We start from the raw sequence: 56760 nt of genomic DNA, 5'->3' as shown, positions 1-56760 counted from the left end.
TCGAGTAGAGTGGGTTACTTCGCTAGGCTATGACGTTGCACCTGGTCGTGAATCGATGCTGATGATTAATGGCTTTTGTAACTTTTATCAGCAATTGTCATACCCGGGCGAACTCATTTTGAAGACCGCTCTTGGTGCAATTGGTAAATCGAGTGTAGATATCTTTACAACAATGTCTTTAACTACTGAATCAGAGGTCATTGCAGCAGAGGGTGGTGCCACCATGGTTTGGGTTGATCTCACTACCAATAAATCAGCACCATGGCCTGAACATATTCTGCAGAAATTGCGCTAGTTCAATGCTCATATGGTGCCATGCAGCCTAGTAATTCCCATATTCTAAAGTTAGATCAGTTTCTAACAGAGCTTGATCGTTTTGATTTAGTCATTGATGTGCGATCACCAGCTGAGTTTGCCCTAGATCATATTCCGGGCGCAGTAAATTACCCTGTACTGAATAATGAAGAGCGAGCACAAATTGGCACACTCTATAAACAAGTGTCGCCTTTTGCCGCAAAGAAATTAGGGGCGGCATTGGTTTCTCGGAACATTGCAAACCAGTTAGAGAATCATTTCCTAGATTTTCCTCGCGAATGGCGCCCCTTAATATATTGCTGGCGAGGTGGTGAACGAAGTGGCGCCTTTACTCATATTCTGAATCGAATTGGCTGGAAGGCAATGCAGCTTGAAGGGGGTTATCAAGGTTTTAGACGGACCGTGATTGATGGCTTAGAGCAGAGTGCCAATCAATTTTCTTTTCAGGTCATTTGTGGGATGACGGGTAGTGGAAAGACTCGAGCGCTACAGGAGATTGGTAAGCTAGGTGCACAGATTTTAGATCTGGAGGGCTTAGCTGTGCATCGAGGCTCTGTTCTAGGTAATGAGCCTAATATTGAACAGCCATCGCAAAAAGGATTTGAGACCGCGTTATGGAATGTGCTGCGTAACTTAGATCCTAGCAAACATGTCTTTGTGGAGTCAGAAAGTAAAAAGGTTGGCGGTCTGCATGTGCCAGATGCCTTGATGGAAAAAATTCGTAATGGAGTATGTATTGAGTTGCGTTCCAGTACTAAAACGCGGGTATCTTGGTTAATTCGTGAGTACCATCATTTTTTAACCGACACTGACAACTTTAAGCAAAAACTGAGTCTACTCACAGCACATTATGGAAAAGTCCAAATTGCTAAATGGTCAGAAGCAATTGATGCAGGTAATTTTCCGGAGTTAGTAGAAGAGCTATTGCTTAAGCACTATGACCCTTCCTATCTGTCGTCTATTGTTCGTAACTTTCCGGCTTACAGCCCAGAAAAATTTGTGGAATTGGACAGTGATAGTGACGAGGCCTTTGCTAAAGCAGCAAAGGCCATCGTAGTAGAGCTTGGAACTTCAGCTATTTAGCTAAACGCTTGGATACCCGTTTGCGCACGACCTAAAATGAGAGCGTGGATATCGTGAGTACCTTCATAGGTATTAACAACTTCCAGATTAAGCATATGACGAATAACGCCGAACTCATCAGAGATGCCGTTACCACCATGCATATCTCGTGCCATACGGGCAATATCTAAGGACTTGCCGCAAGAATTTCGCTTCATGATTGAGGTAATTTCTGGGGAAGCAATTCCTTCATCCTTCATACGTCCTAAGCGCAGGCAACCTTGAAGCGCTATAGCGATTTCTGTTTGCATGTCTGCTAATTTTTTCTGAATCAGTTGGTTTGCAGCTAAGGGTCTACCAAACTGCTTGCGATCCATAGTGTATTGGCGTGCAGCATGCCAACACCATTCAGCAGCACCTAAGGTTCCCCAAGAGATACCATAGCGAGCAGAATTTAGGCAAGTGAAAGGACCCTTGAGTCCAGTGACCTCAGGGAATTCATTTTCATCTGGCACGAATACTTCATCCATCACGATTTCACCTGTAATAGAAGCGCGCAGACCCATCTTGCCGCTAATCTTGGGAGCGCTTAAGCCCTTCATGCCTTTTTCAAGAATGTAGCCACGAATAATGCCTTCATCATTTTTGGCCCAGACAACAAAAACATCGGCGATAGGAGAGTTGGAGATCCACATCTTTGAGCCAGTTAATGAAAATCCGCCTGGAACTTTCTTGGCGCGAGTGATCATGCCGCCTGCATCAGATCCAAAGTTAGGCTCTGTTAAACCAAAGCAACCAATCCATTCACCAGTGGCTAATTTAGGAAGGTATTTTTGTTTTTGCGCCTCACTACCAAATTCATAGATTGGGACCATCACTAGTGAAGATTGCACGCTCATCATCGAGCGGTAACCAGAATCAACCCGTTCAATTTCTCTTGCAATCAAGCCATAAGAAACGTAATTCAGATTGGCGCCACCATACTCCTCAGGAATTGTGATTCCTAAAAGACCAAGTTCGCCCATTTCACGAAAGATGGAGGGGTCTGTGGTTTCATTACGATAGGCATCATGAATGCGTGGCATCAGACGACCTTGGGCATATTCAGCCGCCGCATCACGAACCATGCGCTCTTCTTCGGTTAATTGGGTATCAAGCAGAAGGGGGTCTTCCCACTGAAAGCTAGCTTTACTCATTACGTTTGGTCATCCTCTAGTTGTTTTAATTTATCCACTTTCTGCGAATTTCCAAGAATGCGGATATTCTTGTTTGTATTATCCATTTTTCTAGACTTATGGACACGCCGAGACGTCATCACCGCTATTACGACTTGATTTTGGCTGCCTTCGTGGTGGTCTTGCTCTGCTCTAACTTCATAGGGGCTGGTAAGGCGGCAGTAGTCGATTTGCCATATCTGGGAACGACCGTTTTTGGTGCTGGCATCCTATTTTTCCCAATCGCTTATTTCTTCGGGGATATTTTTACCGAAGTGTATGGCTATGCCTATGATCGAAGGGCGGTATGGGCAGGGTTTGCAGCCCTAGCTTTTGCTGCCATCATGGCTCAGATTGTCATTGCACTGCCCGTCGCTCCTGGGGCGTATATGGCGACTTATCAACAAGGTTTAGAAACTGTTTTTGGAAATTCTTGGCGGATTGCCCTGGCCTCTATGACTGCATTTTGGTGTGGAAGTTTTGCCAATAGTTATGTCTTGGCTAAGATGAAAATCATGACTGAGGGGCGTTATTTATGGATGCGCACCATTGGCTCAACTGCCGTTGGAGAGCTGGTTGATTCATCTTTGTTTTATATGCTCGCTTTTTATGGCCTATGGCCTCTTCAGGAAGTAATCCAGGTGGCTTTAGCACAATATATTCTGAAAACCTCCTGGGAAGTTTTGGCTACGCCACTCACTTATTGGGTAGTTGGTTTCTTAAAGCGCAAGGAAAACCAGGATTTCTACGATATTCATACGAATTTCACCCCATTTCGGGTCAAAGTTTAATTTGGACCTGCTGCATCCTAAAACGTTAAAATAATGGTCTTTGCCCCCAACACGGGGCAGTCTATCGAATTGAATTTCAGAAAGCTAGAAAACATCCGTGCTGTCAGCATCTAATATCACTATGCAGTTTGGGGCAAAACCCCTGTTCGAAAATATTTCCGTGAAGTTTGGCGGCGGTAATCGCTATGGCCTCATTGGAGCCAATGGGTGCGGAAAATCTACCTTCATGAAAATTTTAGGCGGAGAGCTTGAGCCTACTAGTGGCAATGTGAGTTTGGATCCTGGCATTCGTTTGGGTAAGCTGCGTCAAGATCAATTTGCTTACGAAGATGTACGTGTGCTTGATGTGGTCATGATGGGTCACGAAGAGATGTGGAAAGCAGCTGCAGAGCGAGATGCGATATACGCTAATGCAGATGCTACCGATGAAGATTACATGAAGGCTGCTGAGCTAGAAGGTAAGTACGCTGAGTACGGCGGTTATACGGCTGAAGCCAAAGCAGGTGAGTTGTTATTGGGTATCGGCATTCCCATTGAGCAACATAATGGACCGATGAGCAATGTAGCGCCAGGCTGGAAGTTGCGTGTTTTGTTAGCGCAAGCCTTGTTCTCTGATCCAGACGTGCTGCTTCTTGATGAGCCAACCAATAACTTGGATATTCACTCGATTCACTGGCTCGAAGATATTCTGAACGACATTAAGAGCACTATCGTCATCATCTCCCATGATCGCCACTTCCTAAATGAAGTCTGCACTCATATGGCCGATATGGATTATGGAACTTTGAAGGTCTACCCAGGAAACTATGACTCATATATGTTGGCATCGGTACAGGCGCGAACACAACAACTGAGTTCTAACGTAAAAGCTAAAGAAAAAATTGCTGAATTACAGGCTTTCGTGGCCCGCTTCTCTGCAAATGCCTCTAAAGCGCGCCAAGCAACGTCACGCCAACGTCAGTTGGAAAAAATTGAGATTGTTGAAGTAAAGCCTTCATCACGTCAAAACCCCTTTATTCGTTTTGATACTGAGAAAAAACTGCACAATATGGCGGTAGAGTGCAATGGATTGACTAAATCGTTTGACCGTACAATCTTTAAGAATTTCAAGCTCGCAATTCGTGCTGGCGAAAAGATTGCCATCATTGGCCAAAATGGCGCTGGTAAGACTACGCTGCTGAACTCTATTCTCAGCAAACGTTTCGAAGGCATTGCTGTTGATAGCGGTGATGTGAAGTGGGCTGAGAACGCTAAGGTTGGCGTAATGCCTCAAGACAATACGGAGATGTTCGCTAAAGATGAATTGCTCATGGATTGGATGAATTGGTGGCGTAACACTGGTGATGATGATCAAGTCATTCGCGGTACTTTAGGGAGACTTTTGTTCTCTGGCGATGATATTGGTAAATCGGTCAAAGTTTTATCAGGCGGTGAAAAGGGCAGAATGATTTGGGGCAAATTGATGCTCCAAAAATACAATGTGCTTGCAATGGATGAGCCTACGAATCACATGGACATGGAATCTATAGAGAGTTTGCAAATTGCACTTGAAAAATTTGATGGCACCTTAATTTTTGTTTCCCATGATCGTGAGTTTGTATCCTCTTTGGCCAATCGTATCCTAGAGGTGAAGATGGATGGAACGGTTGTCGATTACTCGGGTACCTACGAAGAGTATTTGCGTAGCCAAGCCTTAGCTGGCTAATACAAGATTACTAAAGAGGGCAGCTAAACTGGTTTGTCCTCTTTAGCTTGTCTTTGAAAACGCATAGCACTTCCATCGGCTCGAATGCGTTGCCATACAGAATCCTTTTCTTCTTGAGAAAAAAATACCCAGTTACTGACTTCACTTAGGGTGCGTCCGCATCCTTGGCAGATTTCATCGTATAAGGTAGTGCAGACTCCAATACAAGGCGAGTCAGATGCATCATCTCCGGTTGATAGAGAATGAGAGCCGTCTTGGGTCATGGGTTTTGGCTTCCTGATTTCATGGCTGTACTTTAGACGATTTCAGCGGACTATGCTCAGCCAGCTCATCGACATAGGCGCCAATGCCTTGATGCTCACGATTTAGAAAGTGTTGTACGGCTTTCGAAAATTGAGGATCTGCGATGAAGTGAGCAGATTGAATCGTTGTGGGTAAAAAGCCTCGAGCCATTTTGTGCTCGCCCTGAGCGCCGCCTTCGAATGTTTGAATCTTCTGATCAATGCAGTATTCAATTGCTTGGTAATAGGCTGTTTCAAAGTGCAAGCAAGGTATATGTTCTACCGCACCCCAGTATCTTCCGTAGACTTTTGATGAACTTTTGTCTACTACCAATAGGGATGAAGCAATTGGGGTTTGATTGCGGCAAGCAATAATTAAATGGAGATTTTCAGGAGCTCGACTTGCAAGTAACTTAAAAAATGCTGCATTTAAATATGGGCTAGAGTGATGCTCTAAATACGTATTTGCATAACAGCGATAGAAAAATTCCCAATCCTCATCATTAGCATCTTGACCAGGTATGTGCTTGAATGCAATACCCTCTCTAGCTACTTGTTCACGTTCGCGTCGTATATTTTTACGACGCTTCATCGTCAAAGCGGATAAAAAATGCTCAAAACTTTGAAAGTCTTGGTTATGCCAATGAAACTGTACCGAATCTCGCAGCATAAACCCTTGATCAGCAAGGATGCTGGCTTCAAGAGCTTGCGGAAATAGGACGTGTGCTGAAGATAGATTATTTTCTATTACTAGCGTCTTTAACCCGGCAATCAATTTTGTTTGAACTGACGGCAATTCTTCATCCGATGCGCACAAAATACGGGATCCTTGCACAGGTGAGAAGGGAATGGCGCAGAGTGCCTTTGGGTAGTACTGCATTCCTTGTTGTTCATAAGCTTGAGCCCAAGACCAATCGAAAACAAATTCTCCATAGGAATGTTGTTTTAAATATAGTGGCATAGCCCCAATCAATTTACTTTGTCGATACAAGCCCAGATGGGCCACCTGCCATCCCGTATTACCACCAACACAGTGGGTCTCTTCAAGGGCACTTAGAAACTCATGTTTAAGAAAGGGGCTTGCATCTTGAGTGAGAAGGGCATTCCACTGCTCAGCAGGGATTTCAGAAAGCTTCGCAATAATCGCTAGATGGAATTGCTCAGTGCTCACAGCATACTAACGTTGAATGAGCTCTATTTTGTAACCATCGGGGTCTGTAACAAACGCAATCACGGTGTCACCACCCATAACTGGACCAGCCTCACGCGTCACATTTCCGCCAGAGGCCTTGATCTTTTCACAGGCAGCATAGGCATCTGGAACGCCGATGGCAATATGTCCATAGGCTGTGCCCATTTCATAGGAATCGACACCATGGTTATAGGTTAATTCAATTTCGGCTTGCCCATCGGCATTACCCTTGCCATAGCCCACAAAGGCTAGCGAGTATTTTTGATCAGGACGTTCTGTTGTGCGCAGTAAATTCATTCCCAGTACTTTGGTATAAAAATCAACTGAGCGAGTTAAGTTGCCAACTCTGAGCATGGTATGGAGGATCATCATGTTGATTAATATAAACGGAATTATTGATTGGTGCTGAACACATATCACCAGCTAGGAGGCTAGGGGCTAAGGTAAGCGGCTAGCCAATGAATGACTACATCGAAGCGTAGTTTGGACCGCCGCCGCCTTCAGGAGTAATCCAAATAATATTCTGGCTAGGATCTTTAATGTCGCAGGTTTTGCAGTGGACACAGTTCTGTGAATTAATTTGCAACCGTGGCTTACCATCAGCCTCCACATACTCATAAACTCCGGCTGGACAGTAGCGCTGTTCCGGTCCAGCATAGGTCTTGAGATTAAGATTTACTGGAACGGAGTCATCTTTTAGGGTTAGATGAATTGGTTGATTCTCTGCATGATTGGTATTAGAGATAAAGACTGAAGAGAGGCGATCAAAGGTGATCTTGCCATCGGGTTTTGGGTAATCAATGGGTTTGTGTTGAGATGCGGGCTCTAAGCATTCATGATCAGCATGCTTTATGTGCACTGTCCAGGGCATATTTCCGCCTAAAAGTTTTTGCTCGAGCCCCACCATGAGCGTTCCCATATAAAGACCCTTAGACATCCAAGGTTTGAAATTGCGTGCTTGATTAAGCTCGGTATGCAGCCAGCTATTTTGAAACGCACTAGGGTATGCACTCAGCACATCAGCAGAACGATTTTCATTTAAGGCCGCTACTGCCGCTTGCGCAGCAAGCATGCCAGTTTTAATTGCAGCATGACTCCCTTTGATACGAGAGGCATTTAAGAATCCAGCATCACAACCAATCAGGGCGCCACCGGGGAAGACTGTCTTAGGTAGGCTGTTGAGGCCGCCCGCAGTTAATGCACGTGCGCCATAGGCAATCCGCTTACCACCCTCAAAGGTTTCACGAATTTTGGGGTGCAGTTTATAGCGTTGAAATTCTTCAAAAGGGGATAGGTATGGATTTTTATAAGATAAGCCCACTACTAATCCAACCGCTACTTTGTTATCCCCTAGGTGATAGAGAAATGAACCCCCGTAGGTATCACTCTCTAGAGGCCAGCCAGCAGTGTGAACTACTAATCCAGGTTTGCTTTTGGAAGGTTCTACTTCCCAGAGTTCTTTGATGCCGAGTCCATAGCTCTGTGGATCCGCGTCTTGGTCTAATGCAAATTGGGCAATCAGTTGCTTGCCGAGGTGACCACGCGAACCCTCAGCAAAGAGGGTGTACTTGCCGCGCAATTCCATCCCAAGCTGAAACTGATCAGTTGGGTTAGCTTCTTTATCTAATCCCATTGATCCGGTGATCACACCACAAACCGCACCTTGGTCGTTGTAGAGAATTTCTGCTGCAGGAAATCCTGGAAAAATTTCAACACCGAGATTTTCGGCTTGCTGACCTAACCAACGGGTGACATTAGCAAGACTGACAATATAGTTGCCTTCATTTTTAAAGCAATGTGGCAGCATCCAATTGGGTACTTGAAAAGAATTGTCAGCAGTTAAGAATAAAAACTGATCTTGGCTTACCGGAGTGTCAAGTGGTGCCCCTAACTCTTTCCAATTGGGAAAGAGTTCAGTGAGCGCTTTAGGGTCCATTACGGCCCCTGACAGAATATGAGCGCCAATCTCTGAACCTTTTTCAAGCACACAGACGCTAATTTCCTTACCAACTTCTTGCGCTAACTGTTTTGCTTTAATTGCAGCGGATAGTCCTGCTGGGCCACCGCCGACAATAACCAGGTCATAGTCCATAGACTCCCTTGGTCCGAATTTCTCTAACAGTTGTGCAGAATTCATTCAATTTCTCCGATTTTTCCGAAAAATAAGGCTTTTGGCCATGCTAGTTTAGTTCTAACTGGTAAAAACCTAATTAGTGTCAGCACTGGTCGACCAGCGTGCCTGAAGCGTTATGATTACTTTTTTACCCTTTTTCAGCAATATTAGGACAAATGTTATGAATAAAACCTACCCATCGGCAGTCGATGCCCTGAGGGATATTTTAAAAGATGGTCAAAAGATCGCTGTTGGCGGTTTTGGTCTGTGCGGAATTCCTGAGGCCTTGATCCTAGCAGTGAAAGATTTGGGAGCTCAGAATCTGACAGCCGTGTCTAATAACGCTGGCGTAGATAATTTTGGACTTGGAATTCTCCTCAATTCACGCCAAGTGAAAAAGATGGTTGCATCTTACGTCGGTGAGAACAAAGAATTCGAACGTCAATTTTTAGCTGGTGAGTTGGAGTTAGAGTTCACTCCTCAGGGTACTTTGGCTGAAAAATTACGCGCTGGCGGTTGTGGTATTCCTGCGTTTTATACAAAGACCGGAGTTGGAACCTTAGTTGCTGAAGGAAAAGAAGTAAAAGAATTTGATGGTGAGAAGTACATCATGGAGCGCTCTATAGTTGCTGACATCTCATTGGTGAAAGCTTGGAAGGCAGACCGCTCTGGCAATTTGGTATATCGACATACTGCTCAAAATTTCAATCCAGTAGTGGCGATGGCTGGCAAGATCACAGTTGCCGAGATAGAGGAGATTGTTGAGAACGGTGCTTTAGATCCTGCTGATATCCATACTCCAGGTATCTTCGTGCATCGCATTGTTATCAACAGTAGCCCTGAGAAACGCATTGAACAGCGTACAGTCTCAGCCGCTCGCTAATTACCCAAAAAGAACACTCAAAAGAATTTAGGAAAATATCATGCCTTGGACTAGAGATGAGATGGCGGCACGTGCCGCTAAAGAGTTAAAAGATGGTTATTACGTGAATCTGGGAATTGGTATTCCCACCTTAGTGGCTAATCACGTGCCAAAAGGAATTGAAGTTTGGCTGCAATCAGAAAATGGCTTATTAGGTATTGGGCCATATCCGTCAGAAGATCAGATTGATGCGGATTTAATTAATGCAGGTAAGCAAACCATTACTACTTTGCCAGGCTCCTCCATTTTTTCTTCGGCCGATGCATTCGGAATGATTCGTGGAGGCAAAATCAATATTGCATTTTTAGGCGCAATGCAAGTTAGTGAGAAGGGCGATATCGCTAACTGGATGATCCCAGGGAAAATGGTTAAGGGGATGGGCGGTGCAATGGATCTAGTTGCAGGCGTAAAACATGTCGTTGTATTGATGGAGCACGTTGCTAAAAAGAAAGATGGCACAGAAGAGCTCAAGATTCTGCCTAAATGTACTTTGCCATTAACTGGTGTAGGTGTGATTAGCCAAATCATCACTGATTTATGTGTTTTGGATATCACTCCAGCTGGTTTGAACTTGGTTGAGTTGGCTCCTGGCGTGACTAAAGAGGAAGTGATCGCCAAAACTGGCGCCCCTGTTGATACTTCGGGTTTTTGAGCATTTTCCCAAGATGAATGAAATAATGGGGTCACCATGTCGGGATCCCATCATTCACATTCCAAAAAACCTCGAGCTCAAATGAACTCAGAGGCAGATCCTTCTCTACATGCTCATAAGAAGGGGGATGCTAGACATACTCATAGCAAGCAGGTCTCAAATCAAAACCTACTTTTAATAGCTTTAATTCTGACTCTTGGGTTTTCGGGGGTAGAAGGCGTTGCGGCCTATTTCGCGAATTCATTGGCATTGATCTCCGATGCCGGTCATATGGTGACCGATGCCGCTGCTTTAGGTTTGGCCCTTTTGGCGCAAATCATTTCTCGTCGCCCACCCTCACCAAAACATTCTTTTGGCTTTGGTAGAGCAGAAGCGTTAGCTGCATTTGTCAATAGTATTGTTATGTTGGCTTTGGTTGTTTGGATTGTGTTTGAAGCTATCAGCCGTTTCTATGACCCACATAAAGTAGATGGACTAACAGTGACTGTTGTTGCTGCTGTTGGTCTGCTCATGAATATCGTAGTTGCCTGGGTACTTTCGCGCGATAGAAAAAGTGTTAATACTCGTGCAGCTTTAGTCCATGTCATGGGGGATCTACTTGGATCTATCGCAGCGCTCATCGCCGGTGTAGTGATTCAACTTACGGGATGGATGCCAATTGATGCGATCCTTTCCATCTTGGTTTCTCTTCTAATTCTAAAATCCACCATTTCTATCTTGAACGAGTCTTATCACTTTCTAATGGAGGGTGTACCTCTGCATATTGATTATTTGGCTGTAGGAAGAGACTTAAAAAATGTGCCAGGAGTCTTAGCGGTACATGATTTACATGTTTGGGAAATGACCCCGAGCTTTCCTGCCCTGATAGGACACATTGAGATCGCGCAAATGCAGGAGTGGCCAGCCATCATGTCACGCATTAATACTATGTTGCTCGATAAGCACGGTATTGACCATGTTACCTTGCAGCCAGAGGAGGTCGGCAGCGACCAAGAGCACGATCATTTCGATAGCCCCTCTATAAACAACAGCAAGCAATTCCATCATGGAAACACCTTCTTTGTGGAATGTACAAGTGGTGATGCAAAACATCGCATGGCATACCATGCGTGGGGCGATCCTAATAATCCAAGAGTATTGGTATGCGTGCACGGCTTGACCAGGCGCGGTAGTGATTTTAAAACCTTGGCAGAAGCAATGTGCCAGGATTATTACGTGGTGTGTCCTGACGTAGTAGGCAGGGGCGAAAGCGATCGCTTGAAAAACCCAATGCTCTATGCCGTACCGCAATACGTTGCTGATATGGCTCAACTAGTACAGGTGCTGGGTGTATCGCAAATCGATTGGTTTGGTACTTCCATGGGTGGATTGATCGGTATGGTTTATGCATCCATGCCAAATTCGCCTATTCGTAGAATGCTCATTAATGATGTAGGTCCTCGGATTGAACCTGAGGCTATTGCAAGGCTTGGCTCTTACGTAGGTCAACCATTTTCATTTGCGAGTCGCTCCGATGCGCTGAATAAGTTAAATCAAATTTGTGATACTTTTGGGGAGCATTCTCCACAAGAGTGGGAAATCTATAATGGTCCAATGTTGATTGAACGAGAGGGTCAATGGATCATGCATTACGACCCTGATATTTCAGTGCCATTTGCATCAGTTAACCCAATCATTGCAAAAGCAGGTGAGATGGCGATGTGGCATGCATTTAAACAAATCCATATTCCTATATTGATTGTGCGAGGTGGCAATTCCGACTTACTTTCTGCGGCTACAGTTGTCCAAATGTGTAAAGTAAATCCACACGCTAGAAGTATTGAGATACCGAATGTAGGACATGCGCCAGCATTTGTGAAGAGTGAACAAATTGCTCTAGCAAAAGAATTTTTTAGTTAATTATCTTTAGTTGCCAATGGCAAATGATTCTAGTAAACCCATATTCCTAGATGCTTGGTATGGCGAGCCAGCAGAGCTACATGCTGCTGGATCTACACAAATTCTGCAATCTTTAAATTTAGATGAAGCAACCATCACAGCCGCATCCAATATAGCCCGAACACACGGTAAGGAAGCGCTAATTAAATTGATTGGCGAAGAGCCTGCAAAGTTATTAATCGGTTATCGAGGTTTACGACAGGCTCAAGGTAAATTAGTTCGGCCGGATGGCGGAATTAGTGTTGCTGGACAAGAAGAGATACTTCGTAAAATGCTCTTAGCATTTGGCGATGATTTGCGAGTAGTGCTGATTTACCTGGCTTCTCGTCTGCAGACTTTACGCTCGATCACTCAAGAAAAAATAGCGATGCCCACAGCATGGGCACAAGAGATACTGAGTATTGACGCCTCACTGGCAAATCGCTTGGGAATTTGGCAAATGAAGTGGGAGATGGAAGACTTGGCTTTTAGGGTCTTATCACCCGAAACTTATCGCGATATCGCCAAAATGTTAGATGCCAAAAGAATTGAGCGCCAAACATTTATTGATCACATTGTTGCGCAGCTCCAAGCAGAACTTAAAACTGCTCACATCGATGGTGAAGTTCTTGGTCGACCAAAACATCTCTATAGCATTTGGAAAAAGATGCAAGGCAAAGCTCTAGATTTTGCTGATCTCTATGATGTTAGGGCTTTTCGCATCTTGGTGGCAGATGTCAAATCTTGTTATGCAGTTTTGGGTATCGTACATAACATCTGGCAACCTGTTCCCCGCGAGTTTGATGATTACATTGCGAGGCCAAAGCCGAATGGCTATCAATCGCTTCATACGGTTGTGATGAATGAGGATGGCACTGCATTTGAAATTCAGATACGTACCCAAGGAATGCATCAACAAGCGGAATATGGTTTAGCGGCACACTGGCGTTACAAAGAGGGCGCTTATGTCGGAATGGCTACACCTCAAAATCCTGCCAAGACGAATAAGCCAAATATTGCTCATCAAGCAGGTACACATAGTGCGGAGGTAGCCTATGAGCGGCAAATCGCCTGGGCTCGGCAACTTATTTCTTGGAAAGAGGATGCATGGGAACAGTTAAAACATCATGAGATTGATGATCACATCTATGTGTTGACTCCTTTAGGTAAAGTGATTTCCTTGGAAAAGGGCTCAACACCTATCGACTTTGCCTATGCTGTACACACCAATTTAGGTCATCGCTGTAGGGGTGCGCGAGTCGATGGTGCCATGGTTCCGCTAGAGACTTCATTAAAAAATGGTCAAACAGTTGAGATCATTACGGTTAAACATGGCGGTCCATCGCGAGATTGGATTAGCCCAGATAAGCACTACCTGCGCTCGCAAAGAGCACGTCAACGCGTGCGTGCTTGGTTTAATGCGCTCGATGATGAAGAGGGTGGTTTAACACCAAAAGTGCTTGAAGCAAAGCCTGAAACACAAGCAGATACAAAAACCGTTACCAACCCTGAAATTATTCTACGCAACAGCACCCGTAAAAATTCTCAAAGTGGAGATGTCTTAGTAGTAGGCGTTGATTCTTTATTAACGCAATTAGCGCGTTGCTGCCGACCAGTTCCTCCAGATGCCATTGCTGGATTTGTTACTCAAGGAAGAGGAGTTTCTATTCATCGTCGTGCGTGTAAAACTTTTAGAGGTCTTCTAGAAAGAGCCCCTGAGCGCGTGATTCAAACAGCTTGGAATTCGGTTGGGGGAAATACGGTATCTAATGAGGATCAAAAACGAGTATTTCCAGCTGATTTGGTTGTTTCCGGCTTAGATCGCCCTGAGTTAATGAGAGAGCTCTTTGAGATTTTGACTAGGCAAGGTGTTCATGTGATTGACTTGCGAAAATCCGCTAAAAAAGGCCTTGCTCAGATCCTTTTGACCGTTGAGGTTAAGGATTCTGAGGTGCTACGTGTTGTTCAAAATAGCTTAGAAGAGGTTAAAGGGGTCACCCAAGTACGGCGCCGGTGATAAACTGTGTGGCTTATATAGGCTCGTAGCTCAGCTGGTTAGAGCACCACCTTGACATGGTGGGGGTCGTTGGTTCGAGTCCAATCGAGCCTACCAACGAATAAGACCCGAAGGGATCTCCATGCGGAGAACCAAAGAGGCGCGGATGCCCAAAAGCTACCGCGCTTTCTTTTTAGGTTGATGTAGTGGGAGCGAAGTTCAGTGAAGAAGACGGAGTCATCATGCTTGTAGTTACTCTACCCGATGGATCAAAACGTGAGTTTGAGGCTCCCGTTCGCGTAGCGGATGTTGCTCAAAGTATTGGAAGCGGATTAGCAAAAGCTGCTTTGGGCGGCATTGTGAACGGCAAGATAGTTGATACCAGTTTTGTAATTAATCAAGATAGTCAGCTTGCCATCATCACCGATAAAAGTCCTGAGGCGCTGGAGATTGTGCGCCATTCAACTGCACACCTATTGGCCTATGCTGTAAAAGAATTATTTCCAGACGCGCAAGTTACCATTGGTCCTGTTATCGAAAATGGTTTTTACTACGACTTCTCTTATCACCGCCCATTTACTCCGGATGATTTGGCTGCGCTAGAAAAGAAAATGACTGAGCTCGCTAAAAAAGATGAGCCAGTAGTTCGTAGCGTGATACCGCGTGATGAAGCTATTCAATTTTTTAAAGATCAGGGTGAGGCATATAAAGCTGAGCTGATTGCAAGCATTCCGCAAGGCGAAGATGTCTCTTTATATGCCGAAGGTAAGTTCACCGATTTATGCCGTGGGCCACACGTTCCATCTACCGGCAAGCTAAAGGTATTTAAGCTCATGAAGCTCGCTGGCGCTTATTGGCGTGGCGATAGTAAAAACGAGATGCTACAGCGTATCTACGGTACTGCTTGGTTGCGCAAAGAAGATCAAGATGCATATTTGCACATGCTTGAAGAATCAGAAAAGCGAGACCATCGTCGTTTAGGAAAGCAATTAGATTTATTTCACTTCCAAGAAGAGGCACCAGGATTGATTTTCTGGCATCCAAAAGGCTGGTCGATTTGGCAGGAAGTTGAGCAATACATGCGTCACGTGTATCAGCAAGAAGGCTATCAAGAGGTTAAAGCACCCCAGATTTTAGATCGTGGGCTTTGGGAAAAATCTGGCCACTGGGAAAACTACAAAGAAAATATGTTTACGACAGAGTCGGAGAATCGCGCTTATGCCTTAAAGCCGATGAACTGTCCTGGACATATTCAAATTTATAACTCTGGCTTGCACAGCTATCGTGAGTTGCCATTACGTTTTGGTGAATTTGGTCAATGTCACCGTAATGAACCATCGGGTGCATTACATGGCCTAATGCGTGTTCGTGGATTTACCCAGGATGACGGCCATATTTTTTGTACCGAAGATCAAATTCAAGCTGAGGTAGCGGCCTTTGATAAAGCAGTTCGGGCTGTCTATCAAGACTTTGGGTTTAGCGAAGTTGCAGTGAAGCTTGCCTTGCGGCCAGTTAAACGGGTGGGTGAGGACGCTATTTGGGATAAAGCGGAAAAGGCTCTTCGTGGCGCTTTGAAGGCTTCTGGACAGGAATGGGAAGAATTGCCGGGTGAAGGTGCCTTTTACGGTCCCAAGATCGAATATCACCTTAAGGATTCCATTGGGCGTACTTGGCAGTGCGGCACCATCCAGGTGGACTTCTCAATGCCGGCCCGGCTTGGTGCTGAATACGTAGCGGAAGACAATACCCGTAAGACGCCAGTCATGCTCCATAGGGCAATAGTGGGCTCTTTAGAGCGTTTTATCGGCATTTTGATCGAAAATCACGCTGGAAATATGCCAGTATGGCTAGCTCCCACCCAAGCCGTAGTCCTCAATATCTCGGGAAATTCTGCTGCCTATGCACAAAAAGTCCAGCAATCTCTGAAAAAACAAGGGTTTAGAGTTGAATCTGATTTGCGGAATGAGAAAATTACGTATAAAATACGCGAGCACGCATTACAGAAGATCCCATTTTTGCTAGTTGTTGGCGACAAAGAGTCTGAAAGTAATACGGTGGCCGTTCGTGCCCGTGGCGGAGTGGATTTAGGCGTAATGCCTCTTGAATCCTTCGTTGCCCGACTCCAGCAGGATATATCCCAGAAAGTCGGACCCGAGCCTAGCTAGGGGTGGAGCGGTTTTTATTGTTTTTTTAAAGGAATTAAGAAGATCGCTACTGAAAAATTGCAGCGCATTAACCGGGAAATTACTGCTCCTGAAGTGCGTTTGATTGGAATTGATGGAGAGCCCATCGGTGTAGTTAAGTTGAGTGAAGCCTTGGCTGCAGCAGAAGAGAAAGAGACCGATTTGGTTGAAATTGCTCCTACCGCTGTTCCACCAGTTGTCCGAATTATGGACTTTGGCAAATTCAAGTACCAAGAAGCTAAGCGGATGCATGAAGCAAAGCTGAAGCAAAAAGTGATTCAGGTGAAGGAAGTGAAATTCCGTCCCGGCACAGATGATGGTGACTATGGTGTGAAGCTACGCAATCTAATTCGCTTTTTGGAAGATGGCGATAAGACAAAGATTACGCTGCGGTTTCGGGGTCGTGAAATGGCCCACCAAGAAATCGGAGTCAGAATGTTGGAGCGTTTGAAGTTGGACCTTGTTGAACATGGACAAGTCGAACAGTTTCCAAAAATGGAGGGCCGCCAGATGGTGATGGTTTTGGCTCCCATTCGTAAGGCTAAGTAATAAACCGTCTCGTAAGATTGGGTTTGTTGTTTAAGTAGGGAGGCATCAGCAGTGAATAACTGAGGATGCTGGCAGTTTGAAGTGCTTCTGGGTACAGGAAGAGTAACCGTCGGTTACCACCTATGTTGCACAAGTAATTAAAGGGGTGCTTTATGCCCAAGATGAAGAGCAAGAGTAGCGCTAAAAAGCGCTTCACGGTTCGCGCAGGCGGAACGATCAAACGAGGACAGGCTTTCAAACGCCATATCCTTACTAAGAAGACCACAAAGAACAAGCGTCATTTGCGTGGTTCCACAGAAGTTGCGAAGGCAGACGTTAAGTCAATTCGCTCCATGCTTCCGTACGCTTAACCTCAGACTAGATTAGGAGAAATAAATGCCAAGAGTCAAACGTGGGGTTACAGCAAGAGCCCGTCATAAAAAAATCACTGATGCCGCAACAGGTTACCGCGGTCGTCGTAAAAACGTATTTCGTATTGCTAAGCAAGCAGTTATGCGTGCTGGTCAATATGCTTATCGTGACCGTCGCAATAAGAAACGGGTATTCCGCGCATTGTGGATCGCTCGTATCAACGCGGCAGTTCGTCAACATGACATGACCTATAGCGTATTCATGAATGGTATGAAGAAGGCTGCGATCGAACTTGACCGCAAAGTGCTTTCTGATATGGCCATTGCTGACAAAGCGGCTTTTGCTGCTTTGGTTACTCGGATTAAGTCCGTAGTAAACGCTGCAGCTTAATTCTTAGTTTAAAAACTAAGCTGCAATGGTTTCTCTCGACCAAATTGTCGAGGATGCTAAACGTGATTTCCTCGGAGCTGCCGATCCGGCGGCTCTAGAGGACGCGAAAGCCAAGTATCTCGGTAAATCAGGTGTTCTCACTGAGCGTCTTAAGGCGCTTGGTGGAATGTCGCCTGAGGAGCGCAAGAGTGCTGGCGCCCAAATTAATCAAATCAAAACCCAAGTAGAGGCTGCACTACAGGAGCGTCGCCAAGCCTTGGCGGATGCTGTATTAATGCAGCGCCTCGCAGCAGAATCTATTGATGTTTCCTTGCCTGGCCGTGGTCAAGCAGTAGGTAGTTTGCATCCTGTGATGCGCACCTGGGAACGCGTTGAAGAGATTTTTCGCTCAATTGGTTTTGATGTAGCAGATGGCCCTGAAATTGAAACCGATTGGTTTAATTTCACTGCTTTAAATAGTCCAGAAAATCATCCTGCACGATCAATGCAGGACACCTTTTATATTGATGGTAAAGATTCCAATGGAAAGCCTTTGCTATTACGCACTCATACGAGCCCAATTCAAGTTCGTTATGCGAGCGAGCATGTTAAGAAATATGCCAATGCACAAGTGATGCCGCCAATTAAGGTAATCGCCCCTGGTAGAACTTATCGAGTTGATAGTGACGCCACCCATTCTCCAATGTTTCATCAGGTTGAGGGTTTGTGGATTGCACAGAACGTTTCCTTTGCAGATCTCAAGGGTGTTTATACCGATTTTTTAAGAACCTTCTTTGAAACAAACGAATTACAAGTGCGATTCCGTCCTTCCTATTTCCCTTTCACTGAGCCCTCGGCTGAAATTGATATGGCTTTTGGTAGCGGCAAACTAGCTGGTCGTTGGTTAGAGATTTCTGGAGCGGGGCAGGTTCATCCTAATGTGTTGCGCAATATGGGGATTGATCCCGAGCGCTATACCGGATTTGCATTTGGATCTGGTTTAGAGCGTTTAACGATGTTGCGTTACGGTGTAGATGACTTACGCCTCTTCTTTGAAAATGATTTACGTTTCTTAGCGCAGTTTCCTGCATAAGAAGGTACAGATAAAACCCTATGCAATTTTCTGAATCTTGGCTCCGTCAGTATGTAAACCCATCGCTTGATAGCGATGCATTAGGTCATGCGATGACGATGGCCGGTTTAGAGGTTGAAGAGCAGCATTCAGTTGCTCCTGCGTTTACAAAGATTGTGGTTGCACAGATATTGTCTGCAGAGCAGCATCCTGATGCAGATCGTTTGCGGGTTTGTAAAGTTGATGCAGGCAACGGGCAAGAATTGCAGATTGTTTGTGGTGCTCCCAATGCACGTGCTGGCATCAAAATTCCATGCGCCTTAGTTGGTGCAGAGCTGCCTCCAGCGGAAGCAGGTGGCAAGCCATTCATGATTAAAGTAGGCAAACTGCGTGGTGTAGAAAGCCAAGGTATGTTGTGCTCAGGTCGTGAACTTGGTCTTGGCGATGATCACGAAGGTATCTTAGAGCTACCTGCAGATGCTCCTGTTGGCGAAGACATTCGTAAGTACCTTGATCTAGATGATCAAATTTTTGTGATTAAGTTAACGCCCAATAAAGCCGATTGCCTGTCCTTAATGGGAATGGCCAGAGAAGTCTCTGCAATTACAGGAGCTTCGCTTTGTCCTCCGCAGTGGAATTCGCCTGCAGTCTCGATCGAAGAGAAACGTAAAGTAAGCGTTGAGAATAAAGATCTTTGTGGCCGCTTTGCTGGACGCGTTATTCGTGGCGTAAATCCACTAGCAAAAACGCCAGATTGGATTATTCAGCGTCTTTGTCATGCTGGTCAAAGAAGTATTTCTGCATTAGTTGATCTGTCTAACTATGTAATGTTAGAAATGGGTCAGCCAACTCATGTGTTCGATCTTGATAAACTGAATGGTGATATCACCGTGCGCTGGGCCAAAGCAGGGGAAACTCTTGAGCTTCTCAATGGACAAACAGTGACACTACAGGGCCTAGATTCTGCTGGCAAGATGCAAGAAGCAGGCGTAGTGGCTGATGAAAAAGGTCCAGTAGCCCTTGCCGGAATCATGGGCGGAAATCACTGTGCCGTAAGCGATGACACTAAAAACATCTATGTAGAGGCTGCCTACTGGTTACCATCAGCCATTCAAGGCCGTGCCCGTCGCTTTAATTTCAGCACGGATGCAGCCCATCGTTTTGAGCGTGGCGTAGATCCACAAAATACCGTCAACTGCTTGGAATATCTCAGTGCTTTAATCGTTGAAGTGTGTGGTGGGCAAGTAGGCCCGGTAGACGATCAAATTTTGAATGTGCCAGACCGTAAGCCAGTCAAAATGCGATTATCCCGAGCAGAAAAAGTCATCGGCATTCCACTGACAACACAAGTTGTCTCAGACGTATTCAAGCGTCTCGGTTTTGAATACAAGCAAGAGGGTGATGCATTTATTGTTACACCCCCAAGCTATCGCTTTGATATTGAAATCGAAGAAGATTTAATTGAAGAAGTCGCACGCATGTACGGCTTTGAAAATATTCCAGATACACCGCCAGTAGCTACACTTAAAATGAGTGTCAAGGCTGAAGCAACACGGGGCATTCATTTGCTGCGTCAACGTTTAGCCCTACAGGGCTATCAAGAGGCGGTGAACTTTGGTTTTACTGATCTTGAGAGTGAGCAGCGTTTAACTGGCGTTATCGAAAAAGACGTCATTGCCGTTCTCAATCCGATTGCTAGCCAATATGGAGTGATGCGCAGCACCTTATGGGGTGGCTTACTGGTGAACCTCAAAGCCAATTTAAATCGCGGCGCAGGGCGTGTGCGCCTGTTTGAGGCTGGACGGGTGTTTAAGCGAGATGCCAATGTACATGAAGAGGCTGGCAAAGTGGCTGGTTTTCATCAACCACAGAAGATTGGTGGATTAGCTTATGGATCTTTTGTCCCTGAGCAATGGGCCAGCGCAACCAGAGCAGTAGACTTCTTTGATGTGAAGGGTGATCTAGAGCGAGTACTAGATCCTCTGTATTTTGTTACTGAATCAGCGCAGCATCCTGCCTTGCATCCTGGCCGCAGTGCGAAGGTATTCTTAATGAATGATCAGAATCGCATTGAAGTAGGGTGGATCGGTGAATTGCATCCTGGCTTACAACAAGCTTATGAGTTGCCACTTGCCCCAGTGCTTTTTGAGTTGGATCTCGAACCCATCCGTGAACTTGGATTGCCAGTACCTGAAGAGCTCAGCAAATTTCCTGCAGTGCAACGAGATTTAGCGGTAGTAGTAAAGCAACATATTTCTGCCCAAGCTCTTTTAGATGCCATGAATGCAAGCAAGCAAAATTTTGTACGTAATATTGAACTATTTGATGAATTCAGACCAAAGGCTGGATCAATTAGTATGGCCGATGATGAAAAAAGCTTGGCCTTCCGCGTTACTCTGTTAAACCCTAATGAAACTTTGCAAGATCCCCAAATTGATGCAGTAATGGTATCTTTATTAGGCGCGGTAGAAAAAAAATGCGCAGCCCGTCTGCGCTAGGTTTAGTATTAGATAAATACCAGAAAAACAGCTATAAGAGAATCAGAAATGAGTGACTTAAACATCAACGACACTGTTACAAAGAATGAGCTATCTGAGGCACTTTTTGACCAAGTTGGTTTAAATAAACGTGAAGCCAAGGACATGATCGATGCGTTCTTTGATCGTATCGGCTACTCCTTAGAAGCGGGTGTTGAAGTAAAAATATCTGGTTTCGGAAATTTTCAGTTACGCAATAAGTCGGCTCGTCCTGGCCGAAATCCAAAAACAGGCCAAATGATTCCGATTGCAGCTAGGCGTGTGGTAACTTTTCATGCAAGTCAAAAGCTAAAAGATGTAGTGGAGTCACATGCTAGAGAAAACCGAGTTTGATGCAAGCTCAGCATTGCTGAGCTCTCAACTTCCCCCTATACCTTCTAAGCGTTATTTCACGATTGGTGAAGTTGCAGACCTTTGCGCTGTTCGCTCCCACGTTCTGCGCTACTGGGAACAAGAGTTTTCGCAACTCAATCCACAAAAGCGTCGTGGCAATCGGCGCTACTATCAGCATCATGAGGTAGTCTTGATTCGTAAGATTAGAGCGCTTCTTTACGAGGAGGGCTTTACCATCAGCGGCGCAAGAAATCGTCTTGAAGAGGCTCGTGGAGAACTTAAACTTCGTGATGAGTTACAAGCTGTCCTGAACATCCTCTCTAAATAGTTGCTGATACAATTTTGACTTTCGTCGGGGCGTAGCGCAGCCTGGTAGCGTACATGCATGGGGTGCATGTGGTCGGAGGTTCAAATCCTCTCGCCCCGACCATATATTTCTTTTTGATTTCTACCTAATTCCAAATTTCTATGACAGCCAAACAAAAACCCACTGAGTATTTTGGTTTAACTATCCCATTTTTGGATCACTTGAACGTTGTTCCTGAATATGCTGAAAATGGAAAGTCTCGCATTAGCCTAGAGATGAAGCCAGAACATGCAAATAGCTTTGGGGTTGCCCATGGCGGTGTTGTTATGACCCTATTGGATTTCGCTATGGCTGCTGCAGCGCGCAGTTGCATGAATCATCCATTAGGCGCGATTACTATTGATATGACGATTAGTTTTTTGCGCCCAAGCGTTGGAAAAATCGTGGTGGAGGGTACGGTATTGAAATCCGGTAAAACGATTAATTATTGTGAGGCTGTGGTTTTAAATGAGTTGGGCGAGATAACGGCTAAATCTAGCGGTACGTTTGTATTAGGAAAGCAGAATACTTAATTAATATAGTATTTATAATGAATATATTAATAATGCGAGTTTTATTCTCATAATAAATATATGTTTTTAGCAATATAGGGCTAGGTTAATAAATTTATATATAATTGATCATTGAAATAGCTTAATTAAGCACTATTTCATATAACCTTTTATTTGGAGAGTATTACTATATGGCTTCTTATAAAGAGCTTTTAGCCCAGCGGGAACAGCTAGATAAACAGATTAAAGAAGCAATTGCGCTTGAAAAATCGGATGGTATTGCCAAAGCTAAGTTGATTATTGAGCAATATCATTTAACAGCTTCAGACCTTTTTAGTAGGAAGGTGGGGGCGCGTAATGCTGGTGCCAAGGTAGCTCCCAAGTATCGTAATCCGGTTACAGGTGAAACCTGGACCGGGCGTGGTAAAGCCCCAAAATGGATAGAAGGTAGAGATCGCAGTAGCTTTACGATATAAGTCATTGATTAAATTGATTTTTATAAAAAAGCCGCTTAAAAAAAGCGGCTTTTTCATTACTGGAGCTTCCTTGCTAGTGCCTCTACAAAGATGGGCTCCAATAGATCATGACGACTTTGATAGGTCCAGGAGGGATCTAACTCTGGATTAGTGGCTGGGTAGCCAAAAATATACGGATTTGACTCAATCAGACCATTTTCCAGCTCTTTTTTGATGCTTTCATGAAGGGTGGCCCTACTACTATTTTCATCTACTAGGCTAACCACACCTGGATGCAGCTTGATAAAACCTTCATCCACCAATACAGGAATGCGTTGTGTGTCCCTGTTTTTACTCAAATAATGTATGAGGTGGACTTGCTCCACAGGTGGAATGAGGGCATCTAGGAATATGAGGTCAGGAGTAATGGAGACTGCTTTCATAAGACCTTCTAAGCTGTCAATGGCTACCTCCATTTCAACCTTAAGTTGCCAATCCTGAGCCGATTCAAGTAGTTCTTGGCTATTCTCAACACGGCGAAAGATACCTAAGGCGACGCAGTTTTGGGTGGTTTTTTGCCGCATTGCTCGTTTTCTTCTTTGCAGCTGTTGATCTAAAGAGCTAGCAAGTATTCGTCTATGCCCCCCACGTGTTTTCCAGGCAATTAACTCACCTAGCTCGACCATTTTTTGTACGGTCCCTAGGGATACTTGCAATACCTTTGCGCTCTGCCTGGTGCTGAGATATTCCATATCTGGAGTAATTGTTTTCATATTTCCCTTTATTTTTTATTAATCCAATTGAAGATTTAGAGAATAAGAATCTAATTTATTTGAATCTGTCGGGAGATATTGAAAGCACAGTAGGAAAATTCTTATTAATTCTGCATCGCTAGGCAAATACCCCCAAATAATGGGAAATCAGGGAAAGCCCTTTATAAATCAATGGTTAATCGTGGTAAATTACAGACTTAGTAGCAATATTTGCACAGAGCAATTCGTGAAACGGTATAGCCGCGTAACGAATGGTTATAACCACAGTTTTTAATCGGGAAACCCGATGAAAGGTGAGCATCATGATGCAGGACCAAAGGGATAGTTCCTATCTCTTCGGCGGAAACGCCCCCTATGTAGAAGAACTCTACGAATCCTACTTGCATGATCCGACTTCAGTAGAAGCGCATTGGCGAGATTATTTTGATAACGTGAAACAAGTTCCGGCGGTCGATGGTTCAAGGCGAACTGATATTGCCCATGGACCTATTGTTGCGTCCTTTGCTGAACGCGCAAAGCAAGGCCCGATTAGAACGATTTCTGATTCGGCTGACTCCGAGTTAGGGCGCAAGCGCGTTAATGTCCAGCAATTAATTGCTGCGTACCGAAACGTAGGAAATCGCTGGGCAGATATTGATCCTTTAAAGCGTACGGAACGCCAGGATATTCCTGAGCTTGATCCCGCTTTCTACGGATTTACGGATGCCGATATGGATATCGTCTTCAATACCAGCAATACATTCTTCGGCAAGTCTGAGATGACTTTGCGAGATTTGCTCCAAGCATTGCGTGAAACCTACTGCGGCACGATTGGTGCTGAGTTCATGTTTATTGCGGACCAAAAGATTAAGAAGTGGTGGCAAGAAAAATTAGAATCCATTCGTTCTACCCCAAGCTTTGATGTCGAGGAAAAGCGTCATATTCTCGATCGTGTAACTGCAGCAGAGGGTCTAGAGCGTTATCTCCAGGCTAAGTATGTTGGTCAGAAGCGCTTCTCTTTAGAGGGGGGTGAGAGCTTTATTGCCTGTATGGACGAGTTAATTCGTGAAGCTGGCTCAAAGGGTATTCAAGAGATCGTGATTGGGATGGCTCACCGTGGTCGTCTGAACGTTTTGGTAAACACTTTAGGCAAGATGCCTAAGGATCTTTTTGCTGAGTTCGAGCACAAGGGTCCAGAAACATTACCTGCAGGTGACGTTAAATATCACCAGGGCTTCTCGAGCGATATTTCTACTCCAGCAGGTCCAGTGCATTTATCGCTAGCATTTAATCCCTCCCATTTAGAAATCGTGAATCCAGTTGTTGAGGGATCTGCGCGTGCTCGTATGGAACGTCGTGGTGACTTGCTGGGCGAACAAGTATTGCCTGTATTAGTACACGGCGATGCTGCGATTGCTGGTCAAGGTGTTATGCAAGAAACATTGTCAATGTCAGAAGTTCGTGGCTATTCCACTGGTGGCACAGTGCATATTGTGATTAATAACCAGATTGGTTTCACCACATCCGATCCACGCGATTTACGTTCCAGCTTGTATTGCACCGACATCATGAAGATTGTTGATGCCCCTGTACTGCATGTGAATGGTGATGATCCTGAAGCTGTGGTTCTGGCAACTAAATTGGCTATTGAATTCCGCACAAAGTTTCATAAAGACGTTGCGGTTGATATTGTCTGTTTCAGAAAATTAGGACATAACGAACAAGATTCTCCAGCAATGACGCAACCTCTGATGTACAAGATCATCGCTGCTCATCCTGGAACACGTAAGGTATATGCAGACAAACTAGAAGCGCAAGGAGCCCTGCCGATTGGTACCGGTGACTTGATGGTTAAGGAATACCGTGCCGCCATGGATGCTGGTAAACAAACCTCAGATCCAGTGTTAGGTAACTTCAAAGGAAAGTTTGCGGTGGACTGGTCACCATTCTTAAATAAGAAGTGGACCGATGAGGCGGATACTGCCATTCCATTGACTGAATGGAAGCGCCTAGCTGAGAAGATTTCTACCATTCCTGATAATTTCAAAGCCCATCCACTGGTAGAGAAGGTCTACAAAGACCGGGCTGCTATGGGTCGTGGTGAAGTGAATATTGACTGGGGTATGGGCGAGCATATGGCTTTTGCATCCTTGGTTGCTAGCGGCTACCCGGTGCGATTGTCTGGTGAAGATAGTGGGCGCGGTACTTTTACCCATCGCCATTCGGTGTTGCATGATCAAGATCGGGAGAAGTGGGATATTGGTACCTACACACCGCTTCAGCATGTCACTAAAGATCAAGCGCCATTTGCGGTGATTGATTCGATACTTTCCGAAGAGGCTGTGCTTGGTTTTGAGTATGGGTATGCCTCAGCTGAGCCAAACACACTCACCATTTGGGAGGCACAGTTTGGTGATTTTGCTAACGGTGCTCAAGTAGTGATTGATCAATTTATCGCTTCTGGTGAAGTGAAGTGGGGCCGTGCTAACGGCTTAGTCATGATGTTGCCACATGGATATGAGGGCCAAGGCCCTGAGCATTCATCTGCACGTCTTGAGCGCTTTATGCAGTTATGTGCTGATACCAATATGCAGGTTATTCAGCCAACCACTGCAGCGCAAATTTTCCATGTCTTACGTCGTCAGATGATTCGTCAATTCCGCAAACCCTTGATCTTATTCACACCAAAATCATTGTTGCGCAATAAAGAGGCTGCTTCACCATTATCTGAGTTTACTAAAGGTGGATTCCAAACGATATTGGGTGAGCGCGATCAGTCTATCGATGCGAAGAATGTAAGTCGTTTGATTATTTGCTCCGGTAAGGTGTATTACGACTTGGTAAAAGCCCGTACAGAGAAGAAAATTGAGGACGCTGCAATTATTCGTTTGGAGCAACTCTACCCATTCCCGCACAAAGCTTTTTCTGCTGAGTTAAAGAAATATCCAAAATTAGAAGAAATTATTTGGTGTCAAGACGAGCCCCAAAACCAAGGCGCTTGGTTCTTCGTTCAACACAATATTTTGGAAGGCATGTCTGACGGCATGAAGTTGGGTTATGCAGGTCGCCCAGCATCAGCTTCCCCAGCTTGTGGTTACGCTCATCTTCATCAAGAGCAGCAGAAGAATTTGCTCACAGCAGCATTTGCCAAACTTAAAGGTTACGTGATTACGAAATAATCGTTTTCATTACTCTACATACATATCACTAGGATTAATCATGGCTATTTTTGAAGTTAAAGTTCCACAACTCTCTGAATCAGTTGCTGAAGCAACTTTATTGCAATGGAAAAAGAAAGTCGGTGACGCAGTAGGTCAAGACGAGATTTTGATTGAAATTGAAACAGATAAAGTCGTTCTTGAAGTACCAGCACCATCTGCTGGTGTTCTGACTGAAATTCTCGTTGCCGATGGTGGCACTGTTGTTGCTGAGCAGTTAATTGCGAAGATTGATAGTACAGCCGTCGCTGCAGCTGCTCCTGCCGCGGCCGCACCCGCTCCTGTTGCCGCACTTGCTCCAGCTAAAGCAACTCCTGCAGCTAAGTCTACTGGTGCTGCCGCCGCCCCATCTGCAGCAAAGATCTTGGCTGAAAAAAATATCAGTGCAGATCAGGTTGCTGGTTCTGGACGTGATGGACGTATTACCAAGGGCGATGCTTTGAACGCATCTGCTGGTAGTGCTAAATCTGCTCCGTTGTCAACTGCACCAATCCCGATGGGCGATCGTCCAGAAGAGCGTGTACCAATGAGTCGTTTGCGTGCTCGTATTGCAGAGCGCTTATTGGAGTCCCAGGCAAACAACGCTATTTTGACCACTTTCAATGAAGTTAATATGGGTCCTGTGATTGCCTTGCGTAATAAATATAAAGACCAGTTTGAGAAGGTTCATGGCGTTAAGTTGGGTTTTATGTCTTTCTTCGTTAAAGCGGCTACTCATGCTTTGAAGAAATTCCCACTGCTCAATGCTTCGGTTGATGGCAATGACATTGTTTACCACGGCTACTTTGATATTGGTATCGCGGTAAGCTCACCACGTGGTTTGGTGGTTCCTATTTTGCGCGACGTTGATCAAATGAACTTGGCCGATATTGAGAAGAAAATAGCTGAGTTCGGCGCTAAAGCCCGTGAAGGCAAATTGTCGATTGAAGAATTGACTGGCGGCACATTCTCCATCTCAAATGGTGGCGTATTTGGTTCAATGCTCTCTACTCCAATCATTAACCCACCACAGTCAGCAATTTTGGGTATTCATGCTACCAAAGACCGCGCTGTAGTTGAAAACGGTCAGGTGGTTGTTCGTCCAATGAACTATCTTGCCTTATCTTATGATCACCGCATCATTGACGGTCGCGAGGCCGTGCTTGGTTTGGTTGCGATGAAGGATGCTCTAGAAGATCCTGCACGCCTTCTTCTTGATCTGTAAGAAGGGAAGATCATGAGCCAAGCTTTTGATGTACTCGTAATTGGTGGTGGCCCCGGTGGTTACATCGCCGCAATTCGTGCAGCGCAACTCGGTTTTAAGGTGGCCTGCGCTGAATCTAGTAGTTATGATGACCCTAAAGGTGAGCCACGTTTAGGCGGCACCTGCTTAAACGTCGGCTGCATTCCGTCAAAGGCATTATTGGCCTCTTCTGAGGAGTTTGAGAAGATTAGTCACCATGCTGCTGATCATGGCATCAAGGTTGGCTCTGTCAGTATTGATTCTAATAAGATGGTTGCGCGCAAGGACGATATCGTTACCAAAATGACGAGCGGCATTCAGTTTTTATTTCGCAAAAATAAAATCACCTTGTTAAAAGGTCATGCCTCCTTTGAGGGTAAGGGTGCAGATGGCTACCAAGTGAAGATCGATGGAAAAACTAAAGAAACCGTTATTGCCAAAAATGTAATCATTGCCACTGGCTCTAAAGCCCGTCACTTGCCTGGTCTGAGTGTAGATAATGTTTTGGTTTGCGACAACGAAGGCGCTCTTAAGTTTGATTCAGTACCTAAGAAATTAGGCGTGATCGGCGCTGGTGTTATTGGATTGGAATTAGGTTCTGTATGGCGTCGCCTCGGTTCTGAAGTTACTGTACTTGAAGCTTTGCCTACATTTTTGGCTGCTTGTGATCAGGGCATTGCCAAGGAAGCGCTAAAGCTATTCACTAAGCAAGGTCTAGGCATCAATATGGGTGTGAAGATTGGCGATGTCAAGGTTGATAAGAAGGGTGTAGCTGTTAATTACACAGATAGCGCTGGTAAAGCTGTAAAACTGGAATGTGATCGCTTGATTGTATCTATTGGCCGCGTACCAAATACCGATAACTTAGGTTTAGATAAGATCGGTCTCAAAGTGGATGAGCGTGGCTTTATTCCAATTGATGACCATACTTGTGCTACTTCTGCCCCTGGTGTTTATGCTGTAGGTGACGTAGTGCGTGGTCCAATGTTGGCCCATAAAGCAGAGGATGAAGGCGTTTTGGTTGCAGAAGTTATTGCAGGTCAGAAGCCTCACATTGATTACAACTGTATTCCTTGGGTTATTTACACTGATCCTGAGATTGCCTGGGTTGGTAAAACTGAACAGGCATTGAAAGAGGCTGGCATTGAATACAAAGCTGGTCAGTTTCCATTTGCAGCGAATGGCCGTGCTCTAGGAATAGGCCGTGCCGATGGTTTTATCAAAATATTAGCCGACGCCAAGACCGATGAAGTTCTTGGTGTTCATATCATTGGACCAAATGCTTCCGATCTCATTGCAGAAGCAGCCGTTGCAATGGAATTTAAAGCAGCAGCAGAAGATATTGCTCGTATCTGTCATCCGCATCCAAGTTTGTCGGAAGTGATGCGCGAAGCAGCTTTAGCGACAGACCAACGAGCATTAAATATGTAATTGAAAACGATTGAGTATTACCAGCAAGAGTTAAAAGCGCGCGGGTATCAAAGTGATCCCGCGCAGCTTCATGCTGTTGAGCGTCTTCAGCAGTGTGAAGATGAGTGGATTGCCTATAAAGATATACGCAGCAATACTCTTAAGAAAAAACTATTTAAACCAACGCTACCACGTGGGCTATATTTGTGGGGTGGGGTAGGGCGCGGCAAGTCATTTTTAATGGACTGCTTTTATGCAGCCTCTCCATTAGAAAAAAAGATCCGCATTCATTTCCATGAATTTATGCGCGAAGTCCATCGCGAATTGCATGAGTTATCTGGCTTGGCTGATCCACTTGATGAGCTTTCTAATCGTATCGCTCAGCGTTACAGGTTAATTTGCTTTGATGAATTTCACATCAATGACATTGCTGATGCCATGATTTTGTATCGTTTGCTCAGCGCCTTATTTAATGATCGCGTGCAATTTGTGATGACATCCAATTATCGTCCCGATCAACTTTATCCCAATGGTCTTCATCGGGATCGCTTATTACCTGCTATCAAGCTCCTCGAAGAGAGACTGGATGTTTTAAATGTCGATGCTGGTAATGACTATCGTCGTATACAGATGGCACAAGTTGAGGCCTATTTGACGCCGGTGAATGAACAAACAGACCAACGCTTATTACAGATTTTTGATGAATTAATTAGTCATCAAAATGAAGAAAAGCATCCAGTCTTGTATATTGAATCCCGAGAGTTACGTCCCTTGCATATGGGCGGCGGTGTAGTGTGGTTTGATTTTAAAACACTCTGCTGTGGACCACGGTCTCAAAATGACTACCTAGAGATTGCTAAGCAGTTTCATACTGTGATTTTGTCTGGGGTTCCTTATATGCCCCCAAATATGACCAATGAAGCCCGTCGCTTTATTTGGTTAATTGATGTTTTATACGATCATAAGATCAAATTAATCATCTCTGCCGAGGTCGAACCCCAAGATCTATATACCGAAGGCCAGATAAGCAGTGAGTTTTCCCGGGCCGTATCCCGCTTGATCGAAATGCAGTCCCGTGACTACCTGGATGCACCTCGCCGGGTAATTGATACCAGCTTGACCTAAAATAGGGTCATGAGCTCCATTTCAATGATTAACGCCGATTTACATTGCCATTCCGTAGTCTCAGACGGCACATTAACGCCAGAGGCCTTGGCTGAACGCGCCAAAGAAAATGGTGTGTACTTATGGGCGCTTACTGATCATGATGAGTTGGGTGGACAAGGGCGAGCAAAAGCAGCAGCAAGCGCACTCAATATTGACTATCTTGGAGGCGTAGAAATTTCTGTGACATGGATGGGTCAAACAATCCATATTGTTGGTTTAGGGATTGATGCTGATCATGTTGGCTTGATTGAAGGATTACGTCGTACTCGCGAAGGTCGTGGAAACCGCGCTAAGTTAATGGCAGAGCAATTGCTAAAGGTCGGAATACCAGGGGCATACGAAGGCGCATTGCATTACGCTGGTAATCATGACCTTATCTCTCGTACTCACTTTGCACGTTATTTAGTGGAGCAGGGTGTTTGTAAAGATACGGAACAGGTCTTCAAAAATTATTTGGTTGAAGATAAACCTGGTTATGTTCCCCATGTCTGGTCCAAGCTAGATGATGCAGTAGCCTGGATTAAGGCAGCCGGTGGCGTAGCAGTGATTGCCCATCCGGGCCGCTATAACTTTAATGCCCTGCAGATGGATGAGCTGTATAAACACTTTAAAGATATTGGTGGCCTAGGTATTGAGGTCATTACTGGTAGCCATACTCCAGACCAATACCAAGAGTATGGAAAAATTGCCCAACAATATGGTTTTTTAGCTTCCCGAGGTTCCGACTTTCATGACCCTTCAGAAAGTCATACTGATTTAGGTATTTTGCCGCTTTTACCCGAACACCTGACGCCTGTTTGGTCCGTGTTTCATTAATTCATTTAGTTACAGATAAAGAGATAAAGAAAAAAGATGTTTGCTGAACGTGTTCTCTCTGGTATGCGCCCCACAGGTAATTTACACTTGGGTCACTATCATGGCGTATTAAAAAATTGGGTTCGCCTCCAATCTGAATATCCCTGTTTCTTTTTTGTCGCGGATTGGCATGCTTTAACTACCCATTACGAAACACCAGATGTCATTGAACAATCGGTATGGGATATGGTGATTGATTGGCTAGCAACGGGTGTTGATCCAAACCAATCTACTCTATTTATCCAAAGCAAAGTTCCTGAGCATGCTGAACTTTTCTTGTTGTTATCGATGGGAACCCCATTGGGCTGGCTTGAGCGGGTACCTACCTATAAAGACCAGATTGAAAAATTAAAAGAAAAAGATCTGCAAACCTACGGCTTTTTAGGTTATCCACTTTTACAAGCGGCAGATATTTTGATTTACCGTGCACAGTTTGTCCCTGTCGGAGAAGACCAAGTTCCCCACGTAGAGATGACGCGTGAAGTAGCGCGCCGCTTTAATTATTTATATGGACGTGAGCCTGGTTTTGAAGAGAAGGCTTTAGAAGCCGTGAAAAAGCTGGGTAGCAAGCGCGCGAAAATGTACGCAGAATTACGTGTAGCGTTTCAAGAGCGCGGGGATGATGAGGCCTTAGAACAAGCTAAAGCCTTGTTGCAAGAAGCGCAAAGTCTTTCCATGGCTGATCGTGAGCGATTATTTGGCTTCTTAGAGGGTTCACGCAAGATTATTTTGCCCGAGCCGCAAGCCTTGCTGACTTCAGCCTCACGTATGCCTGGTATCGATGGTCAGAAGATGTCTAAGTCTTATGGCAACACTATTAGTATTCGTGAGCTGCCAGAAGAAGTCATCAAAAAGATTAGAACAATGCCTACTGATCCTGCTCGAGTTCGTAGAACAGATGCTGGTGATCCAGCACGCTGCCCAGTATGGCAATTACATACTGTGTATTCCAATGAAGAAACCAAGCAATGGGTAGATAAAGGTTGTAAGTCTGCAGGTATTGGCTGTCTGGAGTGTAAGCAACCTGTGATAGATTCCATTTTGGCCGAGCAGCAACCGATGTTTGAGCGTGCCCAAAAATATCTGGATGATCCCAGCTTGCTGCGTTCTATCATTGCTGATGGTTGTGATAAGGCCCGTAAGGTAGCTCAAGAAACAATGCGTGAGGTTCGCGAGGCGATGGGTCTTGCATACGATTAAGGCTCCGAATTGTCTATAAGTCATGATGCAAATTTGGAGGCTTCACCATGGGTGAGGCGCTTTGCCCCTTGTATCGCAAATCCAGGATTGATATTAGATCTTGCTTGTGGATCCGGTCGCCATTCGCGCTATCTGGCGAACTTGAATTATTCAGTCATTGCAGTTGATCAGGACGTGAGTCTGATTGAGGCTAATGCTGATATTCGTATCAGTCCTCAAAAGCTTGATTTAGAGTTAGAGGAATGGCCCTTAATGGGGAGTCATTTTGATGGGATCGTGGTGACGAATTACCTGTACCGACCCCATTTAGACCAATTGCCCCAAATGTTGAATGAGGGAGGGGTTCTGATTTACGAAACTTTTGCCCAAGGCAACGAAGTATTTGGTAAGCCCTCCAACCCTAATTTCCTCTTAAAAACAGGTGAATTGCTCGCTTTAGCCTCAAGGTATAGTCTCAAAGTGTTGGCTTATGAGGATATTTATCTTGATCGCCCCAAGCCAGCCATGATGCAGCGGATCTGTGCCGTAAAAGGTAATCCAAAAGGGCACATTCCGTTACAATTTCAGGGTTAAGACAGTTAAAAATCGGTATATATTCGGTGACAAATACAGCCCCTTCAGCAGGTAGCAAAAAGCCCATTTCTGGCAGCATGCCGGCTATTGTTACGCCAATGCTCGAAGATGGCAGCTTAGATTACCCTGGTTTGCGTGCTTTATTAGACTGGCATGTGACAGAGGGTAGCGATGGTATTGTGATTGTTGGGACTAGCGGTGAGTCCCCAACGGTTTCAGTAGAAGAGCATTGCGAGTTAATTCGCGTCACCGTAGAACATATTGCTGGCAGAATTCCAGTGATTGCAGGCACAGGTGGTAACTCTACTCTCGAGGCTATTGAACTTACTCAGTTTGCAAAAAAAGTTGGTGCAGATGCAAGTTTGCAGGTTGTTCCTTATTACAACAAGCCAACTCAAGAGGGCATGTATGCCCACTTTAAAAAGATTGCAGAGTCTGTTGATCTCCCGGTAATTTTGTATAACGTGCCCGGTCGTACTGTTGCTGATATGGCGGGTGATACTGTAGTTCGTCTTGCAGGGGTTCCTGGCATTATTGCGATCAAGGATGCTACTGGTAGTCTTGAGCGTGGAACGATATTGATGGCTGATCTTAAAAGCGCAGGCCATCATCACTTCTCTGTTTTTTCTGGTGATGATCTCACGGCAGCCATGTTGATGCTCATGGGCGGTAAGGGCAATATCTCGGTAACCGCAAATGTAGCTCCACGTCTCATGCATGATTTGTGTGTAGCTGCCATGTCAGATAATGTGCAAAAGACCCGCGAGATTCAGTACAAATTAATTGCAGTACATAAAGCGATGTTCATTGAAGCTAATCCTATTCCCGTGAAATGGGCGCTACATCAGATGGGCAAAATCACAGCTGGCATTCGCCTGCCATTAACCCCTTTAAGTGAGCCATTGCGTGAGCCCTTAAAGACAGCATTAAAACAGGCAGGCTTACTATGATGGTTTTTGTACAGTTGCTTCGTCGATATCTATCGATCCTAGTGGTTTTTTTAATTGCCTTTGGTGCCTTAACGGCTTGCAAGTCGATTTCTAGTAACGATACGGTTGACTACAAAGGTAGTGGCGCTATTCGTGGTCCTAACCTAGCGTATCCCCCAGATTTGATTACATCACAAGCAGATCGCCGATATATTGTGCAAGATGGTTCGGCAACGATGTCGGACTACAACGCTGCAGTGAAAAAATCCTCACAGCTCCGTAATAACGTGATGACTGGCATCCCTGGCATGCGGATCGCACGTGATGGCGAACGACGTTGGCTAGTTGTTGAGAAGCCTGCTCCAGAGCTTTATCCTCAAATAAAAGATTTTTGGCAAGAGAACGGTTTCTTATTAATCGTTGACTCGCCATCGACAGGAATTATGGAAACCGATTGGGTAGAGAATCGTGCCAAGATCTCTCAAGATTTCATTCGCTCCACACTAAGCAGTGTTTTAGATAGTATTTACGATACCGGTGAGCGCGATAAATACAAAACCCGTTTAGAGGCTAGTAAGCCCACTGAGACCGAGATTTACATTACCCAACGTGGCGCGGTGGAACAATGCGTACGCGATGCTACTCAAAACTGTATTTCTACTATTTGGACTTCACGCCCTAATGACCCAGAGTTAGAAGCTGCATTCTTGGCGCGTTTGATGGAACGACTGGGAATGACGCAAGAAAAAGCCAAAGCAATGGTAGCTACGCCTTTAGGTCCAAAAACACCCAAAGCGAAATTTGTGCAAGATGGCATCAATCAGGCACACATCGAGTTGAGCGCAGGCTTTGATCGTTCATGGCGTGATGTTGGTTTAGCACTTGACCGCTCCAACTTCTCAGTTGAAGACCGCAATCGTTCTAGTGGTGTCTACTACGTGCGCTATGTGAATCCGAAGGATTTGGGAGATACCAAAGGGTTCTTCTCAAATTTGTTTAGTAGCAAAGATGATTCAAGCTTAAAAGCGAAAAAATTCCAGGTTGTGATTAAGACGACAGGCGACAATTCGACTAGTGTTTATGTGCAGGATGCCGATAGCAAGCCTGAAAATACCCCAGCTGGATTCCAATTACTAACATTACTTGCTGAGCAATTAGAAAGATAAGCAACTGCGCTTCTTAGCAAATAAAAAAGCCGCTTTTCAGCGGCTTTTTTTCTTCAAGTAGAAGATTACTTCTTAGCGTCAGCAGCTGGAGCAGCAGGTGCAGCAGGTGCAGCAGCAGGAGCTTCAGCAGCAGGAGCGGCTGGAGCAGCAGCAGGAGCTTCAGCAGGTTTTGCTTCTTCTTTTTTACCGCAAGCGGCCAAAGCGATAGCCAACATAGCAGCGAATAATAGTGACTTCTTCATGTGTTGTTTCCTCTAAAAAAATTACAGCAATTACCGGTAATTGTTGTTGGATTATTCAAGGGATTATCCCTAGGTATTTTCCAGCAATTATTATATCCATCTATTGTTTAGATCTTAAAAACTAGCCATCCGGATAAGTAGGCTTCATACAGGCTGGATGGGGAAACTTCCTTCAAATCCTTGTAAATCAAAGCCTTTTTAGAAGCCAAAGTACCCCAGGCCCTTTGTATTTGGCTAGTTTGTCCTTTTGAAACCATCTCTCCATTGCAAAATATATCCCGATTCAGAGCAAGAATACGGGTTTGAGGATGTGCTGCTAAGGCCTGAGAACCCAGTTGCCTGGCAAATTGTTTGGGGGTGAGGGGTATGGCAGGCCCACTGAAATAGGCTTGCTGTTTAGGCTCGCTTAAATAGGCTGTAATACCAGGAAGAAACTGGCTTAATTGATCGAGCTTTAAACCCCTCAATTTCTGCTCAAGCTGTTTAATTAATTCTGCGGGAAGTTGTTCTGCTTGTTTGCTAGCACCTTGCTTAGGATCTGCAAACTTATGATTGAGTTCGGGAATATCCTCTAATGACTCAGCAAGTCTCCATAATCCCTCCTGGAGTAATTCTTTAAAGCTTGGGGAGCGAAAACCTACCGACCAGGTTTGACATCCTGAATCGAGTGCAATTCCGTCATGGGCTATATGAGGGGGTAAGTACAGCATGTCGCCTGGTTCTAAAACCCACTCGTGCTCCACAACAAAGTTCTGCAAAATTTTGAGCGGAAGATTTGGGTTGAGACTGAGATCTTTCTGTTCTGAGATCTGCCACCGTCTTCTACCTGACATCTGGATCAAGAAGACATCATAGGAATCAAAGTGGGGGCCAACGCCACCTCCAATTCCGGCAATGCTAATCATTAAATCATCTAGGCGTGAGTCAGGTATAAAGCGAAACCAAGATAAGACTGTTGCCGCTGCAGGATGATGGGCCTCCATGCCTTGAAGCAATAAAGTCCAGTCAGGTTGCTTGACCTTGGGCAAGGATTTTTTCTTGAAAGGACCTAGCTCAAAACTCCATGGTTTTGACTGAATTAAGCGAGACTCCACCAAATCGTTGCCAGCAAGATTAAAGAGCGCCTCTCCTGAGATTGGGCTATTCAGGCCTTGATGACTAGCGCTAGCCAGAGAAAAGGCCGGAATAGCACCGCGAACCAATAAAGGCTTTTTATGCCAATACTGTTTCATGAACTGATCTGGGCTGATTCCCCCAAATAAGGCCCATGGCTGGTTTATAGGCAGGTTTTTAGGCGCTTGGGGCGGTTGATATGGATTGCTCAAGTAAAATGAGTTCATAAAGTAAAAGCTTGATAGAAATTGATTAAAAACAAATGTTTGACAGATTCCGTATGAAGATTGAAAAAAATACTGTTGTATCCCTTCGTTATAAGCTAACCGATGCTCAAAATAATATTATCGAGGAGCCTGATTCTCCGATGGTATACCTGCACGGTGGCTATGAGGGTACTTTCCCCAAAATTGAGACTCTGCTCGATGGCCAAGATATTGGTTACGAGGCTAGTGTGCAATTAGAGCCCAATGAAGCATTTGGAGAATACGATCCTGAGTTGCTCAAGATAGAGCCCCGCACCCGTTTTCCGGAGCCCTTAGAAGTAGGTATGCAATTTGAAGGTGTACCCGATGCCGATGAGGAATCAGCTGAGGTAGATGATGCAGATGAAGAGCCATTAATTTACACAGTTACTGACGTTGCTGATAACCAAGTAGTTTTAGATGGAAATCATCCTTTGGCTGGCATGGCTTTACGCTTTTGGGTGCAGGTTGAGGATGTGCGTGCTGCAACCGAAGAAGAAATTGAAAATCGTCACCCAAAAGGGGGTGAGAGCTTTGCCTTTGGTATGCCTAACGATGACAGTGATGCCGAGGATGATGAAGGCTTTTCAGGAAATACATTAGGCTCAGGAAGTTCTAATCCACGTACTTTGCACTAACAAAACAACTTTAGATTACTCTTTTAGCCATTCTTTAATGGCATCTAGCTCACGCTTAGTATCGCTTGCACCACTATTGTCAGTGGGCGTGTTGTTGAGTTTAGCAATCATCTTTTCGAGTGCTGCAATTTTGACTTCCTGCTCGATAGTGGCATCAATCAACCCTTTTAATGCCATCGAGACCGGGTCATCCACATTAGGCGTGACGCCATAAGCAGAAAAATATTCTTTGGTTTTACTATCCGGACTTTGTGGAAGATCGGGATGAAGGATTCGTGCTGGTATACCGACAGCAGTTGCTCCTGGCGGAATTTCTTTTAGAGCAACAGCATTAGAACCAACACGCGCACCATCGCCAACGGTAAAGCCGCCAAGTACTTTTGCTCCTGCACTAATCACTACGCCCTTACCAAGAGTTGGGTGACGTTTAACACCTTTGTATAAGGAAGTGCCGCCTAAGGTGACACCTTGATAAATAGTGCAGTCATCGCCAATTTCAGTAGTCTCACCAATCACGATACCTAGCCCGTGATCCAAAAAAACTCTACGTCCAATTTTTGCACCTGGATGAATTTCAATGCCAGTGAGAAAACGTGCAAACACAGACATGAGTCGTGCAATCCACTTTAATCCTAGGCCCCATAAAAAATGCGAGACACGGTGTAGCCAAACAGCATGCAAGCCAGGGTAACAAGTGATGACCTCGAGGCGATTTCTAGCGGCGGGATCGCGAACAATAATCGAGTCAACGTGGTCGAAAAGGGAATTAAACATGGTTTGATTTTAACGGGATGCGCTTATTTTCTCAGGAGCATCTGTTTAGCAATGCCGCGCAATAGATCAATTTCTTCTTTTTGGAGGCGGCTACGGGCAAATAAGGCCTGTAGACGGGGCATTAATTTCTTGGGATTGGCGGGATCCAGGTAGCCAATTGCCTCTAAACCGCTTCGCCAATGTTCTAGCATGGCAGCGATAGCGGCAGGATCAGCATAATCAATCCCACTATCAGAGCTGTTTATATTAGCCTCGGATTTATCGGGGATAACACTCAAAGTCTCCCTCAGAGTGAAAGCACAGACCATCAAGGCCTGGGCAAGATTGAGGGATGGATAGTCAGGATTGGCGTCAAGCCAGACTCGATGGGTACAAAGCGCCAGATGTTGATTATCTAAGCCGGTTCGCTCAGGACCAAAAACCAGAGCCACAGTTTGGTCTGCATTAAGCGTTTGTTTAATGAGGCTGCGAGCTTCTTCCCAATTGAGTGTGGGAGGGCCAAATTCTCGGTCTCGACTAGTGAGACCTAATACCAATGAGCAGCCAGCAAGGGCAGATTCAAGAGATTGGCTTTCTTGAGCATTTGCAAGAACATCACTCGCGCCGCTGGCTAAGGCGATTGCCTCAGGCAATTGCGCCACTCTCTGGGTCTTGGGATTGACTAGACGAAGATCATTAAACCCCATTGTTTTTAAGGCGCGCGCGGCTGAACCTACGTTGCCGGGGTGGCTGGTTTCTACAAGCACCCAGCGCAGGAGAGAGGCATTCTTAGCATTCATGGGATTGTGATTGTTGCTTGGGAAGAGGGTTGAGTAGGCAAATCGTTTAGAATCAGTCTGTTAGCTACATATTGTCATGCAATATTACAAGCTTGTTCTTATTTAATTTGTCCATCAAAACTATGCATCCCATGTTAAATGTGGCCATTAAGGCTGCCCGTCGTGCAGGAACTGTGATCAACAGAGCTTCTCTCAATCTAGAGCGCCTGCAAGTTGATCGTAAACAGCATAATGATTTTGTTACCGAGGTGGACAAAGCTGCAGAGGCAGCCATCATTGAAACTCTTAGTGAAGCCTATCCAAGCCATGGTTTTTTGGCTGAAGAGACAGGCGAGCACAATGTTGATGCAGAAAATGTGTGGATCATCGATCCCTTAGATGGCACAACCAATTTCATTCATGGCTTTCCGCAATATGCAGTATCAATTGCCTTGGCGGTAAATGGCGTTACACAGCAAGCAGTAGTTTATGACCCTACACGTGATGAGCTGTTTACTGCTACTCGCGGTTCCGGTGCCTATCTTGATCGCCGTCGTTTACGAGTGGGCGCTCAAGATCGTTTAGCAAGCTGTTTGATTGGCACGGGTTTTCCTTATCGCGAAGACCAAGACTTAGAAAAGTATTTAAAAATCTTTGGTGAAATGTCGCGTCAATGTGCAGGTTTGCGCCGTCCTGGTGCTGCATCACTTGATTTAGCTTACGTTGCTGCTGGACGTTACGATGGATTTTTTGAGAGCGATCTCAAGCCATGGGATATGGCAGCAGGTGCTTTATTAATTACCGAATCGGGCGGATTAGTTGGTAACTATCGAGGTGAAGAAGGCTTCTTGAAGAGTGGTGAAGTGATGGCAGCAAACCCTCGTATCTATGCACAGATGGTGCAGCTGCTCTCGAAATATTCGAATTCTTAATTTAATACTGAAATAAGGCTGACTTGATTGGGTTTAATTAAGTCAATGAATAGAGCGCCATGACCATTGATCAGCAAGGCGTTTGCTTTGGGCATGATGCTCTCAGGATGGTCTAGATCCCAGTCTGAAAGTACCCAACGCTGCCAGGATTGCTCACCCAGTTGCTCTCGATGATGGGCGGGTAGGTGAGTATGCCCATGAATCAAGTGAATGCCATCTTGCGCTCTTAGCATTGCTGCACATGCTTCAAGAGTCACATCGTTTCTGATGTTATTTTCTCTGACAGAAATTCTTGCACCATTTTGATATTGAGTATGACTGTTGCTACGCAGAAGCTTAGCAATCGATTTGCGCCATAACAGAGGCAGGCTCAAAAATAATCGCTGAACCCATGCCTTTCTGGTCCATCGTCTAAAGATTTGATATCCCTCATCAGCGGTACAGAGAACATCGCCATGACTCAATACATATTTTTTTCCGGCAATTTCAATACAAGTCGGATCTGCTAGTAATGTCATCCCAGTTTTTTTTAAATAGCTAGTGCCAACTAAGAAGTCCCGGTTCCCATGGATGTAATAGGTTTTAACTTTAGTTGATAGATTGGCGAGTGCTCGCCTTACTTCTTGCTGAAAAGGGGAGGTACTTGCAGCGTCATCACCCACCCAATATTCAAATAAATCTCCCAAAACAAAGACAGCCTCCACTTTGGGGCCCTCTTTTTCGCAAAAATCAAAGAAGCGTTGCGCCGTCAGAGGCATTGACGGCGTGAGATGCAGGTCTGATATGAGCAGCGCGCTCTTGTATTGCGGGATCATTCCTCTAAAACTGTGGCCTTCTCGATCACAACATCTTCAGATGGAACGTCTTGATGAAAACCAGAGGAGCCAGTTTTGACTTTACGAATCTTATCAACGACATCCATACCGTCAGTCACTTTTCCAAAGACAGCATAGCCCCAACCTTGAGCATTTGGTGCAGTGTGATTTAAAAAATCATTGTCATTGATATTGATGAAGAACTGGGCTGTTGCTGAATGGGGATCGCTAGTACGCGCCATGGCAACTGTGCCACGTTCATTCTTAAGACCATTATTGGCTTCATTCTCAATCTCTGCACCTGTGGGCTTTTGTTTCATGCCAGCAGTCATGCCGCCGCCTTGAATCATGAAGTTATCAATCACGCGATGAAAGATGGTCGAATCGTAATGGCCGCTCTTTACGTATTGTAAAAAATTGGCAACACTCTTTGGAGCCTTAGCTGAATCTAGTGTGAGGGTGATATCACCCTGATTTGTTTGTAACAGTACTTTTGCCATAGTTTGGTTTACTTTCAGTAGGGGTAGACGGATGGAATGGGGGAAGAAATGGGCGCAGGAGCAGGTGCAGGAGTAGGAGCAGAACCAGGCGCATATGTAGGGGCAGGAGCAGGTGTTGGTATAGGCTTTGCTGCTGGGCCAACTACAGGACGTTTGGGAGGCTTGAGAACATCGAGCAATGCTTTGGCGCGATTGGTGTATTGGCGTTGATTGGTGAGTGCACCCTTGGCTGCATTTTCATAAGCTTGAGCACCTAAGCGGATATAAATTTCACCTAAATTTGCTGAAGCAATGGCATAAGTAGGGCGTAGTTTTAAGGCAAGCTCTAAATAATCTCTTGCTTCAATCCAGTTGCCTTGGTTTGCGGCAATCGCTGCTAAGTTGTTGTAAGGCTCTGGCAATTCTGGAAATTGCTGGGTAATTTCAATTAAGGTTTTTTTCGCATCTTCAAACTTACGCATTTCAATTTGTAGTCGCGCTTTTACAAATCGAATTTGCACATTACGCGGATTTGTTTTGAGTTGCGTATTGATGAGATTGACGGCATCTTGATATTGACGTGCCTTGACTAACTTTTCTACATCCGGCGGAACAGCATTTTTTGGAATAGGGTCTGGTTCAATGATCAGAAAAGAAAAGAATGGCACAGCCACCGTATCTGAAAGTTCAGGATTTAAGGGGTCATATCCAGTATCTGCTGATAGTCTGGGTGGATCGATTGGGCTATATCCACCCAAGTAGGGTTGAGTAGCAGCTTGGGGGGACTTCATTTGCTGAGCATTTAGGGCAAAGAGTTCGGCCTGCGTTCGTTCTTGGGCGGGGGTAGTACAGCCTGCCAATAGAAGCAGGGAGCATGCGCCTAATAGAGGCAGTAATAGGCTTGGGCGTGGAGCTAAGAAGGTTACGGACATAGAGAAGGGGGTGTAAAACGGGCTCATTCGATATACTCAGCGCTCAGTCTAACAAATTGGCGCTACTTGCCCAACCTTTATACCCCTATGCTGCAAATCTATAACACCCTAAGCCGCTCAAAACAGCTCTTTAAGCCCATCGTACCGGGGAAAGTGAAAATGTATGTCTGTGGCATGACGGTGTATGACTTTTGCCATATTGGCCATGCCAGGGTCATGATTGTCTTTGATATGGTCGTCCGCTGGCTTCGGGCTAGCGGGTATGAGGTTATATACGTCCGTAATATTACGGATATTGATGACAAAATTATTAATCGGGCCATCGAAAACGGCGAGCCTATTTCGGCATTAACAAAACGATTTATTGACGCTATGCATGCCGATTCTGATGAATTAGGCCTCATGCATCCTGACCAAGAGCCGCGTGCTACAGATTACATTGCAAAAATGCAGGGCATGATTGGCAAGTTGATTGAAAATGAATTGGCCTATCAAGCAGACGATGGTGACGTCAATTTTGCAGTCCGTTTATTTCCTAACTATGGATCTCTCTCTGGTAAATCATTAGATGAGCTCAATGCTGGTGAGCGCGTAGTTATCAGCGGAGGAAAGCGCGACCCCTTGGATTTTGCTTTGTGGAAAAGCGCTAAACCAGAAGAGCCAGTAGACACTCGTTGGAAATCACCATGGGGTGAAGGTCGTCCGGGTTGGCATATCGAATGCTCTGCAATGTCATGTGAATTACTTGGTGAACATTTTGATATTCATGGTGGTGGTGCTGATTTGCAATTTCCTCATCATGAAAATGAGATCGCTCAAAGTGAAGGCGCTCTTTATGGCAAAGATCGCAAGTTAGAAGACGCCCCCTTCGTCAATTACTGGATGCACAACGGTCATATTCGCGTTAATGAAGAGAAAATGTCAAAGTCGCTGGGAAACTTCTTTCTCATACGTGATGTTTTAAAGAGTTTTGATCCTGAGGTACTGCGTTTTTTCATGCTCAAGGCACATTATCGAAGCCCTATTAATTACAGCGATGCTCAACTTGAAGAGGCTCGAGCTGGCTTAGTGCGCCTTTATACGGCCTTAGCTCAAGTCACACTGAGCCAAGCAGTTAAAGCAGAGCTAACAGACCTTCAAAATCCTTGGGTGATGCGTTTTACCCAGGCAATGAATGATGACTTTAATACTCCAGAAGCGATCGCCGTGTTATTTGATTTGGCAAGCGAAGTTAATCGTACTCAAGGAGACGAAAAGCTAGTGTTGGCGAGTACCTTGCAATCTCTTGGTGGTGTTCTGAACTTCTTGCAGCGCGATCCAACATCCTTCCTGCAATCGGGCACTAAGGATGAAGAGGGTTTGTGTCCTGCGATGATTGATGAGCAAATTGCGGCGCGAGTTGCGGCCAAGAATGCAAAAGATTTTGCACAAGCCGATTCCATTAGAAAAGCGCTTCTGGCTCAAGGAATCGTATTGGAAGATAAGCCGGGCGGCATTACCGAATGGCGAAGAGCGTAGTGAGTCCTGTTAAAGAAAAGTTGAATCAAGAGGAACTGGCTCCAGCATATTGGGAGCAAGCTTGCCGGGAGTTAATGAAGCAAGACCGTATCTTGAAAAAACTAATACCAAAATATGGTTCTGGATTTTTAGTGACGCGTGGTGACGCATTTAATACTTTAGCCAGATCGATTGTTGGGCAGCAGATATCTGTTGCCGCAGCTCAGTCAGTTTGGAATAGAGTGCTTACCGCTAGCAAGAAAAAAGTGAATCCTAAAAATATCCTGGCTCTTTCCGTGGACGAATTGCGTGCGGCTGGTTTATCTGGTCGCAAGGTGGAATACATTCGGGATTTAGCTGAGCATTTTGATTCTGGGCGTCTCCATGCCTCTCAGTGGAAAGACATGGATGATGAGAGCGTTATTAAGGAATTGAGCGATATTCGAGGAATTGGACGCTGGACAGCAGAAATGTTCCTCATTTTTAACTTAGTACGCCCCAATATCCTGCCTCTAGACGATGTAGGGCTGATTCGGGCCATTTCTCTCAATTACTTCAGCGGAGAGCCTGTTAGCCGTCATGAAGCCCGTGAAGTAGCTGCAAATTGGGCCCCTTGGCGAACCGTAGCCACCTGGTATATGTGGAGAAGTATCGACCCCATCCCAGTTGAATATTAAAATCAGCATATGAAAACGACTTTCTTAGATTTTGAGCAGTCAATCGCAGAATTAGAATCCAAGATTGAAGAGCTGCGTTTTGTGCAAGATGAATCATCAGTAGATATTTCTGATGAGATTAAAACGCTTGCTGAAAAAAGTCAGCAGCTGACTAAAGATGTATACGCTAATTTAACGCCTTGGCAGGTCTCTCAAGTTGCTCGCCATCCGCAGCGTCCATATACCTTAGATTATGTCGCCGCCTTATTTACTGATTTTCATGAGTTACATGGCGATCGGACTTTTGCTGATGATCAATCGATCATTGGAGGTCTCGCGCGTTTTGAGAATCAGCCTTGCATGGTCATTGGTCATCAAAAAGGTCGCGATACTAAAGAGCGTGCCCTTCGAAACTTTGGAATGAGTCGTCCAGAAGGTTATCGCAAGGCGATGCGCTTAATGCGTCTTGCTGAAAAATTTGGATTACCTGTATTTACTTTTGTGGATACGCCAGGCGCCTTTCCTGGAATCGATGCGGAAGAGCGCAATCAATCTGAAGCAATTGGTCGAAATCTCTATGTTCAGGCTGAACTCACAGTACCCATTATTGCCACCATTATTGGTGAAGGGGGTTCCGGTGGTGCTTTAGCAATTGCGATGGGTGATGTCGTCTTAATGCTGCAAAACTCTACCTACTCTGTGATTTCTCCAGAAGGGTGTGCCTCTATTTTGTGGAAGACTGCCGATAAAGCATCTGAGGCTGCTGAACAATTGGGTTTAACAGCTCAGCGGATTAAAACTTTGGGCCTGATTGACAAAATTGTCCCTGAGCCGATTGGCGGCGCACATCGGGATTACGACACGATGATGGTCAATATGCGCAAAGCACTTGCTGAGTCATTGAAGACTTTTGATGGCATGAAAGAAGATGCACTACTAGAGCGCCGTCATGAACGTCTAATGAGTTATGGCAAGTTCAAGGAAATCACAGCAAAATCCTAATCTAGGAACACGGATTGCGGTAGCCTTAAGCGGTGGCCTCGATTCCGTGGTGCTGCTCGACTCTGTTTGCAAAACCCAAGCTGCCAATAAACACCCTGCAGAAATTTGGGCTTTTCATATTCATCATGGCCTACAAAAGCCAGCAGATGATTGGTTTATCTTTTGTGAAAAGCTAGCTAAAAAATACCAAATCCATTTTGATTTTCGTCTCCTGCATTTAGGTCATGAGCCTACGCAAGGTAATGTCGAGGCTAGAGCTAGAGCAGGGCGATATGAGGCATTAGCAGAGTTGTGTGGCGAACATGGCATTGAAGATTTGCTATTAGCCCATCATCAGAATGATCAAGCAGAAACTGTCTTACTACAATTATTGCGAGGATCTGGCGTAGCAGGTCTTGCAGCAATGTCTGAAGTGCGTGAACTCAAAAACAGCGGTACAGTAATTCGGCTATGGCGACCCCTCATAAATCAGAGCAAGGCCGAGCTAGAGGCTTATGCAAAAGCCAATAAGCTCAAGTGGATTGAGGACCCTAGTAATCAGAATATTCAATATCGACGCAACGCAATCCGCAAGCAAATCATGCCGCGTCTGGAAAAAATTCAAGCTGATGCAGTTGCGGGCTTAGCGCGGAGTGCAAAGGTTTTAGCGGAGGCGCAATTACTACTCGATCGTCTAGCAAAACAAGATGGCAGTGCAGTGATAGAGCAAAAAGGTTTGAGAGTGAAGCCATTGTTAGCGCTAGCTCAGAAAGACCTACCTGCAGCCAATAATCTGGTGAGGTATTGGCTCAAGTCGCACGATCTAGCAATGCCATCTCAAGAACGTTTAGCCTCTTGGTGGAAAGATCTTGCGGGCGTAAAAGTAGATGCTCAGTTAGAGTGGCTTCATGATGATCTATCCATTCGTCTATGGCGAGGATTGCTACAAGTAAGCCAAGCGCAGTCAGGGCAATGGCTATTTAAAAAGCTGCCTGCCAGAGGCAAGACTCTAGGACTACCAGCCAAATGGGTAGAAGATGCTCAAAAAAATGGATTAATTACACTCAAACCCAGGCTAGGGTCTGAGAAGATTCAAATTAAGCCCAATGCTCCAAGAAGGTCTCTTAAAAACCTGTTCCAAGAGGGTGATATTCCGCCTTGGCAGCGCCAAGCCCCATTGCTGTTTATTGATGGTGAGTTAATTGCCGTTGCTGGAATAGGTGTCAGTTATCCCCACTTGCTTGCTACTGGGCCGCGGGTTTTGCCGGAGTGGGTCGAGTCGGCCTTTTAGCTACAAAACCCTGTAAAATAAGCCCTTTTTAGATCCTTAGGGAACATTGTTCCCCTTTAAAAGACGGTTTTATGGCTCTTATCGTTCATAAATATGGCGGCACCTCCATGGGCTCGGTAGAGCGCATTGGGAATGTTGCTAAACGCGTTGCTAAATGGATGCGTGCTGGCCACCAGGTTGTAGTGGTGCCTTCTGCCATGTCCGGCGAAACAAATCGCTTGCTAGGCTTGGCAAAAGAAATTAATCCCGACGCTCATCCACGCGAATTAGATCAAATTGCTTCTACTGGTGAGCAAGTTAGCTCAGGCTTATTAGCCTTGGCATTAATGCGTGAAGGTGTGGATGCTGTGAGTTACGCCGGATGGCAAGTCACTGTGCATACGGATTCATCATTTACTAAAGCGCGTATTAAAAGTATTGATGATCAAAAAATCTTAGCTGACTTAAATGCTGGACGTGCAGTAGTGGTTACAGGTTTTCAGGGAGTTGATCCCCAAGGCAACATCACTACTTTAGGCCGCGGTGGTTCTGATACCTCTGCAGTAGCGATGGCTGCGGCATTAAAGGCGGATGAGTGCTTAATTTATACCGATGTAGACGGTGTGTATACGACTGATCCTCGTGTCTGTGAAGATGCACGTCGCTTAGATAAGATTACTTTTGAAGAGATGCTAGAGATGGCAAGCTTAGGGTCTAAGGTATTGCAGATCCGCTCGGTAGAGTTTGCAGGAAAGTACAAAGTTAAAACCCGGGTTCTGTCTTCTTTGACAGATCCTTTGATGCCCCTCGATATAGAGATGAAGTCGGGCACCTTGATTACATTTGAAGAGGACAGCACTATGGAAGCCGCAGCTATTTCCGGCATCGCCTTTGCGCGTGATGAAGCCAAGATTACCGTTCTAGGAGTACCTGATCGCCCTGGTATTGCCTATCAAATATTAGGGCCGATTGCTGATGCGAACATCGATGTCGACATCATCATTCAAAACCAATCAGTCGATGGCATCACTGACTTTACCTTCACTGTGCCACGCTCTGATTATCAAAAAGCGCTTGATCTCTTGAGAAGTACCGTTCAATCTCAGATCGAAGCAAAAGAGATCTCTGGCGATCCTAAGGTTTCTAAGGTTTCTGTTGTTGGCGTAGGAATGCGTTCTCATGTTGGTATCGCCAGCAAGATGTTCCGCACGTTGTCGGAAGAGGGTATCAATATCCTCATGATCTCAACCAGTGAAATCAAAATCTCTGTCGTGATTGATGAGAAATATATGGAATTAGCAGTACGAGCCTTACATAAGGCATTTGAGCTAGACCAGAAGTAAAAAGCATTAAAACGCAGTAAAACCCCCATCAGGCGCTAATCCGTTAAACTGTGGGTCGTTGTAAGAGTTCAAGTACGGAGACGTGGCCGAGCTGGTCGAAGGCACTCCCCTGCTAAGGGAGCATCGGGGCTAAAACTCTGATCGGAGGTTCGAATCCTCTCGTCTCCGCCAGTACTTGATTGAAAAGCCCCTCATAGGGGCTTTTTTATTGGTGGTGACAGCCGGGCTAACCCTCATTCACATGAGGATCATGTTAATAATCAATTATTATGTTTGATATTAATTTCTTTGTTTTTTACGAGGCGCAATATGTCCTTAACCAAAGTTTCGATTGCAGTAGTTCTTGCAGCTATTAGCTTTATTGCATTTTCTGCTCCGTTAATTAGCCCTAAAGAAGCGGAGTTACCCAATTCACCACCGACCTTATCTACTAGGGGTATTTCTCGTGGTCCTACCATTAAATTAAATTCTCCTGAGGCTGATGCCCCGGTTGTTTCACCTTTCGAATTTAAGGTGAGCTTTGATGCGCGAGGAGACTCAAAGATTGATCCAAATTCAGTCAAAGTCATTTATATGAAATCTCCTTTTGTAGATCTCACACCTCGATTAAAAAATGCAATTTCTGCAAATGGAATTGATTTTTCTAAAGCAGAAGTTCCTCCAGGTACACATACCATTCGTATTACTGTTAAGGATAGCGAAGGTCGTGAAACAAATTCAGTGGTTAATCTGGTGGTTGCTAAGTAATGAATTGCCCATATTGCCTATCCGAGGTTTCTCAGGATGCAGTGGTATGTAAAGTATGTACTCGGGATCTTTACCTATTTAAACCGATGATGGCAAAAGTAGCGGATTTAGAAAAGCAGCTATTAGAAATTCCCAATCAAGAAGCATATGAAAAGCGAATTGCTGAATTAGAGATATTGCTTGATGAACATGATCAAGCTGCAGCATCATCAAAAGGTACGACTGGCTGGTTATTGGATATAGCACTATATTTAGTTATTCCATTATTGCTACTCCTATTGGCTCACTGGTTGATTGTTGTGGTGTATGACACCAAAATGATTTATCTCAGAATCGTGTCTATGATTTTGCCGCTGCCATTTGCCTATTTTTTATTTAGAGCGCACCCGCATAAATTATTACCATGGTTCATTGGCACAGCATTTTTATCCATTACCTCTGTTATAGGCATGAGTTGGATTACCAGTATGGTCGATCATTCGCCAGTCTTCCCTCAAAACTTGTTTGAATGGAAAGAGCTCATTGAGTATTCTGCAAGTATTGCCTTTAGCTTCCTAACGGGCATGCTACTTGGTGGAGTAGCTTATGCAAGCAAGCAAAGACACCGCCGTAAAACTAGAATTAGCCCATTCATGAAGGCGGTAGCAACTGGCTTAGGTGATGGAAAAATGAGTCCAAGCAACATCTATACCATTATGAAAACCATGCAGGATTATGGAGCAACGGTCATTGCTTTAGGAACTACGGCCTTGTCTTTGTATACGGGGCTAAAAGGAATTGTTGGGAGCTAAATCGATGAAGAAATTATTTATATCTATATTGCTAGTTTTGGGCGTTTACCCTTTAAGTGTATTTGCTCAATCGGATTGCTCTTCAGCGCTGATGTTACGTTTTGATGATGGCTCTACTGGATGTATGACTGATAGCAAATTTTTTAGTATCAAGCGTAATATAAGTGCTGGCAGCGTTTCTGTTATTGATACAGTCGTTAATCCAGAAAAGTATTACATTGCAATGACTAAAAATCCAAAAACTTGCCCTATTAACTATATGCGTACAGACTGGGGTGGTAGGAATTTGACTCAGTCAAATATATTAAATCGGTGCGAAGATGAGATTGCCGATAGGGCACTAAAGCAAAATAAAAGTCCTGCAGGGTGTGAGTGTGAAATCGTATATGACAAAACGCGTTCAAAAAATATCACGCTTTCAAAGCCTGCCTTTGAGGCTAAAACTAGAGCCTGGCTTGCAAATATACAAAAATCTAATCAATTTGCAGATCAATTTACAGACGAAGAAAAGAAGTCTAACGATCTTTTTTTAGCGGAGTTTATGAAGCAACCAGATGGGGCATCAAGTAGTGTGGCAACAAATCAAGCTGCCGATAAGAGGCTGCAGGAAGAGCTACTTAAGAAGCAGCAATTAGATCAAAAGGAAAAAGAGCTTGCTGAAAAAGCTCGTATAGAAAAAGAAAAGGCCCTTGCTGAAGAAAAACGTATTGCTCAGGAGATCGCCTCAAAAGGTCAGTTGGATAAGGATGCAGCTAATAAAGCGCGTCTTGACAAAGAAAAATCGATTGCCGAAGAAAAACGCATAGCGCAAGAGCTAGCTAAGGTTCAGGCCTTAGAAAAGGAAAAGGCGGACTTAATCGCTAAGCTTCAACTTGAGAAAGATGCGAGAGAAAAGGCTGCATCTACCAAGGTGGTCAGTGACGAAGCTCGCATATTAGCTTTGCGCAAAGAGCTTGAAAAAGAAATTCGCGCCAGTATACAAAGCGAAACTTCTACTAAGAACGCTAGTGCTTCACCCAAGGTCTTTGCTAATCGAAAAGCGCTAGTTATTGGCAACGATTCTTATCAAAAGGTTTCATCACTAGCAAATGCACGTGAGGATGCCAAGGTTTTGGCGGAGAGCCTTAATTCTCTGGGATATAAAGTTACCCTTAAATTAGATGTTACTGAGAAGCAATTTAAATCTGAGTTGCGGTCATTTAAGAATCAAGTTCAGCCCGGTGATGAGGTGGCTCTGTTTTATGCTGGCCATGGCGTACAAATAGCCTCTACAAATTATTTACTTCCTATTGATATAGGTGGACAGAGCGAGGAAGAAGTTAAGGATGAAGCCGTATCCTTGCAACGATTATTAGATGATATGAATGAGAGGGGCGCTAAATTTACCTTAGCCATGATTGATGCCTGTCGAGACAATCCTTTTAAAGGATCTGGTAGAAGCGTAGCTGGTGGTCGAGGTCTTGCACCCACTACAGCCGCTACTGGTCAGATGATTGTATTTTCTGCTGGCTCAGGTCAGCAAGCTTTAGATAAGCTTGGCCCAGGGGATAAGAGCAAGAATGGATTATTCACAAGAGTTTTTGTGAAGGAGATGCAAAAGGCTGGTGTCTCTGTTGATCGCGTAGTACGAAATGTACGATCAGAGGTTGTATCCCTGGCTAAATCTGTAGGGCATGATCAAGTGCCTGCAATTTATGACCAGGTAGTTGGGGAGTTTTACTTCAGGCAATAACCCCCTCCATTTATTGATTTCTAAAGCCCCTCATAGGGGCTTTTTCTTTTCCCCATCTTTTATCTATATCTGTTGCTCATCCCTTTATTCCCTAGGTATTTCCACTGATTTTATGACTATAGTACTGTAGTTCAGTACTTCTGTAGTATAGTAGTGGCAATGAAGCGCACCATACCGAAAACCCAACTGGCTTTGGAATACATCGAAAAGGGGATGAGTGCTGCCCAGGCAGCTAGAAAACTCGAGATCTCTGAATCTGGGGTCTACGCTGCATTACGTAAAACCAAGGCTAAAGACCTTGGCTGTTGTCCTACTTGTGGTCACAAACTAAGGAAATAAGATGAAAAAGACACTCTTAGCTATTGCTTGTATCTTGGTCGCTGCAGTGGCGTATGCCAATAATGTCTCAGACTCTTCAGAACTCGTTACCCAGCAGTGCAAGATCTCAGCTGAGGCAGTATCAACCTTAAAGGGCCTACGGTATGGCAATACCGCCATTCGTAAGGATGTGGCAAGTCTGATTAAGCAAAGCCTTAAAACCCCCGAAAACCGAGAAATCGCTAATAAGACCTTAAATCAGATGGTGGATGACAAACTCACTGATGTGAGAAGCCTAGAGGGGAAGTATTGTTCGTGAGGGATTTTCTCTATCTAGCGAGTATCTTTGCTCGTAGGGTAGCTGATGGCTGAAATTGCTCTATGCCCAGAGTGTGGAAATATGCGGCCAGTATTTGATCAGTGTCCGCACTGTGGATCCACTGAAGCTCCATCTTTATCTGCTGATACGATTGAAATTAATCTAAAGCAAGGTCAGCCCTTGGTGGAGGATGCTTTAGAAAACCTAACCCATCATCTTCGTCGCTCTATAGATTTAGGAATAAAAGCGATTGTCTTAATTCATGGATATGGTTCAGGGGGTGAGGGTGGACAGATTAAGCGAGCGGTACATCAGGCCCTAGAAAACAATCGCTATTCAGACCGAGTCGATGAATATTACTTCGGCGAACAGGTCCCATACGGTAGTTCAGCCTATCAACTACTAGTAAAACGGCGCCCTGGGTTAAAAAGCTACCTGCAACAGTTCAAAATGGGCAACCCTGGCATTACGATTCTATTATTGAGACCTTACGACAGAAGTGCTTAGAATGGCGGTATATCCTTACAAAGGCAGACTATGACTACAACAAAACCCAGTTCAACCGGTTCAAACGAGATTAATCCAGAGCATCTGCTTGGTGATTTTAAGGCGCTCATGGCTGATGCTGAGGCGCTGATTAAGGCAACCGCGAGTCATGAGGACGGCACAATTGCCTCTATTCGATCTAAAGCAATGGATACTTTGAGCAATGCGAAAGAAAACCTTTCGAATCTAGAAGGCTCTTTATCGGATAAGGCAAAAGTTGTAGCGGAAAGCGCCGATGAATTTGTCCACCGCAGTCCATGGGAAGCTGTTGGTGTTGCAGCAGGCCTAGGTTTGTTGATTGGACTTTTGATACGTCGCCACTAAGCCTTATATGTCTCAAGAAAATTTACTTTCTTCTATCAAGAACCTTGCGGCCACTGGAGCCTCTATTGCGCAAACGCGCTTAGAGCTACTTTCAGTAGATGTGCAAATTGCCCGTACTAAATTTATCAGTCTCTTGGTAATGATTGTGTGCGCACTGTTCTTTTTGTTCTTCGGACTAGTGATGTTGTCTCTTCTCATTGTCATTTATAGCTGGGAATCCGATCGTATGCTGGCTCTAGGTCTTTTGACTGGCGGCTTTCTGCTGATTGGCCTCATTCTTACTTTGCTAATTAAACAGTCCTTGGCGACTATGCCCAAGCTTTTTGAGGCATCCATTGCAGAGTTTGCAAAGGATCGCGAGGAGCTTTCACGCTAATGCAAAAGTTATCAGCACTAGAGCTGCGTCAGCATGAGCTACAAGCTCAGGCCCATCGTGAGCGCAAAGAATTAGCCACGCATTTTGAGCCTTGGGAAAAGCCATTATCTTGGGCTGATAAAGGCGTAGATATTTTTAATTTCTTTAAAGGCAATCCTGTTTTACTTACTGGCGTCTTTGCTGCTCTAGCCCACTACAAGCCTAAATTGGCTAGCAGAGTATTGGCTTTTGGGTGGGGCGCTATGAAGCTTTTTAAAAGTACCAAACACCTAATTTAGGTTTTTAGTACCGATCGATTGATGATCTGGTGTTGATTTAAAAGTGCGCTGCCATTCAGAAATTCTATTTCTAAAAAGGTGAGGGCACCAACTACTTCAAAACCTGCACTACGAATGAGTTTATCAGCCGAGATTAAAGTTCCACCAGTCGCTAAAACATCATCCAGTAACAGAACTTTAGCTCCAGAAGGTAGTATCGATTGCGCAATTTCTAAAGAGTCAGTCCCGTATTCCAGTCCATACGATTCTCGATGGCTTGCTAAAGGTAATTTATTAGGTTTACGAGCTAAGGCAAGGCCTTTATGGGCATGATGGGCTAGGGCAGATCCAAAGATGAAGCCTCTCGCTTCAATTCCCAGAATGTGGGTGTAATCAAATTCTTGGGCTATGGAATTAAGCTGATGTATCGCCTCTTTAAATGCAGCAGGATTTGCCAGCAATGGCGAGATATCTCGAAAGAGAATTCCGGGCTTGGGAAAATCAGGCACTCCAGGGAGATAATCTAATAAATTCATTTTGCTGTTTTAATCTTTAGTATGAAAAACGATCTTCTGATTATCGCCGCCCTAGAGGCAGAGCTCAATCGTGATGCCTTGCCCGCGGGGGTTAGGATTGTATATACCGGTGTCGGTAAGATTAATGCCTCGATTGCGAGCTATCAGGCAATTCATCAACTAAAGCCAAGCAGAATTATTAATTTCGGGACTGCCGGAAAGATTAATCCCCAGATTCATGGATTACTCGAAATCGGCGTAGTCATTCAAAGGGATATGAATGCTGAGCCTCTAGCACCGCGTGGCAAGACTCCATACAGCCATATGCCAGTGAAGTATCTCTCCAGCAGTGGTATTTATGTCTGCGGAACAGGCGATAGTTTTGTTAATTCTCATGATGATTGGCTTCATCAGCAAAAAGTAGATTTGGTTGATATGGAGCTATTTGCAATTGCTGCAGTTGCACATCATCACGGTATTCCTTGGCAGTCGTTTAAATACATCACTGATGATGCTAATGAAAGCGCTGGCGCAGAGTGGCAGGGAAAAGTCAATCATGGGCATGATCTTTATATAGATAAGCTCCATGAGATTTTGGATTCCTTCTAGCTTATATACAATAACTGATTTCCTCAATGAGACATTGATAAAAGACGGTTTTTCGGGAAAACCCGAGCTCTAAAATACTCATAAATTCATTAGCATTCAAGTTGCAGAAGTAAATAAAATGACTTAATCAATAATGGAAGAGACATGAAAAAAATCAAGATTAGCTTACTGCTTACCACTATTACAGGTTTTGCCGCAACTGGTGCAATGGCTCAGTCAAAGGCAAATGCATGGGAGGGTGCATACGGACAACTAGGCGTGGGTTACGGAAACTTTGCGCCATCCATTAGCAATGGCACGGCCACCATTCCAACTGGTAGATCTGCTCCGTATCCTGCAACTATCCCTGGCACCACAACGGCGACTAATGTGAATAACATTAATACTGGCTTAGTAAGTTTAGCGGCAGGCTATAACTTTGGTATTAATCAGAGTTATGTATTAGGTATTGGCGCTACTTATTATCCTGGTGCTAGCTCCTCTGCAACTGGCACATTGAATACTTTATATAACGGGAATGTAGTCGGTAGCACAAATGCGACTTACAACATTAAGAATCTGTACAACATTTTCTTAAGCCCAGGATATGTTATCGATAAAGACCGTTTAGCCTATTTGAAGATTGGTTATACCTCTGCAACGATTGGTCTATCCTCACCAATTCTGGCATACAACTCCTCTACCTTAACTGGGGTGAATATTGGCTTGGGCTATAAACAGATGATCGACACCCAGTGGTACGCCTTTGGTGAGTTCAATTACGCTTCTTATGGAAGTCAAACAGCATCAGCCACGACAACAACAGGTACTTCTGTTAGCAATTCTATAAAAGGTACAGGTACTGACGTAATAGTGGGCGTTGGATACCGCTTCTAAGATTGCATTGGCAGCAGATCAAGCCCTCAATGCGAGGGCTTTTTCATTTGTGGCAATATTTAGAATAAACCTTACGGGATCTATACTTAGCGATAATATTAAGATACATGAGACAAGGCTTGGACTATGACTAACCCCAGTAAGCCATGGCTAAAAAGCTACCCCGACGGTGTTCCTCACGCCTTAGATCCATCATCCTACTATTCATTAGTAGAGATGTTTGAAGAATCATTTGCAAACTTCCCCAATCGCAACGCATGTGAATACCTTGGCAAATTCATGACTTATCAAGAGTTGGATGATCAGTCAAAAAACTTTGCAGCCTACTTACAATCCCTTGAACTTGAGCCGGGTTCTCGGGTTGCCATCATGTTGCCCAATGTCATTCAGTATCAGATAGCGATGATGGGTGTTTTGCGTGCAGGCTTTGTAGTGGTGAATGTCAATCCTCTGTATACCGCTAGAGAGTTGGAATACCAACTCAAAGACAGTGGCGCTTCTGTATTGATCATCTTAGAAAACTTTGCCCATGTGTATCAAAAGATTGCAAAGCAAGTCCCTGTAAAAAAGACCGTTGTTACGAGCTTGGGTGAATTCATTGGAATTAAGGGGGTAGTGGTTGACCTTGTCGTTCGCCACATTAAGAAGGTCGTTCCTAGTTGGAGTCTGCCTCAGAGCATTCGATTTAAAGAGACCCTGAAAATTGGTGCAGGGATTCATTTCCATAAGCCAAAAATTTCTGTCGATAATCCTGCCTTTTTGCAATACACGGGGGGTACTACGGGCGTTTCCAAAGGCGCCGTTCTTACACATCAAAATATTTTGGCCAATGCAAAGCAAATTGAGTTATGGCTTGAGCCTGGACTAAAAGGCAAACATATTGAGCAACTCATTTTTTTATGTGCCTTACCTCTGTATCACATCTTTGCCCTGACAGCCTGCGCAGTATTTGGCGCGCGCAAGGGTGGTATGTTGATTATGGTTCCCAATCCTCGGGATATTCCGGGATTTATTAAACTTCTAAAGTCCCACCCCAATCTTCATATTTTCCCTGGTGTGAACACCTTATTTAATGCCTTAATTCATCGGCCTGAGTTTTCTAAAATTAAACTGTCTAATTTATTGGTCACTATTGGTGGTGGCATGGCAATGCAAAAGATAGTGGCTGATGAGTGGCAAAAATTGACTGGCGTTCCTATAGCAGAAGGTTATGGTTTATCTGAAACTTCACCAGTAGCATGCGTTAATACACCACTCATTACTGGATTTACAGGCCATGTTGGTTTACCTGTGCCAGGTACGGAGGTCATCATCTT

At 44.7% G+C, this 56760-nt stretch carries 59 protein-coding genes, 3 tRNA genes and 1 pseudogene (2 of these 63 only partly in view); 49 read left to right on the top strand and 14 right to left on the bottom strand.

Translation table 11 applies throughout. The annotated features are described in order from the left end of the window. Both ICN38_RS04825 and mnmH read left to right on the top strand, forming a co-directional pair. Positions 1-295 carry the 3' portion of a thioesterase family protein gene (locus ICN38_RS04825; protein WP_216255732.1) on the top strand. Its footprint begins 125 nt before the window's first position, so only the last 295 of its 420 coding nucleotides appear in the window; its start codon lies off the left edge, out of view; the stop codon is at positions 293-295. Between the two features lie 20 nt (positions 296-315). Further along, positions 316-1398 (top strand): tRNA 2-selenouridine(34) synthase MnmH, encoded by a 1083-nt coding sequence (gene mnmH, locus ICN38_RS04820; protein ID WP_216255729.1) that lies wholly within the window; start codon positions 316-318, stop codon positions 1396-1398. Here mnmH and ICN38_RS04815 read toward each other — a convergent pair. Continuing rightward, a complete protein-coding gene (locus tag ICN38_RS04815; RefSeq protein WP_216255728.1) occupies positions 1395-2573 on the bottom strand; it encodes an acyl-CoA dehydrogenase in 1179 nt (392 codons plus the stop codon). The two genes, mnmH and ICN38_RS04815, sit on opposite strands and share 4 nt — an antisense overlap. Before the next feature lie 98 nt (positions 2574-2671). Between ICN38_RS04815 and ICN38_RS04810 the strand changes: the two genes are divergently transcribed. Further along, entirely contained in the window at positions 2672-3382 is a 711-nt protein-coding gene (locus tag ICN38_RS04810; protein WP_216255725.1) for a queuosine precursor transporter, read from the top strand. A 97-nt stretch (positions 3383-3479) separates the two neighbouring features. Continuing rightward, on the top strand, positions 3480-5087 hold the full coding sequence (locus ICN38_RS04805; protein ID WP_216255723.1) for an ABC-F family ATPase: 1608 nt from the start codon (positions 3480-3482) through the stop codon (positions 5085-5087). 23 nt (positions 5088-5110) lie between these two features. Here ICN38_RS04805 and ICN38_RS04800 read toward each other — a convergent pair whose 3' ends face one another. The 4 genes from ICN38_RS04800 to ICN38_RS04785 form a co-directional block, all read right to left on the bottom strand. Then, a complete protein-coding gene (locus ICN38_RS04800; protein ID WP_216255722.1) occupies positions 5111-5350 on the bottom strand; it encodes a DUF1289 domain-containing protein in 240 nt (79 codons plus the stop codon). A gap of 19 nt (positions 5351-5369) precedes the next feature. After that, complete coding sequence (locus ICN38_RS04795; RefSeq protein ID WP_216255720.1) at positions 5370-6539, bottom strand: GNAT family N-acetyltransferase; 1170 nt, start codon at positions 6537-6539, stop codon at positions 5370-5372. Positions 6540-6545: 6 nt separating this feature from the next. Continuing rightward, a complete protein-coding gene (gene gloA, locus ICN38_RS04790; protein ID WP_216255719.1) occupies positions 6546-6932 on the bottom strand; it encodes a lactoylglutathione lyase in 387 nt (128 codons plus the stop codon). Between the two features lie 94 nt (positions 6933-7026). Next, positions 7027-8697, bottom strand: coding sequence for an electron transfer flavoprotein-ubiquinone oxidoreductase (locus tag ICN38_RS04785; protein ID WP_216255717.1), 1671 nt, complete (start codon positions 8695-8697; stop codon positions 7027-7029). 157 nt (positions 8698-8854) lie between these two features. Here ICN38_RS04785 and ICN38_RS04780 point away from each other — a divergent pair, with 157 nt between their 5' ends. The 16 genes and pseudogenes from ICN38_RS04780 (at position 8855) to ICN38_RS04705 (ending at position 22888) form a co-directional block, all read left to right on the top strand. Continuing rightward, positions 8855-9556 (top strand): CoA transferase subunit A, encoded by a 702-nt coding sequence (locus tag ICN38_RS04780; RefSeq protein ID WP_216255715.1) that lies wholly within the window; start codon positions 8855-8857, stop codon positions 9554-9556. Between the two features lie 40 nt (positions 9557-9596). Further along, positions 9597-10247, top strand: a complete 651-nt coding sequence (locus ICN38_RS04775; RefSeq protein WP_216255713.1) for a CoA transferase subunit B — start codon at positions 9597-9599, stop codon at positions 10245-10247. Between the two features lie 36 nt (positions 10248-10283). Continuing rightward, positions 10284-12146 carry an alpha/beta fold hydrolase gene (locus ICN38_RS11610; RefSeq protein ID WP_370624365.1) on the top strand — a complete coding sequence of 621 codons (1863 nt, stop codon included), beginning with the start codon at positions 10284-10286 and terminating at the stop codon, positions 12144-12146. 16 nt (positions 12147-12162) lie between these two features. Then, complete coding sequence (locus tag ICN38_RS04765) at positions 12163-14181, top strand: bifunctional (p)ppGpp synthetase/guanosine-3',5'-bis(diphosphate) 3'-pyrophosphohydrolase (RefSeq protein ID WP_216255711.1); 2019 nt, start codon at positions 12163-12165, stop codon at positions 14179-14181. A gap of 19 nt (positions 14182-14200) precedes the next feature. Next, positions 14201-14277: transfer RNA gene (locus ICN38_RS04760), tRNA-Val, on the top strand. A gap of 125 nt (positions 14278-14402) precedes the next feature. Continuing rightward, the gene (gene thrS, locus ICN38_RS04755) at positions 14403-16325 is read left to right on the top strand and encodes a threonine--tRNA ligase (protein WP_216255709.1); all 1923 of its coding nucleotides are present in this window, start codon (positions 14403-14405) and stop codon (positions 16323-16325) included. 42 nt (positions 16326-16367) lie between these two features. Further along, the gene (gene infC / locus ICN38_RS04750) at positions 16368-16892 is read left to right on the top strand and encodes a translation initiation factor IF-3 (protein WP_216218296.1); all 525 of its coding nucleotides are present in this window, start codon (positions 16368-16370) and stop codon (positions 16890-16892) included. 152 nt (positions 16893-17044) lie between these two features. Then, the gene (gene rpmI / locus ICN38_RS04745; RefSeq protein ID WP_011902674.1) at positions 17045-17242 is read left to right on the top strand and encodes a 50S ribosomal protein L35; all 198 of its coding nucleotides are present in this window, start codon (positions 17045-17047) and stop codon (positions 17240-17242) included. Between the two features lie 25 nt (positions 17243-17267). After that, entirely contained in the window at positions 17268-17633 is a 366-nt protein-coding gene (rplT, locus tag ICN38_RS04740; protein ID WP_011902675.1) for a 50S ribosomal protein L20, read from the top strand. A gap of 25 nt (positions 17634-17658) precedes the next feature. After that, positions 17659-18705, top strand: coding sequence for a phenylalanine--tRNA ligase subunit alpha (gene pheS / locus ICN38_RS04735; RefSeq protein WP_216255707.1), 1047 nt, complete (start codon positions 17659-17661; stop codon positions 18703-18705). A gap of 20 nt (positions 18706-18725) precedes the next feature. Further along, positions 18726-21182 (top strand): phenylalanine--tRNA ligase subunit beta, encoded by a 2457-nt coding sequence (gene pheT / locus ICN38_RS04730; protein WP_216255705.1) that lies wholly within the window; start codon positions 18726-18728, stop codon positions 21180-21182. Between the two features lie 48 nt (positions 21183-21230). Next, entirely contained in the window at positions 21231-21554 is a 324-nt protein-coding gene (locus tag ICN38_RS04725; RefSeq protein ID WP_216255703.1) for an integration host factor subunit alpha, read from the top strand. Then, a pseudogene (locus ICN38_RS04720) lies at positions 21532-21846 on the top strand (MerR family transcriptional regulator); the annotation flags it as partial. The gene ICN38_RS04725 and the pseudogene ICN38_RS04720, both read left to right, overlap by 23 nt. Positions 21847-21907: 61 nt before the next feature. After that, positions 21908-21984 (top strand) — tRNA-Pro (locus tag ICN38_RS04715). A 38-nt stretch (positions 21985-22022) separates the two neighbouring features. Then, on the top strand, positions 22023-22433 hold the full coding sequence (locus ICN38_RS04710) for a PaaI family thioesterase (protein WP_216255700.1): 411 nt from the start codon (positions 22023-22025) through the stop codon (positions 22431-22433). A gap of 170 nt (positions 22434-22603) precedes the next feature. Beyond that, complete coding sequence (locus tag ICN38_RS04705; protein ID WP_216255698.1) at positions 22604-22888, top strand: H-NS family nucleoid-associated regulatory protein; 285 nt, start codon at positions 22604-22606, stop codon at positions 22886-22888. A gap of 56 nt (positions 22889-22944) precedes the next feature. Here the strand turns inward: ICN38_RS04705 and ICN38_RS04700 are convergent, their stop codons facing one another. Then, positions 22945-23640 (bottom strand): excisionase family DNA-binding protein, encoded by a 696-nt coding sequence (locus ICN38_RS04700; RefSeq protein WP_216255696.1) that lies wholly within the window; start codon positions 23638-23640, stop codon positions 22945-22947. Positions 23641-23942: 302 nt separating this feature from the next. On the opposite strand from ICN38_RS04700, the gene ICN38_RS04695 reads away from it, so the two are divergent. The 9 genes from ICN38_RS04695 (at position 23943) to bamC (ending at position 35359) form a co-directional block, all read left to right on the top strand. After that, positions 23943-26798: a 2-oxoglutarate dehydrogenase E1 component gene (locus tag ICN38_RS04695; protein WP_216255694.1), complete on the top strand. Its 2856-nt coding sequence runs from the start codon at positions 23943-23945 to the stop codon at positions 26796-26798. A gap of 40 nt (positions 26799-26838) precedes the next feature. Beyond that, complete coding sequence (gene odhB / locus ICN38_RS04690) at positions 26839-28041, top strand: 2-oxoglutarate dehydrogenase complex dihydrolipoyllysine-residue succinyltransferase (protein ID WP_216255692.1); 1203 nt, start codon at positions 26839-26841, stop codon at positions 28039-28041. A gap of 12 nt (positions 28042-28053) precedes the next feature. Next, positions 28054-29490 (top strand): dihydrolipoyl dehydrogenase, encoded by a 1437-nt coding sequence (gene lpdA / locus ICN38_RS04685; protein ID WP_216255690.1) that lies wholly within the window; start codon positions 28054-28056, stop codon positions 29488-29490. Next, positions 29491-30594 (top strand): cell division protein ZapE, encoded by a 1104-nt coding sequence (gene zapE, locus ICN38_RS04680; protein WP_216255688.1) that lies wholly within the window; start codon positions 29491-29493, stop codon positions 30592-30594. Positions 30595-30603: 9 nt separating this feature from the next. Then, the gene (locus ICN38_RS04675) at positions 30604-31452 is read left to right on the top strand and encodes a 3',5'-nucleoside bisphosphate phosphatase (RefSeq protein ID WP_216255686.1); all 849 of its coding nucleotides are present in this window, start codon (positions 30604-30606) and stop codon (positions 31450-31452) included. Between the two features lie 36 nt (positions 31453-31488). Then, positions 31489-32691, top strand: a complete 1203-nt coding sequence (locus tag ICN38_RS04670; protein WP_216255685.1) for a tryptophan--tRNA ligase — start codon at positions 31489-31491, stop codon at positions 32689-32691. Positions 32692-32700: 9 nt separating this feature from the next. Continuing rightward, the gene (locus ICN38_RS04665; RefSeq protein WP_216255682.1) at positions 32701-33264 is read left to right on the top strand and encodes a bifunctional 2-polyprenyl-6-hydroxyphenol methylase/3-demethylubiquinol 3-O-methyltransferase UbiG; all 564 of its coding nucleotides are present in this window, start codon (positions 32701-32703) and stop codon (positions 33262-33264) included. Positions 33265-33341: 77 nt separating this feature from the next. Beyond that, positions 33342-34214 (top strand): 4-hydroxy-tetrahydrodipicolinate synthase, encoded by an 873-nt coding sequence (gene dapA, locus ICN38_RS04660; protein WP_216256259.1) that lies wholly within the window; start codon positions 33342-33344, stop codon positions 34212-34214. Then, the gene (gene bamC / locus ICN38_RS04655; protein ID WP_255562715.1) at positions 34214-35359 is read left to right on the top strand and encodes an outer membrane protein assembly factor BamC; all 1146 of its coding nucleotides are present in this window, start codon (positions 34214-34216) and stop codon (positions 35357-35359) included. Before dapA ends, bamC begins: the two co-directional genes overlap by 1 nt. Before the next feature lie 65 nt (positions 35360-35424). On the opposite strand, the gene ICN38_RS04650 is transcribed toward bamC, so the two are convergent. Both ICN38_RS04650 and ICN38_RS04645 read right to left on the bottom strand, forming a co-directional pair. After that, entirely contained in the window at positions 35425-35601 is a 177-nt protein-coding gene (locus ICN38_RS04650) for a hypothetical protein (protein ID WP_216255677.1), read from the bottom strand. 107 nt (positions 35602-35708) lie between these two features. Next, positions 35709-36941, bottom strand: coding sequence for a cupin domain-containing protein (locus tag ICN38_RS04645; RefSeq protein WP_216255675.1), 1233 nt, complete (start codon positions 36939-36941; stop codon positions 35709-35711). Between the two features lie 53 nt (positions 36942-36994). On the opposite strand from ICN38_RS04645, the gene ICN38_RS04640 reads away from it, so the two are divergent. Continuing rightward, positions 36995-37597: a peptidylprolyl isomerase gene (locus tag ICN38_RS04640; RefSeq protein ID WP_216256258.1), complete on the top strand. Its 603-nt coding sequence runs from the start codon at positions 36995-36997 to the stop codon at positions 37595-37597. Positions 37598-37612: 15 nt separating this feature from the next. Here the strand turns inward: ICN38_RS04640 and cysE are convergent, their stop codons facing one another. Beyond that, positions 37613-38371, bottom strand: a complete 759-nt coding sequence (gene cysE, locus ICN38_RS04635) for a serine O-acetyltransferase (RefSeq protein ID WP_216255673.1) — start codon at positions 38369-38371, stop codon at positions 37613-37615. Positions 38372-38394: 23 nt separating this feature from the next. Continuing rightward, positions 38395-39150 (bottom strand): RNA methyltransferase, encoded by a 756-nt coding sequence (locus ICN38_RS04630; RefSeq protein ID WP_216255671.1) that lies wholly within the window; start codon positions 39148-39150, stop codon positions 38395-38397. 122 nt (positions 39151-39272) lie between these two features. Between ICN38_RS04630 and ICN38_RS04625 the strand changes: the two genes are divergently transcribed. Beyond that, on the top strand, positions 39273-40061 hold the full coding sequence (locus ICN38_RS04625) for an inositol monophosphatase family protein (RefSeq protein WP_216255669.1): 789 nt from the start codon (positions 39273-39275) through the stop codon (positions 40059-40061). On the opposite strand, the gene ICN38_RS04620 is transcribed toward ICN38_RS04625, so the two are convergent. Genes ICN38_RS04620 through ICN38_RS04610 form a run of 3 tightly spaced genes read right to left on the bottom strand, consistent with a single transcriptional unit; the run spans position 40058 to position 42287 of the window. Then, a complete protein-coding gene (locus ICN38_RS04620; protein ID WP_216255667.1) occupies positions 40058-40876 on the bottom strand; it encodes a UDP-2,3-diacylglucosamine diphosphatase in 819 nt (272 codons plus the stop codon). The two genes, ICN38_RS04625 and ICN38_RS04620, sit on opposite strands and share 4 nt — an antisense overlap. After that, complete coding sequence (locus tag ICN38_RS04615) at positions 40873-41376, bottom strand: peptidylprolyl isomerase (RefSeq protein WP_216255665.1); 504 nt, start codon at positions 41374-41376, stop codon at positions 40873-40875. The genes ICN38_RS04620 and ICN38_RS04615 overlap by 4 nt, the downstream gene beginning before the upstream one ends. Positions 41377-41390: 14 nt before the next feature. Then, positions 41391-42287 carry a tetratricopeptide repeat protein gene (locus ICN38_RS04610; RefSeq protein WP_255562714.1) on the bottom strand — a complete coding sequence of 299 codons (897 nt, stop codon included), beginning with the start codon at positions 42285-42287 and terminating at the stop codon, positions 41391-41393. A gap of 87 nt (positions 42288-42374) precedes the next feature. On the opposite strand from ICN38_RS04610, the gene cysS reads away from it, so the two are divergent. The 15 genes from cysS (at position 42375) to ICN38_RS04535 (ending at position 53465) form a co-directional block, all read left to right on the top strand. Next, positions 42375-43805, top strand: a complete 1431-nt coding sequence (gene cysS, locus ICN38_RS04605) for a cysteine--tRNA ligase (RefSeq protein ID WP_216255661.1) — start codon at positions 42375-42377, stop codon at positions 43803-43805. After that, positions 43790-44461 (top strand): DNA-3-methyladenine glycosylase, encoded by a 672-nt coding sequence (locus tag ICN38_RS04600; RefSeq protein WP_216255659.1) that lies wholly within the window; start codon positions 43790-43792, stop codon positions 44459-44461. Before cysS ends, ICN38_RS04600 begins: the two co-directional genes overlap by 16 nt. 9 nt (positions 44462-44470) lie before the next feature. Further along, complete coding sequence (locus ICN38_RS04595; protein WP_216255657.1) at positions 44471-45442, top strand: acetyl-CoA carboxylase carboxyltransferase subunit alpha; 972 nt, start codon at positions 44471-44473, stop codon at positions 45440-45442. Further along, positions 45408-46712, top strand: a complete 1305-nt coding sequence (gene tilS, locus ICN38_RS04590) for a tRNA lysidine(34) synthetase TilS (protein WP_216255655.1) — start codon at positions 45408-45410, stop codon at positions 46710-46712. Before ICN38_RS04595 ends, tilS begins: the two co-directional genes overlap by 35 nt. 71 nt (positions 46713-46783) lie before the next feature. Beyond that, entirely contained in the window at positions 46784-48034 is a 1251-nt protein-coding gene (locus ICN38_RS04585) for an aspartate kinase (RefSeq protein WP_216255653.1), read from the top strand. Positions 48035-48110: 76 nt separating this feature from the next. After that, positions 48111-48205, top strand: a tRNA-Ser gene (locus ICN38_RS04580). A gap of 138 nt (positions 48206-48343) precedes the next feature. Beyond that, entirely contained in the window at positions 48344-48781 is a 438-nt protein-coding gene (locus ICN38_RS04575) for a hypothetical protein (protein ID WP_216255651.1), read from the top strand. A gap of 89 nt (positions 48782-48870) precedes the next feature. Then, a complete protein-coding gene (locus ICN38_RS04570) occupies positions 48871-49572 on the top strand; it encodes a hypothetical protein (RefSeq protein ID WP_216255649.1) in 702 nt (233 codons plus the stop codon). Between the two features lie 4 nt (positions 49573-49576). Then, positions 49577-51304, top strand: a complete 1728-nt coding sequence (locus ICN38_RS04565; RefSeq protein WP_216255648.1) for a caspase family protein — start codon at positions 49577-49579, stop codon at positions 51302-51304. 159 nt (positions 51305-51463) lie between these two features. Then, entirely contained in the window at positions 51464-51643 is a 180-nt protein-coding gene (locus ICN38_RS04560; RefSeq protein ID WP_216255646.1) for a helix-turn-helix domain-containing protein, read from the top strand. 1 nt (position 51644) lies between these two features. Then, a complete protein-coding gene (locus ICN38_RS04555) occupies positions 51645-51941 on the top strand; it encodes a hypothetical protein (RefSeq protein ID WP_216255644.1) in 297 nt (98 codons plus the stop codon). A gap of 45 nt (positions 51942-51986) precedes the next feature. Continuing rightward, entirely contained in the window at positions 51987-52448 is a 462-nt protein-coding gene (locus ICN38_RS04550; RefSeq protein ID WP_216255642.1) for a Smr/MutS family protein, read from the top strand. Positions 52449-52478: 30 nt separating this feature from the next. Next, positions 52479-52811: a YqjD family protein gene (locus ICN38_RS04545; protein WP_216255640.1), complete on the top strand. Its 333-nt coding sequence runs from the start codon at positions 52479-52481 to the stop codon at positions 52809-52811. A 7-nt stretch (positions 52812-52818) separates the two neighbouring features. Then, complete coding sequence (locus tag ICN38_RS04540) at positions 52819-53187, top strand: phage holin family protein (RefSeq protein WP_216255637.1); 369 nt, start codon at positions 52819-52821, stop codon at positions 53185-53187. Continuing rightward, complete coding sequence (locus ICN38_RS04535; protein WP_216255635.1) at positions 53187-53465, top strand: YqjK-like family protein; 279 nt, start codon at positions 53187-53189, stop codon at positions 53463-53465. Before ICN38_RS04540 ends, ICN38_RS04535 begins: the two co-directional genes overlap by 1 nt. Here the strand turns inward: ICN38_RS04535 and ICN38_RS04530 are convergent. Further along, positions 53462-53980 (bottom strand): adenine phosphoribosyltransferase, encoded by a 519-nt coding sequence (locus ICN38_RS04530; RefSeq protein ID WP_216255633.1) that lies wholly within the window; start codon positions 53978-53980, stop codon positions 53462-53464. The two genes, ICN38_RS04535 and ICN38_RS04530, sit on opposite strands and share 4 nt — an antisense overlap. A gap of 21 nt (positions 53981-54001) precedes the next feature. Here ICN38_RS04530 and ICN38_RS04525 point away from each other — a divergent pair, with 21 nt between their 5' ends. The 3 genes from ICN38_RS04525 to ICN38_RS04515 all read left to right on the top strand — a co-directional run. Further along, a complete protein-coding gene (locus tag ICN38_RS04525; RefSeq protein WP_216255631.1) occupies positions 54002-54568 on the top strand; it encodes a 5'-methylthioadenosine nucleosidase in 567 nt (188 codons plus the stop codon). 144 nt (positions 54569-54712) lie between these two features. Next, on the top strand, positions 54713-55444 hold the full coding sequence (locus tag ICN38_RS04520; protein ID WP_216255629.1) for an outer membrane protein: 732 nt from the start codon (positions 54713-54715) through the stop codon (positions 55442-55444). Between the two features lie 126 nt (positions 55445-55570). Next, a protein-coding gene (locus tag ICN38_RS04515) for an AMP-binding protein (RefSeq protein ID WP_216255627.1) crosses the window boundary here: on the top strand, positions 55571-56760 show its 5' portion. It continues 484 nt past the right edge of the window; only the first 1190 of its 1674 coding nucleotides appear in the window; it begins with the start codon at positions 55571-55573; its stop codon lies beyond the right edge, outside the window.

Source organism: Polynucleobacter sp. AP-Melu-500A-A1, from assembly GCF_018882125.1.
Lineage (GTDB): Bacteria > Pseudomonadota > Gammaproteobacteria > Burkholderiales > Burkholderiaceae > Polynucleobacter.
The sequence above is the reverse complement of the archived record's forward strand: the minus strand, read 5'-3'. Positions and strand labels throughout refer to the sequence as shown.

Excerpts from the sequence above, each read along its gene's own strand:
- mnmH (WP_216255729.1), top strand. The coding sequence starts at position 316 with ATGCAGCCTAGTAATTCCCATATTCTAAAGTTAGATCAGTTTCTAACA.
- ICN38_RS04815 (WP_216255728.1), bottom strand. The coding sequence starts at position 2,573 with ATGAGTAAAGCTAGCTTTCAGTGGGAAGACCCCCTTCTGCTTGATACC.
- ICN38_RS04810 (WP_216255725.1), top strand. The coding sequence starts at position 2,672 with ATGGACACGCCGAGACGTCATCACCGCTATTACGACTTGATTTTGGCT.
- ICN38_RS04800 (WP_216255722.1), bottom strand. The coding sequence starts at position 5,350 with ATGACCCAAGACGGCTCTCATTCTCTATCAACCGGAGATGATGCATCT.
- gloA (WP_216255719.1), bottom strand. The coding sequence starts at position 6,932 with ATGATGATCCTCCATACCATGCTCAGAGTTGGCAACTTAACTCGCTCA.
- ICN38_RS04785 (WP_216255717.1), bottom strand. The coding sequence starts at position 8,697 with ATGAATTCTGCACAACTGTTAGAGAAATTCGGACCAAGGGAGTCTATG.
- ICN38_RS04780 (WP_216255715.1), top strand. The coding sequence starts at position 8,855 with ATGAATAAAACCTACCCATCGGCAGTCGATGCCCTGAGGGATATTTTA.
- ICN38_RS04775 (WP_216255713.1), top strand. The coding sequence starts at position 9,597 with ATGCCTTGGACTAGAGATGAGATGGCGGCACGTGCCGCTAAAGAGTTA.
- ICN38_RS11610 (WP_370624365.1), top strand. The coding sequence starts at position 10,284 with ATGTCGGGATCCCATCATTCACATTCCAAAAAACCTCGAGCTCAAATG.
- ICN38_RS04765 (WP_216255711.1), top strand. The coding sequence starts at position 12,163 with ATGGCAAATGATTCTAGTAAACCCATATTCCTAGATGCTTGGTATGGC.
- thrS (WP_216255709.1), top strand. The coding sequence starts at position 14,403 with ATGCTTGTAGTTACTCTACCCGATGGATCAAAACGTGAGTTTGAGGCT.
- rpmI (WP_011902674.1), top strand. The coding sequence starts at position 17,045 with ATGCCCAAGATGAAGAGCAAGAGTAGCGCTAAAAAGCGCTTCACGGTT.
- rplT (WP_011902675.1), top strand. The coding sequence starts at position 17,268 with ATGCCAAGAGTCAAACGTGGGGTTACAGCAAGAGCCCGTCATAAAAAA.
- pheS (WP_216255707.1), top strand. The coding sequence starts at position 17,659 with ATGGTTTCTCTCGACCAAATTGTCGAGGATGCTAAACGTGATTTCCTC.
- pheT (WP_216255705.1), top strand. The coding sequence starts at position 18,726 with ATGCAATTTTCTGAATCTTGGCTCCGTCAGTATGTAAACCCATCGCTT.
- ICN38_RS04725 (WP_216255703.1), top strand. The coding sequence starts at position 21,231 with ATGAGTGACTTAAACATCAACGACACTGTTACAAAGAATGAGCTATCT.
- ICN38_RS04710 (WP_216255700.1), top strand. The coding sequence starts at position 22,023 with ATGACAGCCAAACAAAAACCCACTGAGTATTTTGGTTTAACTATCCCA.
- ICN38_RS04705 (WP_216255698.1), top strand. The coding sequence starts at position 22,604 with ATGGCTTCTTATAAAGAGCTTTTAGCCCAGCGGGAACAGCTAGATAAA.
- ICN38_RS04700 (WP_216255696.1), bottom strand. The coding sequence starts at position 23,640 with ATGAAAACAATTACTCCAGATATGGAATATCTCAGCACCAGGCAGAGC.
- ICN38_RS04695 (WP_216255694.1), top strand. The coding sequence starts at position 23,943 with ATGATGCAGGACCAAAGGGATAGTTCCTATCTCTTCGGCGGAAACGCC.
- odhB (WP_216255692.1), top strand. The coding sequence starts at position 26,839 with ATGGCTATTTTTGAAGTTAAAGTTCCACAACTCTCTGAATCAGTTGCT.
- lpdA (WP_216255690.1), top strand. The coding sequence starts at position 28,054 with ATGAGCCAAGCTTTTGATGTACTCGTAATTGGTGGTGGCCCCGGTGGT.
- ICN38_RS04675 (WP_216255686.1), top strand. The coding sequence starts at position 30,604 with ATGAGCTCCATTTCAATGATTAACGCCGATTTACATTGCCATTCCGTA.
- ICN38_RS04670 (WP_216255685.1), top strand. The coding sequence starts at position 31,489 with ATGTTTGCTGAACGTGTTCTCTCTGGTATGCGCCCCACAGGTAATTTA.
- dapA (WP_216256259.1), top strand. The coding sequence starts at position 33,342 with ATGCCGGCTATTGTTACGCCAATGCTCGAAGATGGCAGCTTAGATTAC.
- bamC (WP_255562715.1), top strand. The coding sequence starts at position 34,214 with ATGGTTTTTGTACAGTTGCTTCGTCGATATCTATCGATCCTAGTGGTT.
- ICN38_RS04650 (WP_216255677.1), bottom strand. The coding sequence starts at position 35,601 with ATGAAGAAGTCACTATTATTCGCTGCTATGTTGGCTATCGCTTTGGCC.
- ICN38_RS04645 (WP_216255675.1), bottom strand. The coding sequence starts at position 36,941 with ATGAACTCATTTTACTTGAGCAATCCATATCAACCGCCCCAAGCGCCT.
- ICN38_RS04640 (WP_216256258.1), top strand. The coding sequence starts at position 36,995 with ATGAAGATTGAAAAAAATACTGTTGTATCCCTTCGTTATAAGCTAACC.
- cysE (WP_216255673.1), bottom strand. The coding sequence starts at position 38,371 with ATGTTTAATTCCCTTTTCGACCACGTTGACTCGATTATTGTTCGCGAT.
- ICN38_RS04630 (WP_216255671.1), bottom strand. The coding sequence starts at position 39,150 with ATGAATGCTAAGAATGCCTCTCTCCTGCGCTGGGTGCTTGTAGAAACC.
- ICN38_RS04625 (WP_216255669.1), top strand. The coding sequence starts at position 39,273 with ATGCATCCCATGTTAAATGTGGCCATTAAGGCTGCCCGTCGTGCAGGA.
- ICN38_RS04620 (WP_216255667.1), bottom strand. The coding sequence starts at position 40,876 with ATGATCCCGCAATACAAGAGCGCGCTGCTCATATCAGACCTGCATCTC.
- ICN38_RS04615 (WP_216255665.1), bottom strand. The coding sequence starts at position 41,376 with ATGGCAAAAGTACTGTTACAAACAAATCAGGGTGATATCACCCTCACA.
- ICN38_RS04610 (WP_255562714.1), bottom strand. The coding sequence starts at position 42,287 with ATGTCCGTAACCTTCTTAGCTCCACGCCCAAGCCTATTACTGCCTCTA.
- cysS (WP_216255661.1), top strand. The coding sequence starts at position 42,375 with ATGCTGCAAATCTATAACACCCTAAGCCGCTCAAAACAGCTCTTTAAG.
- ICN38_RS04600 (WP_216255659.1), top strand. The coding sequence starts at position 43,790 with ATGGCGAAGAGCGTAGTGAGTCCTGTTAAAGAAAAGTTGAATCAAGAG.
- ICN38_RS04595 (WP_216255657.1), top strand. The coding sequence starts at position 44,471 with ATGAAAACGACTTTCTTAGATTTTGAGCAGTCAATCGCAGAATTAGAA.
- tilS (WP_216255655.1), top strand. The coding sequence starts at position 45,408 with ATGGCAAGTTCAAGGAAATCACAGCAAAATCCTAATCTAGGAACACGG.
- ICN38_RS04585 (WP_216255653.1), top strand. The coding sequence starts at position 46,784 with ATGGCTCTTATCGTTCATAAATATGGCGGCACCTCCATGGGCTCGGTA.
- ICN38_RS04575 (WP_216255651.1), top strand. The coding sequence starts at position 48,344 with ATGTCCTTAACCAAAGTTTCGATTGCAGTAGTTCTTGCAGCTATTAGC.
- ICN38_RS04570 (WP_216255649.1), top strand. The coding sequence starts at position 48,871 with ATGGCAAAAGTAGCGGATTTAGAAAAGCAGCTATTAGAAATTCCCAAT.
- ICN38_RS04565 (WP_216255648.1), top strand. The coding sequence starts at position 49,577 with ATGAAGAAATTATTTATATCTATATTGCTAGTTTTGGGCGTTTACCCT.
- ICN38_RS04560 (WP_216255646.1), top strand. The coding sequence starts at position 51,464 with ATGAAGCGCACCATACCGAAAACCCAACTGGCTTTGGAATACATCGAA.
- ICN38_RS04555 (WP_216255644.1), top strand. The coding sequence starts at position 51,645 with ATGAAAAAGACACTCTTAGCTATTGCTTGTATCTTGGTCGCTGCAGTG.
- ICN38_RS04550 (WP_216255642.1), top strand. The coding sequence starts at position 51,987 with ATGGCTGAAATTGCTCTATGCCCAGAGTGTGGAAATATGCGGCCAGTA.
- ICN38_RS04545 (WP_216255640.1), top strand. The coding sequence starts at position 52,479 with ATGACTACAACAAAACCCAGTTCAACCGGTTCAAACGAGATTAATCCA.
- ICN38_RS04540 (WP_216255637.1), top strand. The coding sequence starts at position 52,819 with ATGTCTCAAGAAAATTTACTTTCTTCTATCAAGAACCTTGCGGCCACT.
- ICN38_RS04535 (WP_216255635.1), top strand. The coding sequence starts at position 53,187 with ATGCAAAAGTTATCAGCACTAGAGCTGCGTCAGCATGAGCTACAAGCT.
- ICN38_RS04530 (WP_216255633.1), bottom strand. The coding sequence starts at position 53,980 with ATGAATTTATTAGATTATCTCCCTGGAGTGCCTGATTTTCCCAAGCCC.
- ICN38_RS04525 (WP_216255631.1), top strand. The coding sequence starts at position 54,002 with ATGAAAAACGATCTTCTGATTATCGCCGCCCTAGAGGCAGAGCTCAAT.
- ICN38_RS04520 (WP_216255629.1), top strand. The coding sequence starts at position 54,713 with ATGAAAAAAATCAAGATTAGCTTACTGCTTACCACTATTACAGGTTTT.